The 57,671-nt window shown below is 37.2% G+C and carries 49 protein-coding genes, 1 pseudogene and 2 riboswitches (1 of these 52 running past the window's edge); of the genes and pseudogenes, 39 read left to right on the top strand and 11 right to left on the bottom strand.

Annotated features, from left to right (window positions below; translation table 11 throughout):
* On the bottom strand, positions 1 to 199 hold the start of the coding sequence (locus ACIQLB_RS22595; protein WP_387084690.1) for a GNAT family N-acetyltransferase. The gene continues 296 nt to the left of window position 1, outside the view; 199 of the gene's 495 nt are visible here — the first part of the coding sequence; its start codon is at positions 197 to 199; its stop codon lies off the left edge, out of view.
* 208 nt (positions 200 to 407) lie between these two features.
* On the opposite strand from ACIQLB_RS22595, the gene ACIQLB_RS22590 reads away from it, so the two are divergent.
* The 3 genes from ACIQLB_RS22590 to ACIQLB_RS22580 all read left to right on the top strand — a co-directional run bounded on the left by ACIQLB_RS22590 (position 408) and on the right by ACIQLB_RS22580 (position 3,219).
* Positions 408 to 1,385: a LacI family DNA-binding transcriptional regulator gene (locus ACIQLB_RS22590; protein ID WP_400730866.1), complete on the top strand. Its 978-nt coding sequence runs from the start codon at positions 408 to 410 to the stop codon at positions 1,383 to 1,385.
* Between the two features lie 417 nt (positions 1,386 to 1,802).
* The gene (locus ACIQLB_RS22585) at positions 1,803 to 2,759 is read left to right on the top strand and encodes a hypothetical protein (RefSeq protein ID WP_400730865.1); all 957 of its coding nucleotides are present in this window, start codon (positions 1,803 to 1,805) and stop codon (positions 2,757 to 2,759) included.
* Positions 2,743 to 3,219: a hypothetical protein gene (locus tag ACIQLB_RS22580; RefSeq protein WP_400730864.1), complete on the top strand. Its 477-nt coding sequence runs from the start codon at positions 2,743 to 2,745 to the stop codon at positions 3,217 to 3,219. The genes ACIQLB_RS22585 and ACIQLB_RS22580 overlap by 17 nt, the downstream gene beginning before the upstream one ends.
* Positions 3,220 to 3,379: 160 nt before the next feature.
* Here the strand turns inward: ACIQLB_RS22580 and ACIQLB_RS22575 are convergent, their stop codons facing one another.
* Complete coding sequence (locus tag ACIQLB_RS22575; RefSeq protein WP_400730862.1) at positions 3,380 to 3,826, bottom strand: helix-turn-helix domain-containing protein; 447 nt, start codon at positions 3,824 to 3,826, stop codon at positions 3,380 to 3,382.
* Between the two features lie 973 nt (positions 3,827 to 4,799).
* On the opposite strand from ACIQLB_RS22575, the gene ACIQLB_RS22570 reads away from it, so the two are divergent.
* The 4 genes and pseudogenes from ACIQLB_RS22570 (at position 4,800) to ACIQLB_RS22555 (ending at position 9,309) form a co-directional block, all read left to right on the top strand.
* Complete coding sequence (locus tag ACIQLB_RS22570; RefSeq protein ID WP_400730861.1) at positions 4,800 to 5,567, top strand: ABC transporter ATP-binding protein; 768 nt, start codon at positions 4,800 to 4,802, stop codon at positions 5,565 to 5,567.
* A pseudogene (locus tag ACIQLB_RS22565) lies at positions 5,557 to 7,537 on the top strand (FtsX-like permease family protein). Before ACIQLB_RS22570 ends, ACIQLB_RS22565 begins: the two are co-directional and overlap by 11 nt.
* Positions 7,538 to 7,618: 81 nt before the next feature.
* Positions 7,619 to 8,290, top strand: a complete 672-nt coding sequence (locus ACIQLB_RS22560; protein WP_400730860.1) for a response regulator transcription factor — start codon at positions 7,619 to 7,621, stop codon at positions 8,288 to 8,290.
* Entirely contained in the window at positions 8,287 to 9,309 is a 1,023-nt protein-coding gene (locus ACIQLB_RS22555) for a sensor histidine kinase (protein ID WP_400730859.1), read from the top strand. The genes ACIQLB_RS22560 and ACIQLB_RS22555 overlap by 4 nt, the downstream gene beginning before the upstream one ends.
* A 481-nt stretch (positions 9,310 to 9,790) precedes the next feature.
* Here ACIQLB_RS22555 and ACIQLB_RS22550 read toward each other — a convergent pair whose 3' ends face one another.
* The gene (locus ACIQLB_RS22550; RefSeq protein WP_400730858.1) at positions 9,791 to 10,702 is read right to left on the bottom strand and encodes a LysR family transcriptional regulator; all 912 of its coding nucleotides are present in this window, start codon (positions 10,700 to 10,702) and stop codon (positions 9,791 to 9,793) included.
* A gap of 206 nt (positions 10,703 to 10,908) precedes the next feature.
* On the opposite strand from ACIQLB_RS22550, the gene ACIQLB_RS22545 reads away from it, so the two are divergent.
* The 10 genes from ACIQLB_RS22545 to ald all read left to right on the top strand — a co-directional run bounded on the left by ACIQLB_RS22545 (position 10,909) and on the right by ald (position 25,470).
* Positions 10,909 to 12,285 carry an aminotransferase family protein gene (locus ACIQLB_RS22545; RefSeq protein ID WP_400730857.1) on the top strand — a complete coding sequence of 459 codons (1,377 nt, stop codon included), beginning with the start codon at positions 10,909 to 10,911 and terminating at the stop codon, positions 12,283 to 12,285.
* Between the two features lie 61 nt (positions 12,286 to 12,346).
* The gene (locus tag ACIQLB_RS22540) at positions 12,347 to 13,768 is read left to right on the top strand and encodes an NAD-dependent succinate-semialdehyde dehydrogenase (RefSeq protein WP_400730855.1); all 1,422 of its coding nucleotides are present in this window, start codon (positions 12,347 to 12,349) and stop codon (positions 13,766 to 13,768) included.
* 426 nt (positions 13,769 to 14,194) lie between these two features.
* Positions 14,195 to 14,851, top strand: a complete 657-nt coding sequence (locus tag ACIQLB_RS22535; RefSeq protein WP_400730854.1) for a GNAT family N-acetyltransferase — start codon at positions 14,195 to 14,197, stop codon at positions 14,849 to 14,851.
* Between the two features lie 157 nt (positions 14,852 to 15,008).
* On the top strand, positions 15,009 to 16,643 hold the full coding sequence (locus ACIQLB_RS22530; RefSeq protein WP_400730853.1) for an amidohydrolase: 1,635 nt from the start codon (positions 15,009 to 15,011) through the stop codon (positions 16,641 to 16,643).
* Between the two features lie 117 nt (positions 16,644 to 16,760).
* Positions 16,761 to 18,032, top strand: coding sequence for an APC family permease (locus tag ACIQLB_RS22525; RefSeq protein ID WP_400730852.1), 1,272 nt, complete (start codon positions 16,761 to 16,763; stop codon positions 18,030 to 18,032).
* 54 nt (positions 18,033 to 18,086) lie between these two features.
* Positions 18,087 to 19,475 (top strand): APC family permease, encoded by a 1,389-nt coding sequence (locus ACIQLB_RS22520; RefSeq protein ID WP_400730851.1) that lies wholly within the window; start codon positions 18,087 to 18,089, stop codon positions 19,473 to 19,475.
* A gap of 77 nt (positions 19,476 to 19,552) precedes the next feature.
* The gene (locus ACIQLB_RS22515) at positions 19,553 to 20,806 is read left to right on the top strand and encodes an ArgE/DapE family deacylase (RefSeq protein ID WP_400730850.1); all 1,254 of its coding nucleotides are present in this window, start codon (positions 19,553 to 19,555) and stop codon (positions 20,804 to 20,806) included.
* A 738-nt stretch (positions 20,807 to 21,544) separates the two neighbouring features.
* Positions 21,545 to 22,855 (top strand): aminotransferase family protein, encoded by a 1,311-nt coding sequence (locus tag ACIQLB_RS22510; RefSeq protein ID WP_400730849.1) that lies wholly within the window; start codon positions 21,545 to 21,547, stop codon positions 22,853 to 22,855.
* A 22-nt stretch (positions 22,856 to 22,877) separates the two neighbouring features.
* Entirely contained in the window at positions 22,878 to 24,299 is a 1,422-nt protein-coding gene (locus ACIQLB_RS22505) for an aldehyde dehydrogenase family protein (protein WP_400730847.1), read from the top strand.
* Positions 24,300 to 24,324: 25 nt separating this feature from the next.
* Positions 24,325 to 25,470, top strand: a complete 1,146-nt coding sequence (ald, locus tag ACIQLB_RS22500; RefSeq protein WP_400730846.1) for an alanine dehydrogenase — start codon at positions 24,325 to 24,327, stop codon at positions 25,468 to 25,470.
* A gap of 133 nt (positions 25,471 to 25,603) precedes the next feature.
* Here ald and ACIQLB_RS22495 read toward each other — a convergent pair whose 3' ends face one another.
* Positions 25,604 to 25,828, bottom strand: coding sequence for a DUF2188 domain-containing protein (locus ACIQLB_RS22495; RefSeq protein ID WP_400730845.1), 225 nt, complete (start codon positions 25,826 to 25,828; stop codon positions 25,604 to 25,606).
* Between the two features lie 453 nt (positions 25,829 to 26,281).
* Between ACIQLB_RS22495 and ACIQLB_RS22490 the strand changes: the two genes are divergently transcribed.
* Together ACIQLB_RS22490 and ACIQLB_RS22485 are read left to right on the top strand one after the other, a co-directional pair.
* Positions 26,282 to 27,532, top strand: a complete 1,251-nt coding sequence (locus tag ACIQLB_RS22490) for an MFS transporter (protein ID WP_400730843.1) — start codon at positions 26,282 to 26,284, stop codon at positions 27,530 to 27,532.
* Positions 27,533 to 27,772: 240 nt separating this feature from the next.
* A complete protein-coding gene (locus ACIQLB_RS22485) occupies positions 27,773 to 28,531 on the top strand; it encodes an IclR family transcriptional regulator (protein ID WP_400730842.1) in 759 nt (252 codons plus the stop codon).
* 122 nt (positions 28,532 to 28,653) lie between these two features.
* On the opposite strand, the gene ACIQLB_RS22480 is transcribed toward ACIQLB_RS22485, so the two are convergent.
* Together ACIQLB_RS22480 and pxpB are read right to left on the bottom strand one after the other, a co-directional pair.
* Positions 28,654 to 29,643, bottom strand: a complete 990-nt coding sequence (locus ACIQLB_RS22480; RefSeq protein ID WP_400730841.1) for a 5-oxoprolinase subunit C family protein — start codon at positions 29,641 to 29,643, stop codon at positions 28,654 to 28,656.
* Positions 29,634 to 30,374 (bottom strand): 5-oxoprolinase subunit PxpB, encoded by a 741-nt coding sequence (gene pxpB, locus ACIQLB_RS22475; RefSeq protein ID WP_400730840.1) that lies wholly within the window; start codon positions 30,372 to 30,374, stop codon positions 29,634 to 29,636. The genes ACIQLB_RS22480 and pxpB overlap by 10 nt, the downstream gene beginning before the upstream one ends.
* Positions 30,375 to 30,650: 276 nt before the next feature.
* On the opposite strand from pxpB, the gene ACIQLB_RS22470 reads away from it, so the two are divergent.
* From ACIQLB_RS22470 to ACIQLB_RS22460, 3 genes are all read left to right on the top strand, one after another.
* Positions 30,651 to 31,415 carry a LamB/YcsF family protein gene (locus tag ACIQLB_RS22470; protein WP_400730839.1) on the top strand — a complete coding sequence of 255 codons (765 nt, stop codon included), beginning with the start codon at positions 30,651 to 30,653 and terminating at the stop codon, positions 31,413 to 31,415.
* Positions 31,416 to 31,455: 40 nt separating this feature from the next.
* Positions 31,456 to 32,673, top strand: a complete 1,218-nt coding sequence (locus ACIQLB_RS22465) for an NRAMP family divalent metal transporter (RefSeq protein ID WP_400730871.1) — start codon at positions 31,456 to 31,458, stop codon at positions 32,671 to 32,673.
* Between the two features lie 65 nt (positions 32,674 to 32,738).
* The gene (locus tag ACIQLB_RS22460) at positions 32,739 to 33,530 is read left to right on the top strand and encodes a putative hydro-lyase (RefSeq protein ID WP_400730870.1); all 792 of its coding nucleotides are present in this window, start codon (positions 32,739 to 32,741) and stop codon (positions 33,528 to 33,530) included.
* 806 nt (positions 33,531 to 34,336) lie between these two features.
* Here the strand turns inward: ACIQLB_RS22460 and ACIQLB_RS22455 are convergent.
* The 5 genes from ACIQLB_RS22455 to ACIQLB_RS22435 all read right to left on the bottom strand — a co-directional run bounded on the left by ACIQLB_RS22455 (position 34,337) and on the right by ACIQLB_RS22435 (position 40,749).
* Positions 34,337 to 37,834, bottom strand: coding sequence for a S8 family peptidase (locus ACIQLB_RS22455; protein WP_400730838.1), 3,498 nt, complete (start codon positions 37,832 to 37,834; stop codon positions 34,337 to 34,339).
* Positions 37,835 to 38,117: 283 nt separating this feature from the next.
* Positions 38,118 to 38,954, bottom strand: coding sequence for an energy-coupling factor ABC transporter ATP-binding protein (locus ACIQLB_RS22450; RefSeq protein ID WP_400730836.1), 837 nt, complete (start codon positions 38,952 to 38,954; stop codon positions 38,118 to 38,120).
* Complete coding sequence (cbiQ, locus tag ACIQLB_RS22445) at positions 38,954 to 39,724, bottom strand: cobalt ECF transporter T component CbiQ (RefSeq protein ID WP_400730835.1); 771 nt, start codon at positions 39,722 to 39,724, stop codon at positions 38,954 to 38,956. Before cbiQ ends, ACIQLB_RS22450 begins: the two co-directional genes overlap by 1 nt.
* A 3-nt stretch (positions 39,725 to 39,727) precedes the next feature.
* The gene (locus tag ACIQLB_RS22440; RefSeq protein WP_400730834.1) at positions 39,728 to 40,000 is read right to left on the bottom strand and encodes an energy-coupling factor ABC transporter substrate-binding protein; all 273 of its coding nucleotides are present in this window, start codon (positions 39,998 to 40,000) and stop codon (positions 39,728 to 39,730) included.
* Positions 40,001 to 40,002: 2 nt separating this feature from the next.
* Entirely contained in the window at positions 40,003 to 40,749 is a 747-nt protein-coding gene (locus tag ACIQLB_RS22435) for an energy-coupling factor ABC transporter permease (RefSeq protein ID WP_134019702.1), read from the bottom strand.
* 143 nt (positions 40,750 to 40,892) lie between these two features.
* Positions 40,893 to 41,077: riboswitch (cobalamin riboswitch) on the bottom strand.
* A 229-nt stretch (positions 41,078 to 41,306) separates the two neighbouring features.
* A riboswitch (cobalamin riboswitch) is annotated at positions 41,307 to 41,491 on the top strand.
* Positions 41,492 to 41,627: 136 nt separating this feature from the next.
* Between ACIQLB_RS22435 and ACIQLB_RS22430 the strand changes: the two genes are divergently transcribed.
* The 17 genes from ACIQLB_RS22430 to ACIQLB_RS22350 all read left to right on the top strand — a co-directional run bounded on the left by ACIQLB_RS22430 (position 41,628) and on the right by ACIQLB_RS22350 (position 57,356).
* The gene (locus ACIQLB_RS22430) at positions 41,628 to 41,999 is read left to right on the top strand and encodes a (2Fe-2S) ferredoxin domain-containing protein (protein ID WP_134019700.1); all 372 of its coding nucleotides are present in this window, start codon (positions 41,628 to 41,630) and stop codon (positions 41,997 to 41,999) included.
* Positions 42,000 to 42,003: 4 nt separating this feature from the next.
* Positions 42,004 to 43,674 carry a precorrin-3B C(17)-methyltransferase gene (gene cobJ / locus ACIQLB_RS22425; RefSeq protein WP_400730833.1) on the top strand — a complete coding sequence of 557 codons (1,671 nt, stop codon included), beginning with the start codon at positions 42,004 to 42,006 and terminating at the stop codon, positions 43,672 to 43,674.
* A 14-nt stretch (positions 43,675 to 43,688) separates the two neighbouring features.
* Positions 43,689 to 44,594: a sirohydrochlorin chelatase gene (locus ACIQLB_RS22420; RefSeq protein WP_400730832.1), complete on the top strand. Its 906-nt coding sequence runs from the start codon at positions 43,689 to 43,691 to the stop codon at positions 44,592 to 44,594.
* Positions 44,591 to 45,352 carry a precorrin-6A reductase gene (gene cobK, locus ACIQLB_RS22415; protein WP_400730831.1) on the top strand — a complete coding sequence of 254 codons (762 nt, stop codon included), beginning with the start codon at positions 44,591 to 44,593 and terminating at the stop codon, positions 45,350 to 45,352. Before ACIQLB_RS22420 ends, cobK begins: the two co-directional genes overlap by 4 nt.
* A gap of 12 nt (positions 45,353 to 45,364) precedes the next feature.
* Positions 45,365 to 46,024, top strand: coding sequence for a precorrin-8X methylmutase (locus ACIQLB_RS22410; protein WP_053594968.1), 660 nt, complete (start codon positions 45,365 to 45,367; stop codon positions 46,022 to 46,024).
* Positions 46,024 to 47,157, top strand: a complete 1,134-nt coding sequence (locus tag ACIQLB_RS22405) for a cobalt-precorrin-5B (C(1))-methyltransferase (RefSeq protein WP_400730830.1) — start codon at positions 46,024 to 46,026, stop codon at positions 47,155 to 47,157. Before ACIQLB_RS22410 ends, ACIQLB_RS22405 begins: the two co-directional genes overlap by 1 nt.
* Entirely contained in the window at positions 47,114 to 48,334 is a 1,221-nt protein-coding gene (cbiE, locus tag ACIQLB_RS22400) for a precorrin-6y C5,15-methyltransferase (decarboxylating) subunit CbiE (protein WP_400730829.1), read from the top strand. The genes ACIQLB_RS22405 and cbiE overlap by 44 nt, the downstream gene beginning before the upstream one ends.
* Positions 48,327 to 49,034 (top strand): precorrin-2 C(20)-methyltransferase, encoded by a 708-nt coding sequence (gene cobI, locus ACIQLB_RS22395; RefSeq protein WP_400730828.1) that lies wholly within the window; start codon positions 48,327 to 48,329, stop codon positions 49,032 to 49,034. Before cbiE ends, cobI begins: the two co-directional genes overlap by 8 nt.
* Complete coding sequence (cobM, locus tag ACIQLB_RS22390) at positions 49,034 to 49,819, top strand: precorrin-4 C(11)-methyltransferase (RefSeq protein ID WP_400730827.1); 786 nt, start codon at positions 49,034 to 49,036, stop codon at positions 49,817 to 49,819. Before cobI ends, cobM begins: the two co-directional genes overlap by 1 nt.
* On the top strand, positions 49,812 to 50,933 hold the full coding sequence (locus tag ACIQLB_RS22385) for a cobalt-precorrin 5A hydrolase (protein ID WP_400730826.1): 1,122 nt from the start codon (positions 49,812 to 49,814) through the stop codon (positions 50,931 to 50,933). The genes cobM and ACIQLB_RS22385 overlap by 8 nt, the downstream gene beginning before the upstream one ends.
* A gap of 11 nt (positions 50,934 to 50,944) precedes the next feature.
* On the top strand, positions 50,945 to 52,312 hold the full coding sequence (locus ACIQLB_RS22380; RefSeq protein WP_400730825.1) for a cobyrinic acid a,c-diamide synthase CobB: 1,368 nt from the start codon (positions 50,945 to 50,947) through the stop codon (positions 52,310 to 52,312).
* Positions 52,305 to 52,943, top strand: a complete 639-nt coding sequence (locus tag ACIQLB_RS22375; RefSeq protein WP_400730824.1) for a precorrin-2 dehydrogenase/sirohydrochlorin ferrochelatase family protein — start codon at positions 52,305 to 52,307, stop codon at positions 52,941 to 52,943. The genes ACIQLB_RS22380 and ACIQLB_RS22375 overlap by 8 nt, the downstream gene beginning before the upstream one ends.
* A complete protein-coding gene (gene cobA / locus ACIQLB_RS22370; protein WP_400730823.1) occupies positions 52,940 to 53,707 on the top strand; it encodes a uroporphyrinogen-III C-methyltransferase in 768 nt (255 codons plus the stop codon). Before ACIQLB_RS22375 ends, cobA begins: the two co-directional genes overlap by 4 nt.
* Positions 53,708 to 53,746: 39 nt before the next feature.
* Positions 53,747 to 54,307 carry a nitroreductase family protein gene (locus ACIQLB_RS22365; protein ID WP_400730822.1) on the top strand — a complete coding sequence of 187 codons (561 nt, stop codon included), beginning with the start codon at positions 53,747 to 53,749 and terminating at the stop codon, positions 54,305 to 54,307.
* A 14-nt stretch (positions 54,308 to 54,321) separates the two neighbouring features.
* The gene (locus ACIQLB_RS22360; RefSeq protein WP_400730821.1) at positions 54,322 to 54,858 is read left to right on the top strand and encodes a cob(I)yrinic acid a,c-diamide adenosyltransferase; all 537 of its coding nucleotides are present in this window, start codon (positions 54,322 to 54,324) and stop codon (positions 54,856 to 54,858) included.
* A gap of 165 nt (positions 54,859 to 55,023) precedes the next feature.
* Positions 55,024 to 56,523, top strand: coding sequence for a cobyric acid synthase (locus ACIQLB_RS22355; protein WP_400730819.1), 1,500 nt, complete (start codon positions 55,024 to 55,026; stop codon positions 56,521 to 56,523).
* Positions 56,520 to 57,356, top strand: coding sequence for a class I SAM-dependent methyltransferase (locus tag ACIQLB_RS22350; RefSeq protein ID WP_400730817.1), 837 nt, complete (start codon positions 56,520 to 56,522; stop codon positions 57,354 to 57,356). The genes ACIQLB_RS22355 and ACIQLB_RS22350 overlap by 4 nt, the downstream gene beginning before the upstream one ends.
* The last annotated feature ends 315 nt before the right edge of the window (positions 57,357 to 57,671 follow it).

The raw sequence follows: 57,671 nt of genomic DNA, 5'->3' as shown, positions 1-57,671 counted from the left end.
TACTATCTTTTAAAAATACTGTCCAGTGGAGGGAGCTATTTTTTGAATTTAATATATCATAGAATCTAATTTTATATGCTTCTTCGTCGATAATACCTCCTAAGTATTTTCTTACTAGCTCGTTTTCATATAATTTTTTAATGTTTTTATAATCATTTTCGGAAATTACGTGTAACTCACATCTCTCAGAGAATAACAAGTAAATCTCTCCCTTCGATAATTATTATTCTTTTCCTGGTAATCCACCTATGAAAAATATGTGCTCTACTTACAAAATCATATAAAACATACATCCTTTCTTATTTAGTCTGCCATCACATGGTATAATGTGGAATGCTTACCAGGTCAAGGGGCATTTATAAAATTTTTTGTATGCGTTAATATGTAGTGGGAAGGGAGAGTATATGATGACAAATATAAAAAAAATCGCAGAACTGGCGGGGGTCTCGGTTTCTACTGTTTCTCGTGTTTTAAATAATCATCCGTATGTAAATGAACAAAAACGAAAAGAGATTTTAGCAATTATCAAAAAGTTAAATTACACGCAAAATTCGAATGCGATTCATTTAGTACGAGGAAAAACAAATGTTATTGGAGTGCTTCTTCCATTTGTAAATAATCAATATTACAGTGCAATTATAGAAGGTATTTCAAGAGAGGCTGTAAAACATAATTACAATATGATGCTCTGCCAAACGGATAATAGCGCGGATAAAGAAATAGAGATTTTGAATATGTTAAAGATGAAAAAGTTAGACGGAATCATTATATGTTCGAAAGTCAATGTTTGTAAGGAAATTGAAAAGTACTCAAAATTTGGCCCGATTGTGACGAGTGAAGATACAGCATCAAGCACAATTTCTAGCATTTATATTGATCATTACAAAACGTTTGCACTAGGAATGAATTATTTAATAGAACAGGGACATACACGAATTGGTTACTGCGTTGGACGAAGTAATAGTTTCAACAGTCAAAATCGAAAACAGGCGTACCGGGACGCTTTATCCTCTATTCATGTTAGGACGAAAGAGGAGTGGGAGTTTGTAGACTGCTTTACAATAGAGGACGGGACACGTGTTGTTCAATCACTGCTTCATATGAAAGAGCGTCCAACAGCCCTTCTCGTATCTTGTAATCATATTGCCGCGGGTATTGTAACAACCGCCAAAAAAAGCGGCCTTTATATTCCAAGTGATTTAACGATTATTGGTTGTGATGATCAGCAAGTTGCAGAGATACTAGATATTACAACAATTGCTCATTCGAGTGTGGAGGTTGGTGCAGGTGCATTTACAATTTTACATGACCAAATTGCGAGTAGAGAAAAAGAAGTAAAAAGAATTGAGTTATTTGCGAAATTAACGGAGAGACTGACAACATAAGGAGTAAAGCACAATCTCATTAAAGTGATTGTGCTTTTTTCGTAGGCTGATGAAAGTCACTTTTTGAATTTTCATTTGTATAATATGGTCAATCTATACGGGATAAAGGGGTTCTAAGCATGAGACCGAAATTTGTGAATGTAGATTTAAAATAAAGTTGTATGGTTTAAAATAAAGTTCTACTGTTTGTAAAAAAGGTGCACCATTTTGTCCCTTTTTGATGTAAGAATTCTAAGTGAGTTTTAATCAAACTTTTTTATAAAAAATAACTCCTTCACAAAATTAAATCCATCCATTTTGATTAATCTTTTTTCAAAATGGATGGGTTTCTTCTATTGTAAAATCAGCAATTGTAATAGTGCTTTCAATTTTTTTGATTATTATACTGAGTTTGATGTAGAAGAATGTATAAGTTTATTGTATGCCTTGAAACCAACATATCAAGGGGGCAATGCCAGGTTATATAGAAAAATAGAACACTACCAAAAATGTACTGAACGTTTTGGAGAAACAGATACACTAATATCCTATCGCTCTATTCCAAGCTATTTTAATGCAATATTGCATGATAATAATAGGCATGTTTATAAGAGATTAAATCCTAATAAATTTACATTGAAAAGTTTTAAACTCCTTTTAAAATCTTTTTATAAAAACATAGTGTTTGGAGAATACAAAATAGCCTTAAAAGAAAATGATTCTAGTATTGAAGGTTTATCTATTACAAGGAAAATAAAGCCAGGTGATACACGGCATCTTGCTTTTATAAATTTATATAGACAAGGATATCACGCAGTGGAAATAGCCCGATTAGAAGGTCATGTTTCTATATATTCTCAAAGTCATTATTATAACCATTTAGAGGCATTTGTAGACCTTGAAATACTCGAACCAGTTCAGAAAGTAGATTTGGATACTTATAGCAATAAAATTTCAAATAAAGAATCAATACAAGAACATACAGTAGGAATGGCGTTTATTGAACAATTTGTCTTAAGAACACCAAAAACAGACTTTAAAAGAAAAATGATTGATGGCTATTGTACCTATCAAGAGCAATTATGCCCAGTTAATGACTGTTGGGAGTGTAGTGAATGGTGGAGAATTTCAAAAGAAGAATTTATGGAAAAACAACATATTTTAGCTGAGAAAATTCGTGATAGCAGGTCGGGAATTCAAGAGGTTATCGAGAATCTAAAGAAGTTATATGAAAGTATATACACCCTAGGGAGGGATGAATTTTATTCTTCCCATAATTCAGAGATTCAAAAGGAGTTAGTTGGAAAGTCTAAGTATATAGATGAAGCAATTAGAAAATACGTTAGTTTTATAAAAGTGAAAGAAAGGATTGTTTCCAATGGAGACCAGAGGTAGAAAGCGAAAAGAGTATCCCAATGAAGAAATTGATACGATTGTTTACCGTTTTACTAAAGAAGAAAAACAACATGGTTGGATAAAGTATTCAGAAGTACATCGTTTTGCAAAAAAATTATATGAAAATGGAGAAATTCCTTATAAATTAAGTCAAGAGTTTTGGCAAAGAGAAAAACGTCAAGGAAGAAATGCAATAGATAAAGCAAACAAAGCATATGAAACAACTATTACAAATAAAAATCCTAAAGTTATAGATAGTTATGTAAATACAGAAGAATGCGTTAATAAGTTTTTCTCTGGTAAACCATCAGAGCGAAAAAGGTTAATACAAGCCTTAAAACTTAACGAAAAAAAAGCAAAAGAATTAGGTAAAGCTTTGGCTAAAATCGAAGATATAGAACAGGAGGTATCTTCTCGAAAAAAGGGAAATAAAGGAATTGGAGGCATTAGTCGATCATAACGGCTTTCTTTTCCTTTTGGACAATATTGGTAATAATATTCATCACACATATTTAATCACCTTACTTTATGAATTTTAATCTGCTTTCACCCGTTATTAACAGGGATAGAAGGTTCTCAGTTGTATTTATAACGGGGTTTTTAAACATTTTCGTGATAGGTCATACTCTGGTTTGCCCGATGTCTTCGATAGGAGATGAAATCGGACTTAAATTTTCACGTATTGCTTTTTTGATGAACTCACCAGGATTCTTCACTTTCGATGGTGTCTGCTGCATTATCAATAATATTTCCAAGGTCCGTTTTATACCTACGACAGACAGGATTGATAACATTTCATCAGTAGGGAAAGTAAGAGTAACTGCTTGATACGCCAGTTTCACTAACTCTGTTTCATCGACTTCTGGTTTTATAGTATCTTTCTGTTCAACCTCACTAACTGGGATCACTTTATTAAGTTTCAATAAATTAGATTCAATAACTTTCCAACCCTCTTTATCACTATTTCTATAAGCGTTAGGGAATTTGCCTGACCGTATCCAACGTTTAATAGTTTCTTCGTGTTTACCTAATAAGTCAGCCACTTCTTTTACTTTATATTCTTTCAAACTATGCCTCCAAACCAAATGTACGTTTTAGGAATGTATGTTCTATTTTACTGCAACATTTAATCACTGTAAATATTCCCTTAAGAAGGGTAATTGTGGTAGTTAATTAGTTCATTTAGAGGTCTAACAAACAAAAAAGTACACCACTATATATATGTGATGTACAAATTATTTAATATAATGTGTGACATTAAAGACAACCTCTTGATATTACTGTTTTATACATTCACTTGTCTATAATTTTACAGAGTATCTCCCTATGTTTTTCTTATTCGAAGTTCTTTTTCAATTGATGATAGAGTTATTTGCATTTAAGCTTAGATACAATTGTTATAAAAAGTATTTAAAAGCTATACATTCTAGCGTAATCCCTTCATCACATCTTGCCTCGTAGCCCATAGAGCAGGAAATAAAACTGCTCCCATACTTATTAATGGAGAAGGAACAATTATACCTCCCAGAAGTAAGGGAATTGACGGAAATGTTGTAGCATTTAAACTTTCAAGTAAACAGTATGCGGAAATCATTGATAACCCTACTGCGAATATTCCAACTGTTCCTGTTAAAAGAGCTCCTTCAAGCAATAGCAACGAAAATAACCGTTTCTTTGTATAAACTAGGTTATAACCTTGAAAATATAAATCCATACTAAAAGACGAAGGAGATGGCCTCCTGAGCTGTTGTTACGCCGTAACCAGTTTGTTTATTTCCACTAATTACATAAGTCTTATCGTTTTTGCACCAGAACCAATACCCTACATTTATCTGCCTCTTTGGTAAGGCATCGAATAATCCTTACTTATGCCCATGCGATTTCTGATAACTTACATCATGTAGAAGTATCACTCAATATAACAAAAATGCAATGTTAATGAAATGTAATTCCATCGATACTATAAATGAAATTATATAAAATGAATTACATAAATGAATGGGAGTTAAAGAATTTTTATAATGAAAAAGGAGAAGTTTAATGCGAAATATATTAAGTGTAGAAAAAATTGAAAAATATTATGGTAATAAAGATAATGTAACAAAGGCTATAGATAAAATTAGTTTTAAGGTAGATGAGGGAGAATTTGTTGGGATAATGGGGCCTTCAGGAAGTGGCAAAACTACATTACTTAACTGTATAGCAACAATTGATAATGTTACTACGGGAGAAATAATAATAAATAATAGTGACATTACTCGATTAAAATCAAAGTCACTAGATAAGTTTAGACAAAATGAATTAGGGTTTATATTTCAGGACTTTAATTTATTAGATACCCTTACTGCTTATGAAAATATTGCCCTAGCGTTAACAATAAAAGGTGAGGGAAGTTCAAAAATTGATGGCAAAATACAAGCAGTTGCAAAATATTTAGACATTGAACAAGTATTAAGCAAATACCCTTATCAAATGTCAGGCGGACAAAAACAAAGGGTTGCTTCGGCAAGAGCCATCGTAACAGATCCATCTTTAGTACTTGCAGATGAACCAACAGGATCGTTAGATTCTAAATCAGCTAGATTATTACTCGAAAGATTTGAAAGTCTAAATAAGGATTTAAAAGCTACAATACTTATGGTTACTCATGATGCATTTACAGCAAGCTATGCTCGTAGAATTCTTTTTATTAAAGATGGAAAAATATTTAGCGAGTTGGTACGAGGGAATGATTCCAGAAAAGAATTTTTTACTAAAATTATCGAAGTTATAACCCTTCTTGGAGGTGACGATAATAATGTATTCTAAGATTGCTATTGGGAATGTAAAGAAAAGTCTTAAAGATTATGCGATATATTTCTTAACACTAACACTGGCTGTTTGTATATTTTATAGCTTTAACTCAATAGAATCACAAAAGGCACTTATGGAAATTGACGCTTCAGGTAGAGAGTATGTGCCTACTTTAATGAAAGTTATCTCAACTGTGTCAGTATTTGTATCCGTAATATTAGGTGGTTTAATATTGTATGCAAATAATTTCTTAATTAAAAAGCGTAAAAACGAATTAGGAATACATGACTTTAGGTATGGGAAGAAGAAACATATCCAGAATATTAGTAACAGAGACATTTCTAGTTGGCGTTATATCTTTAGTGAGTGGGCTTATAATAGGTATTGGAGTATCACAGGGATTATCTACATTTGCATTAAAGTTATTTGACTTGCCCATGAATAAATATAAATTTGCAATTTCAACAGGTGCTATAGGTAAAACCGTATTATATTTTGGAATCATGTTTTTGCTTGTTATGTTATTTAATGTATATGTTGTTTCTAAATACAAAATAATTGATTTGTTAACAGCAGGTAGAAAAAACGAAGATGTAAAATTTAGAAATCCTCTTATCTATGTAATCACATTTATTATGTGTGTAGCATCACTTGGATATGCATATGTGACTGTACTAAAAGTCGGATTAAATTTTAGAAATCCTATGCTCATGGTATCAATCATTCTTGGCATATTAGGTACATTGCTGTTTTTCTTTAGTTTATCTGGATTTATATTATATCTTGTAAAGAAGAATAAAAAAGTCTATTTTAAAGGGTTAAATATATTTATCATCAAACAAATAAATAGTAAGGTTAATACAAATTTTATATCCATGTCTGTAATCTGTTTAATGTTATGCCTTACAATGGTGGCTTTATCTACAGGAATCAGCTTTAAAAGAAGTATAGACGCAACAATGAAAGAAGCAACACCATTTGATGCCAGTATTATGTTGATGAATAAGGATGAAAGTTACACTATAGAAGACGTATTAAATAAATTTAATTTTAAAATAAGTAATAACGAAAAATATGTATCTTATAACGTATATCGAACAGGGATGGAAGTGGTGGACTTTGTACCAGAACTTAAAGATTATAATAACGGTATAGATTTCATTAAAGTATCTGATTATAATAAAATTTTAAATCTTAAAGGTGAAAAGGAAATCACTTTAAATAACAATGAAGTTTTACTTTTATCAAATAATAACCGGTTGGTTAATTCGATAAATGAAAGATTAAAAAATAGCAATAAGATGAATATTAAAGAAAAAGAACATCTGGTAAAAAACGCTAAAGTTATACAAGAGAATCTTTACACTTCTGATGGGACAACTAATTTCTTCGCAATCGTTATAAATGATGAGTTTTTATCAGGCTACAAAATTAGTACATCCGTACTTAATGTAAATTATTTAGATGAAAATAGAGAAGAATATAATAAAAAATATGATAACGTTGCACGGGGCTTTTTTGACGAAAATGGCCCAAAATTAAATATTGTTTATATATCAGGCATATCAAAGGATGAAGTTTATGCAGAAAGTAAGGGATTGAAAATTATCATACTGTTTATTGGGATATATATAGGTATTGTATTTTTAATAACGAGTATGGCTGTATTAGCTCTTCAACAATTATCAGAAGCCAGTGATAGCATAGATCGATATAAATCTTTGAAGAGAATTGGTTCAAACGGAACAATGATCGACAAAACGATTTTTATTCAAACTTTCGTATACTTTAGTCTTCCAGTTATTCTTGCCCTAATTCATTCTGTAGTTGGAATTTATTTAGTCAATAATTTTATTAACGCATTTCAACAAACAGACATTACTTTACCAGCATTGATGACTGGCTTAGTATTTCTTGTAGTTTATGTAGGATATTTCTACACGACATATGTCGGGTATAAAAATATTGTAAAAAGTAATACTTGATTTTATAATGCTCATTAAGGCTATTACACCTTGTTTCTCAAGATGTAATAGCCTTATATTCTATATAGGAAGGGAAAAGTCATGAAAAAAATCATTCTTATTGAAGATGATGAAATCATCAGAGAAGAATTACAAAATTTTTTTATAAAGTATGGATATGAAGTAAAGGCTCCCACAGATTTTAATCATATTATCGAATATATAGAAAGTGAGAATGCAGACCTTATATTACTAGACATAAATCTTCCTGTGTTCGATGGCTATTATATATGCAGAGAAATACGTAAAACTTCAGATGTTCCAATCATCATGGTTACAAGCAGAGATAGTGATGTAGATGAACTAATAAGTATGAATTTAGGAGCAGATGATTTTATAACAAAGCCTTATAATACAGAAATACTATTAGCAAGAGTAACTAGTATTTTAAGAAGAGTAAATGGAGGCGTAAAGACGAAAAACATCTTGCATTATAAAGATTTTAATTTGAACCTTTCGAATGCAACAGTTACTTATCAAGACAAGTCCGTAGAGTTAACTAAAAATGAAGTGAAGATACTCTCATGTTTAATAAATAATCGCGGTAATATTGTAAAAAGAGATTCACTTATGGAATCCTTATGGAAATCTGATTATTTTGTGGATGATAGCACCTTAACTGTTAATATAAATAGGTTAAGAAAGAAGCTTGAAGAGATAGGTATAGAAAATCCAATTGAAACAAGAAGAAGGTTAGGGTATATAATGCCATGAATATAAGTGAGTTTATTAAAGATAAAATGGTAGTAATAGTATCTAATGTACTTATATTTATTATACTGGCTAGTATATTGCTGACTGCGAATGTTCAGTTCATTATAATATTTTTTGTTTTTTGTATTTGGTTTTTTCCATTGATTTCATATATGGCTATAGAATTTATAAAATGTAAAAATTATTATAATGAGATTAATGGTATATTAGAAAACTTGGAGAAAAAATACCTACTTCCAGAGGTAGTAAAGGAAGCAAACTTTATACATGGGGAAAAGCTTAACGCTATACTGAAAGAAATAAGTAGAGATATGCATGAAAATGTAAAATATTATAGAGATATGCAATCGGATTATAGGGAATATATAGAAACATGGGTACATGAAATTAAGACGCCGATAGCTTCTACAAAGCTAATAGTTGAAAATAATCAAAATGAAGTAACTAATAAAATAGACTCCCAATTGGATCGAATCGAAGGGTTTGTAGAACAGGTGCTGTATTATTCTCGAAGCAATAATGTCGGTAAGGACTATATTATAAAACCAATCAACCTTGATGATGTAGTAAGAACTGTAATTAAAAGAAATTATAGAGATTTTATTTATAAGAGAATAAAATTAGATATAAAAGACATTAATGAAATCGTATATAGTGATAGAAAATGGGTTGAATTTATTATTAATCAAATATTAGGAAATTCCATAAAGTACTCAAATAACAAAGAACAAATGATACGTATATACTCAATTAAGAAAGCTAACTCAGTGATACTAACTATAGAGGATAATGGAGTAGGGATAATAACTAAAGATATAAATAGAGTTTTTGAAAAAGGATTTACTGGAGAGAATGGAAGGAGATTTAGCAAAAGTACAGGAATGGGTTTGTATCTATGCGAAAAACTGTGCTCAAAATTAGGAATGAAAATTGGCATTGAATCTGAAGTGAATAAAGGAACTAGAGTTACATTAATATTTCCGTTGTCAGGTATGGTAACTTTTGAGCTTTGTTTATAAAAGAGATGCTGCCATCTTTCCACGAATTTCGTATGAAACTTATAAACAAATTTAAAACGGTATGAAAAGAGTAGAAATTCTCTTCATACCGTTTGTATTATTTAGCCATTTAACATATTGGTGTATTTAATTGTGAATCGGATGGATGTTAATCTGGATTAGTCATTACTATTTTTGATGTCCACTAATAAGAAATTACATTGCGAAACAATTTAATGAACATGAGAATGATGTTTTCTGTATTGAAGAATGAGTTTAGTCCATATTCAGTGTGCTTGAGCACAAGAGCTTTGAGAAGTGCTTCAGCCTTAGATAAAAAAGACTCTAGTCGTGGACATTCATGACAAAATCCACCTGCCTTTAGCAGGTGGTAATTTAAAGCACTCTTATCTCAACTGATGTTAAAGTGAGAATGCTTATTTTGACTTATTATGCATTATCTACCGAATATTTTAACTTGAACGCCATTACTTAAATCATATTAATCATTGAAAATGCTTGTCATTTTCTCTGCAACCTCTTCGGTAATCGCAAGAAATCGTTTGGAAATTGATGTCATGTAACGATCCTTAAGTGTAATTATATTAAGTTTTGTTTGTAACACTGGATTTGCTAGTTGACTAAGTACCGGTAAATCAGGAGAATTAAGTAGCTTGAAACAGCTAGGTACAAAACAAATTCCTGCGCCTTTCATTACCATCATAAGTGTTGGTAATGTTTCTGTCCCCCAGTAAACGACATTAGGCGTAAATCCACTTTTTTGGCATGCCTCGATCACATCATCAGCAACACCTGATCCATAAGATGTTGTATTTAAAAGAAATCGTTCGTTTTTCAAGTCTGCAATATCAATAGAATCTTTTTCACATAGATGATGGTTGGGTGGAAGAGCTAAAAGTAAAGGTTCTGTTAGTAGTGTTGAAGTATGGATGTCCTCCGCTCTCACTGAAGTTCGGACAATTCCAATATCTATTTTATGACTTCTTAGTTCTTCTAAAATATATGATGTATTACCCTCGCGAACATGTGTAACTATGTTAGGAGTTTCCTTTTGAATTTTTTTTAAGACATTTGGCAAAATAAATAGATTTGCTGAAGTAGTACAACCCAATTTCACAGTACCTCTAATTCCTTCATGAAACTCGACTAATTTCTTCTCCGTATTCTCAGATAAATCAAGTAATTCTTTTCCTTTTTCATATAAAAATACTCCACTTGGTGTTAATTCAAGAGATCTACCTAAACGATTAAACAAAGTGACATTTAATTCTTGTTCAAATTTTCTAATTAAAATACTTAAGGGGGGTTGAGTCATTTGCAGTGCAGTAGCAGCTTTTGTAATGCTACCTTCCTCAACTACTGTAATAAAACAATGTAAACGATGAAGGTTCATTTTGATAACTCCTCCTTTTAGTATTCATAAAATATATGGAAGTCATATAAATATTATAATTTACATTATAAAAATGTAAAGATATACTATTTTCATAATTAAGAATAGTTCAAAAATTTGAGCTAAACTGTATTTCAGTTTGAAGTTAGTTGATACCAGAGTGTGTCCAATCGCAAATTATTAATTTATAAATGGAGGTTTTATCAATGACAACTAAAATTACTCAACAATCAAAAACTGTAGAGTTAGCTAAACTGGACAAAAAGCACTTGCTACATCCAGCTACAAATCCGAAGGCTTTAATTGACAATGGACCGCCTATTATCTTTGTTAAAGGTAAAGGCGTTACAGTTACAAGTACGGATGATGTGGAATACATCGACGGGATGTCAATGCTTTGGAACGTGAACTTAGGACATGGGAATCAAGAACTTGCAGATGCTGGTAATAGTCAATTATCTACCCTCGCGTATGCATCATCATTTAAAGGATTCTCAAATGAACCATCCATTCTACTTGCTGAAAAATTAGCTGAGTTAGCACCAGGAGATTTAAATAGTGTATTCTACACTTCTGGTGGGTCAGAATCAAATGATACAGCAATTAAATTAGCTCGTTTCTACTGGGAGCTTAAAGGGAAATCAGAAAAAAGAAAGATTATTGCGCTAACGAATGCTTATCACGGTGTAACAATAGGAGCGCAAACAGCTACTGGTCTTGCAGCATACCACAAGTTCGCATCATCAAATATAGACGGAGTTGTTCGTGCAACAGCCCACCTATTAAACAGCGAGTTAGGTGATAAAAGTGACCCGAACTATGCAGATTCTATCCGTGGAACAATTGAAAGAGAAGGTGCGGAGACGATTGCCGGAATTATTATTGAACCTGTGCAAGGTGCGGGCGGAGTTAATATTCCACCAGAAGGTTACTTAGAAGCAGTTCGTAAAATCTGTGACGAGCACAATATCCTTTTCATGGCAGATGAAGTTATTTGTGGATTTGGTCGTACGGGGAAAATGTTTGGTGTAAACAACTGGAATGTTGTCCCTGATATGATGTCAATTGCAAAAGGAATTACGAGCGGTTATTCGCAACTTGGCGGCGTCATGATAAATGATGAAATTAGAGAAACAATTGCTAACTTCGATGCTGTTATCCCACATGGTTTCACATATAGTGGCCATCCAACTGCTTGTGCGATTGGTCTGAAAAATATTGAAATACTAGAGCGTGATAATATTATTGACCATGTAAACGACATGGAGAAAGAACTTAAAAAAGGTTTAGACTACTTAGCTGAAAAACATAGTATGGTAACAAATTGCAGAGCAATTGGTCTGTTGGCTGCATTTGAACTTTACGAAGATCCAACAAGTGGAAAATTATTTGATCCAACTGTTTTCCCAGCAAATGCGGTAGTTGACGCATGTTTCAATCGCCAATTAATATTAAGAGCGCTTGGAGCCAATAACCAAATTGTTGCAATTGCGCCACCGCTTATTATTAACAAAGAAGAAATTGAAAAAATGATTCAAATTATAGACGATTCGATTACTGCTTTTAAAAATACACGCAACTAAACTATTCCTATAAAGTAAGTTGAGTAGTGGTGGTTATAGTTAAAAAAGGGGAGGTTCTCTAGTGCTTTATATAAATGGTGAATGGCGAGATACAGGAAATAAATTAGATGTAACAAATCCTGCGACTGGAGAAATAATTAGAACTGTTGCTACAGGTGGTAAAACTGAAACTAAAGAAGCAATCGAAAGTGCGAAGAGAGCATTTGAATTCTGGGGTAAGACAACTGGAAATGAGCGCAGCAACTACCTGTTTCAAGTGGTTCAAATGATGAAAGAAAAAACAAAAGAATTAGCTGAAACAATTACACTTGAAAATGGTAAGCCTTTACCAGATGCTACTCGTGAAGTAGCAGGTGCGATCGGCTATCTAGAATGGTATGCGGAGGAAGCAAAGAGAATTTATGGGGAAACAATTCCTGCATCTGCAGCTGATAAACACTTAATGGTAATTCGCGAACCTGTTGGGGTATGTGCAGCTATTACACCATGGAATTTCCCGTTATCGATGATTACAAGAAAAATTGCACCTGCACTTGCTGCAGGTTGTACGATTGTTTTAAAACCGGCTGACTTAACTCCTCTTTCGGCGATAAAAGTATTCGAATGCTTTCATGAAGTTGGACTACCTGCTGGAGTTGCAAACCTGATAATTGGCCCAGCTGAAGAAATTGGAAACGAGATGACGAGTAACCCAGACGTTCGTAAAATCACATTTACTGGCTCGACGCGTGTGGGGAAAAAACTTATCCGTGATTCGTCTGATACAGTGAAGAAAATATCAATGGAGCTTGGTGGACACGCACCGTATATTGTGTTTGAGGATGCTGATATTGACGCAGCAGTTAATGGTATCTTAGTGTCTAAGTTTATTAACTCAGGTCAAACTTGCATCAGCACCAACCGGATTTACGTAGCAGAAACTGTAGCTGATGAATTCTCAGGAAAGTTAGCTGAAAAGGTATCTAAATTAGTTGTAGGAAATGGATTAGAAGATGGCGTAAATGTCGGTCCGGTAATTAATAAAATGGCTCTTGAAAAAGTGAAAAGTCAAGTAGAAGACGCTGTGAAACATGATGGTAAAGTAATTGCGGGTGGTCATGTATTTACATTAAATAATGGTAGCGGTTACTTTTTTGAGCCCACAGTTATTCAATATGCAAGCGATAATATGAAGATTACAACAGAAGAAACATTTGGACCAGTTGCACCAATTTATACATTTAAGACGGAAGAAGAGGTAGTTGAAAGAGCAAACCATCCTGAATATGGTCTTGCAGCTTATTGTTATACGCGAGACATTGGTCGAGGCTTACGAATGATGCGTGCTTTAGAGTTCGGAATTGTTGGTATTAATGATCCAGCTCCAGTGGTTGTACAAGCTCCGTTTGGTGGTATGAAGGAAAGTGGAATGGGGAAAGAAGGCGGTTGGTACGGACTTGAGGAGTACTTGGAGAAGAAGTTTGTATCGATTTATTTAAAATAATAAAAAATGTTACTAATCTAGGTAACTAAATATATTGTAGTAGACTTGTTTACATTCTCCATGTCTCCCATACATAGTTTCTAAAGAATGTATGGGAGACAGTCTACACAATTAATAAAGTAATAAACTTTAACAGGCGTATTAATTAGGGGAATAATGGATTTGGGTTTTTTGTTAACATTTTGCTTATATGTGTCCATTTTAGCTGATTGTAGTGAAGGGCTACTTGACTCCCGCGGGAAAGCGAGACAGACGAGACCCTGCACGGAGCGCAGCGGAGGAAGCGGCTCGACGCTCGCCCGCAGGAAAGCAAGTAGCCCGTAACGGAAATCAGCATCCTTTAAGTAATTAGAGTGGATAAAAATGGTTAATCAACACACCTGAAACTTTAATTTAATTCCAATAAAATAAGAGGGTGAATTTATTATGTCTCAAGTAAATTTAAAAAATCATGGACAAGAAATAGTTGTCCGCAATATTTTAAAAGAGGATCTTGCTGAAGTTGCCGCACTTTCTATGAGGTGTTTTGGACCTGATATGGCATTAAAATATGAGCATTTTGAAAGTCAGATTGAGTTGTTTCCAGAAGGTCAAATTTGTCTAGAATATAACGGTAAAATTGTAGGAACCGCATTAAGTCTAATTGTAAATTTTGAAGATTACGGAGATAGTCACTCATATTTTCAAATCTGTGATTTAGGATTTATTCGAAATCATAACCCTAATGGTAGAAACCTATATGGTATTGAAATTGGAGTACACGAAGATTTTAGAGGGTTACAATTGGGACGTCATTTGTATGATGGCCGAAAAAGAATATGTGAGAAACTTAACTTAGAAAGTATCTTAGTAGGTGGTCGTATACCTTTTTACTATAAATATGCTGAGCAGATGAGTGCAGATGAGTATGCACTAGAGGTAATGAAAGGGAAAATATATGATCCTGTATTAACATTCCAAATGAAAAACGGATACGTATTAAATAAAGTAATGCCAGGCTATTTACCTGGGGATGTTGAGTCATTAGAATATGCAACACTTTTGGAATGGAAAAATCCAGTTTACAAGCTTAAATTAGTATGAGTTTTTTGTCCGTTATGTTCGCCTATTTTAATAGGCGAACAGTGGATGCCCATTGTTTATTGCGATTATTTAACTTCTTTAGTTGTGTAAGCGCTTTCAATCTATTGTTATAAGAGTTCCATTAGAAGTAAATCTTAGGTAAAGAGAGGAGTTATAAATGGTTATCGCTGATAAAGTTATTTCGAGTAAAGCAGTATTTACAGGTTTAGAAAATGAAGCAAAGCCAGCTGCTATTGCGATTAAAGGTAACAAAATCATTGCGGTAGGTTCGATGGAGGAAATAAAACCATTTATAGGTTTAGACACGAAGGAATATCATTATGGCAACCAACTCATTATGCCAGGATTTCATGATGCGCACCTTCATCTCATGTTTGGTAGTCTTTTCTCGCATGCAAGTATCAATTTATCGGATGCTCATTCGGAAGAAGAAGTTGCTAGTTTAGTAAAGCAATTCTCGGAAAACGTGCATGCTGATGAGTGGATTATAGGCTATGGATGGGATCATACAAATTGGGCAGAAAAATGCTTGCCGACACGTTTTTCTTTAGACAAAGTAGTTCCTAACCGCCCGATTATTCTTTTCCACGCAGAAGGTCATTATTCGTGGGTTAATAGTTTAGCACTTGAAAATGCTAGGGTTACAAATGAAACTGAAGACCCTCCTAATGGTACGATTCAAAAAGATGAAAATAATGAAATCACAGGAATTCTTCTTGAAACAGCAATGAATTTAGTTGTGGATATTGCTCTCGCATTTCCGGATAAACGGAAAGAAGAATTGTTTGAAGAGTTCTTAAAAAAATCAGCTCAATTAGGCATTACATCAGTAAATGATTTGTTTGCAAGTAGTTTTGATAAGTTAAATAGTTTCGATATGTATAAGGCATATGATGAAGCTGGAAAACTTACGACTCGAATTCATCTTTACCCTGAGTTAAATGATGATATAGATAGAGCGATAAGCTTGCGTGAAAAGTACAATTCCGAAAAATTACAGCTTGCAGGACTTAAGCAGTTTATTGATGGTGTTGTAACTGGACATACCGCATACATGTTAGATCCTTACTTAGACAAACCTATAACACGAGGGAGTACTGCTTTTCCTGTAGAAACGATCAAAAACTGGGTGACAAAAGCGGACAAAGAAGGATTTCAAATTCGCTTCCATACAATTGGTGATGGCGCAGTTAGGCTTGCTCTAGATATATTTGAAGCAGCAAGGATGGATAATGGTGTGAGAGATTCAAGACATGCGCTAGAGCATATTGAAGTGATTCATCCGACAGATATTAAGAGATTTAAAGAATTGGGGGTTGTTCCATCTGTACAGCCTTCTCATCTAGCATTGATGCCAAAAGAAAGTCATACTTTGCGTGTCGGTAAAGAGAAAGACCCTTATACGTATTTATGTAAAACGTTATACGACGCAGTCGAGTATATTGCTCTTGGTACAGACTATCCAATAGCAACATTTGATCCTTTTAAAGAAATTTTCCATGCGATTACGAGACTAGACTTTACTGGTGATTATGAGTGGAATAGTCAAGAGCAGATAACACTCGCAGAAGCGTTGAAAGCGTATACAAAAGGTTCAGCATACAGCACATTCAGAGAAAAAGATTTGGGTACATTAGAAGTTGGAAAATTAGCAGATATTATTGTACTAGATAAAAACCTATTTGAAGTAGAAAATAAAGAAATTCTTCAAACGAAAGTTTTGTTAACAATTATGGATGGTGAAGTTGTTTATAGTGAATCAGTCTACTATCCTACTATTTTAGTTAATTGATCATTTTACTGGGAAGATTTTTTTATTACTATTCGAGGAGTGAAAAAAATAAAACATCCAGTTAATTTGTCTAGATCGCTTTCTTTAACGTCTGTTGTTGTTACTGGGACGGCCTTTATGGCTTTAACTACAGTGTTTAGCACATACGGCATAGCCTCTAAAATATCTCATGGTATGGTCGCTGGATCGTATGTACTTGCATTAATTGTGATGATGTTTACGGCTCATAGTTATGGTCAAATGGCAAAAGAGTACCCCATTGCGGGATCTGCCTATACCTATGCGCAAAAAGCGATTAATTCTCATGTTGGTTTCTTAGTGGGATGGGCAATTTTAATGGATTATCTCTTGATCCCAATGGTTAACTTTTTACTATTTGGTATTTTCTTCTCAGCTGCTATACCTGAAGTTCCACAGTATGTTTGGATACTTACATTAGTCGTTCTTGTGACGTTTGTAAATGTTAGAGGTGTAAAGTTAAGCGCAAATATCAACATGATTGTAACAGGTTTATCGGTATTATTTATAATTGTCTTTTGCATCTTATCAGTTAAATCAATAGTAACTGGAACCGGGACTGGCATTTTATTTAACCTTGATCCCTTTATTAATACCGAGGAGTCATTTAAGTATATAGTTGCTGGTGCTGCACTATTATGTTTCTCTTTCCTCGGTTTTGATGCAGTTTCTACTTTTTCAGAAGAAGTAAAAAATCCGGAGAAAAACATACCGCGTGCAATATCTTTAGTAACAATAATTGGTGGATTATGTTTTGTAATCGTATCTTATTTTGCACATAATGTTTGGCCAGATTATACGAGTTTTAAAGATGCTGATTCTGCTTCCTATGAAATTATTTTCTTAGTAGGCGGGAATGCCTTACAAGCAGCATTCCTAGCAAAAACTGCAGTGGTTGTATTTGGTTCCGCGTCCGCATCTCAAGCAAGTGCTGCACGTGTATTATACGCAATGGGAAGAGATGGACAATTACCTAAAAATTTTTTTGGAAAACTAAATAAAAGAACGAGAACCCCGGTTAACAACATTTTATTAATTGGTCTTTTATCATTATCTGCATTGTTTTTAAGTCTAAACTTTGTCGCGTCTTTCATTAACTTTGGCGCCCTACTTGCATTTACTGCTGTGAATCTATCGGTTGTTTTTTTATATTACGGTAAGAGAAAAGAACGCTCCTTAAAGGGGATTATCTTCTATTTGATTTTTCCATTAATCGGAGCAGTACTTACAACTTGTTTGCTTTTCAACCTAGATGTTTATTCGATTGCTTTTGGTAGTGTTTGGTTAGGAATTGGTGTTATTTATTTATTATTTATGACAAAAGGTCTTAAGCATAAACCACCAGTGCTCAATACAGATCAGATTGATTAGTCGCAGTTTAAAACATTAATGAAGCAGTTAAAAATATGTAAAGGGGATGGATGAATGACAGATAACACTACGCTCAAAAGGTCATTAGGTGTTTGGTCAATTGTTGCACTGGGATTAGGGTATATGACGCCTACAGTGGTCTTTGATACGTTTGGAATTGTATCAAAATTAACAAATGGTGTAGTACCAATGGCGTATTTTGTCGCCTTGTTAGTAATGGTATTGACAGCGATTAGTTATGGAAAGATGGTACAGGTATTCCCGGCTGCTGGTTCAGCATATACATACACCCGGGAAACAATGGGGTCTCACCTAGGATTCCTCGTAGGATGGGCATCGTTATTAGATTATTTATTATTACCTTTAGTTAATGCATTAATTATTCGAATATATATGGAATCTCTGTTTCCGAATGTACCTGTTTGGATTTGGGTTTTTGCTTATGTCATTGTAGTTACTGCAATTAATGCTTATAGTATGGAATCAACATCCAGCTTAAACTTTATACTCGTTGTTTTCACGATTTGTTTAATAGGTATCTTCATAATACTTGCTTCTGTACAACTTTATCACGGTATGGGAAATGGTACTTTATTCACGATTCATCCACTATCACATGAAAATGTAAAATTAATAGCCGTTTTAACTGGGGCAACAGTAGTAGCTTTCTCGTTTATCGGTTTCGACGCAATAACAATGTATACGGAAGAAGCAAAGGATACATCAACAGTTCCTAGAGCAATCCTTCTAACTGTTTTAATCGGTGGGGGTATTTTCTTTATTGCTTCTTATTTTACACAAGCATTATTCCCGGATGTTTCTGTGTTCGAAAATGTAGATGATACATTGCCGGAAATTGGTTTATATGTAGGAGGGAAGTTTTTCCAACTGCTTTTCATTGCAGGAGCTTTCGCTGCTACTGTAGCTTCAGGACTTGCATCTCATGCAAGTGCATCTCGTTTGCTGTTTGTTATGGGCAGAAATGGTGTACTTCCTAAAAAAACTTTCGGATACTTACACCCTAAATTTAGAACGCCTGTTTTTACGATTGTTTTGACGGGAATCGTATCATTATTTGCAATAGGACCAAATTTAGAATTAATTGCTTCAGTCATAAACTTTGGGGCATTAATTGCATTCACATTCGTTAACCTATCTGTTATTGTTCATTTCTATATTCGTCAGAAAAGGAGATCAGGCAGTGAAACCTTTAAGTACTTAATTATGCCTTCTTTCGGAGCATTAGCTACTGGAGTTCTTTGGTATCATTTACACGCTGATGCATTTATAGGTGGAATCGTTTGGCTTATAATCGGAATCATTTATATGCTGTTTATAACAAGATTCTTTAAAAAAGAACTTGGAAGCATGGACTCTATAGATGACTTGGAGTCATTAGATAAAGAGGTTTTTAATGAAGATAAGATTAAAGTCTTGAATTAACTATTTAGAGGATGACAATCTCTTAGATAATCTTCCTCTTTTTAATGACACAAGAAGTAAATAAAGGAGTGATTGCTTTGAAAGAAAAAATTCGACTGTATATAGAAAAAAATAAAGAAGAATTATTTAAAACAATTCAAGATGTCGTACGTATAAAAAGCGTTGTTGGTAATGAACAAGAGATGCAATTATACATGAAAAAAAAATATGAAGAACTTAACTTGATTTTGCATGAGATTGAACCAAAATATGAGAAGGTTTCAGCTCATGAAGCGTTTATTGATTCAGGTATTCCGTTTGAAGACCGAAAAAATATTATCGGAATACATAAAGGTGTCTCCAATGGTAAGTCATTAACGATTCATGGGCATGTAGATGTTGTTTCTCCAGAACCATATTCAAACTGGACGATGGACCCATGGAGTGGAGATATTATTGGAAACAAGTTATACGGTCGAGGCTCTGCCGATATGAAAGCAGGACTTATTTCAAATTGGTTCGCATTGAAAACATTAATTGATTTAGGTTATCCAATTGCTGGAGATGTTCAGCTACATTCAGTAATAGAAGAAGAAGCTGGTGGTGGAGGCGGAGCTTTAGCATGTTTGGAGGAAGGCTTCGTAACAGATGGGTACATTTCGACAGAGCCACATAATTTGAATATGACAATATGTCATGGGGGGATTATGTATTTCCGAGTGTACGTAAAGGGAAGAACAGCGCATGCTGGTTTAGCGCATGAAGGCATAAATGCTATTTCAAAAATGATGAAAATCCTTAGTGCGCTGGATGAATTAAGTGAATGGCGTGCTAAAAATGTTAAGTTTGATTTATTTGAAAAGGGGTCTGGACAGTCCGTTCACTTAAACTTAGGTGTACTAAAAGCTGGGGACTGGGTATCGACAGTTCCAGGGGAAGCGATCCTCGAAGGAAGAATTGGTTTTATCCCAGGGGAAACTCGCAAAGAAATTAAGCAACTAGTACAAGACACGATTATGAAATCTGTCTTAGGCGATGAGTGGATGGATAAAAATCCACCTGTTATAGAGTGGTTTGGATGGTCAACGGAGCCATGGTACCAAGATCCTGAGAACCCTTTTGTAAAATTATTCATCGAAAATGCAGAAGATGTTATGGGACATAAAGTAATAATGGTTGGAAGAGCTGGAGGAAATGATGCACGATTTACTCAGTATTACGGAAAACAAGGATTGTGCTTTGGGCCAATTGGAGAAAATATGCATGGACCAGATGAATGTGTTCATTTAGATAGCGTAGTAGAAGTAACTAATGTTTTGGCAAATTATATTATTAAGTGGAGCGAGAGTTAATTATCGTTAACTTTTGGGAATATCCATTTCAAACTAATATAGTGTCACTCATAATGCTTCTAGCTTGGGTAGCTGAATGATTAGGAATGTTATGGAAAAAGAGGAGGGCTTAATGCAATTGGTATTAGATTTAAAACAAAATCTAGCATTAAAAATGACACAAGAAATGCAACAATCTTTGCAACTTCTATAAATGTCGTCTTCTGAATCGCATGACTATTTATCGGACAAGGCGATCGATTGAGAAGATGGCACTTATGAATAATCAGCCTAGCACTGCTAGTACAACCAAACGAATAAGTGAGGATTATTTGTACACTAAAAAAACTTTTAATCGGGAAATTATTCGTGTGGAAAATTATTTGATAAAACAAATCTCTCTTAACAATTAAATCGACGAAACAATTCCTGTATTCAAAATTAATTGAAAATTAAATTAATTCATTTCCGAGATGTAAGTAAATCACATTTTAGTAGTTGGCAAGCTTATTGTTTATCTTCATTCAGCAGAAGACTCCCACCTCTATAGGTGGTGAGATGAATACGATTTTGATTATTTTTTCAGTGGGTGTCCAAACACCTACTGAATGAAGATAAAGCCTCCGGCGGATGTCACGGATTTTGAAAGGAATGAATTGTGCGAGCACAATTCAAAATCCGGACGCAATTACGCCAAGGCGAAATTGATTAATTGTGAGTGTATTATTTAAAAACATTTAAAAGAGAGGATGTATTTTTATGAAAAGAAATTATTCTGTTGAAGAACTTAAAGTGTTAGACCAAAAGCATTTTCTACACCCTACTTCACCAGTAAAGACGGAAAATGGACCGGCATTTATTTTTACAGAAGGAAAAGGTGTTTATCTGTATGATATTACAGGTAAAAAAGTTATTGATGGTATGTCTTCACTTTGGAATGTGAATATCGGACATGGTAGAACAGAACTTGGTGAAGTAGCGAAGGAACAAATGGATAAATTAGCCTTCAGTTCTTGTTTTGCAACGTTTAGTAATGAGCCTGCTATTCTATTAGCAAAAAAGTTAGCAGAATTAGCACCTGGTGATTTAAATACTACATTTTTTACGTCCGGTGGTTCCGAATCCAATGATAGCGCCTATAAATTGGCTCGTCATTATTGGATATTAAAAGGGGAAACTTCTCGAAAAAAAATTATCTCAAGATCGAGATCTTATCACGGGGTGGCAATCGGTGCTACAAGTGCGACGGGTTTAAAAGGATTTCGTGATTTTACAAATTCTAATGCACCGGATTTTCTATTCGTAGATCATTTCTCCATACAGGCTTTACGTGATTTGATTGAAACTGAAGGTCCAGAAACAATAGCTGCTTTCATCACCGAGCCAGTACAAGGTGCAGGGGGGGTGCATGTTGCACCGGATAATTATTTCAAAGAAATTCGTGAAATTTGCAATGAGTACGGTATTTTGATGATAACTGATGAAGTTATCACAGGATTTGGTAGGACGGGTAAGTTCTTTGCGATGGAACATTTTAATGTGGTACCGGATATGATGTGCTTTGCAAAAGGTGTTACTAGTGGATATGCACAATTAGGAGGTGTAATGATCTCAGAGAAAATACACCAAGAATTTTCTGAGTTATCAGAAGGAACTATATTGCATGGATACACTTATAGTGGTCATCCAATGGCCTGTGCAGTTGGGTTGAAAAACATTGAAATTATAGAGAAAGATAATTTAGTAGCAAATGCAGAAATTCGTGGTCAAGAGCTATTAGCAGGGTTAAAAGTATTACAAGCGAAGTATCCATTTATTGTAGATGCAAGAGGTTTAGGTTTAATGGCAGGTATAGAAATCTCTTATGAAGGAAGACTCCTCGCTCCGCAAATAGTGACAGAGGCAGCAAAGTTGGGATTAATATGTCGCTCTGTTGTACTAGATGCTCAAGATATTGTTGTATTTTCACCACCATTATCAATAAGCCAAAAGGAGTTAAGAGATTTATTGGATATTCTAGAAAAAGCGATTCAAGAAGTAGAGAATCAGGTATTGGCAAAGAAGTTGTAATACGAAAGGTGAGGTAATTATAATGAGGAAAAATTTATTTATCAATGGGGATTGGGTGGAAGCAGCAGAGTATACAGAATTATGCTCTCCATATAGTAGCGAGATCATTGCAGAAATACCGAAGGCAAATGTCGAGGAAGTAGAAGCAGCTTTAGTAGCTGCCGATGCTGCACGTAAAACGATGGCGAATATGCCTTTATATAAGCGTGCGATTATTCTTGAAAAATTAGCTTCTTTATTAGAAGCACGTGCTGAAGAAGCAGCAGAGCTAATAGCACTAGAAGCAGCCAAGCCTATTTCAACCGCCAAAGCTGAAGTTCAGCGTACAATTCAAACGTATAAATTTGCTGCTGAAGAAGCAAAGCGAATACACGGAGAAACAATTCCTGTGGATGCTGCCCCCGGTGGCGACGGGCGCATTGCCTATACGGTTCGTGAACCATTAGGCATCGTGGCAGCTATTACACCTTTTAATTTTCCAATGAATCTAGTAGCTCATAAAGTAGGGCCAGCAATAGCATCAGGTAACACGATTGTATTAAAGCCTGCAAGTCAAACACCATTAACTTCCTATTTTATTGGTGAATTATTAGTAGAGGCAGGATTACCGAAGGGTGCGTTAAATATCGTTACTGGTGCAGGTTCTTTAATTGGTAACAAATTAGTCACGGATAATCGCGTGAAAAAGATTTCTTTTACAGGTAGCCCCGCTGTAGGTATTGGCATACGCAATCAAGCAGGTCTTAAGAAAGTAACGCTTGAATTGGGTTCTAATGCGGCTGTTATTATCGATGAAAATGTGAATATTGATAAATTAATTCCACGTGTCGTTTCCGGTGCATTTGCATTTCAAGGGCAGGTATGCATTTCAGTTCAACGAATCTATGTTCACGAAAAAATGTATGATTTGTTTGTAGATAAATTTGTAGCAGCTACAAAAGAGTTGAAACTTGGTGATCCCCTAGATCCTACAACGGATGTTTCAGCCTTAATTAGTCCACAAGATGTAAAACGAACATTAAGTTGGATTGAAGAAGCAAAGAGGCAAGGGGCAATTATTGCAACTGGTGGAGAATCTGAAGGGAATATCTTACAACCTACCGTACTATTAAATGTAAAACCGGAGCAGAAGGTTTCCTGTCAGGAGGTATTCGCACCAATCGTATCTATTATGAAGTTTACATCTATTCAAGAGGCATTTGATCAAGTAAATGACTCCAAATATGGTTTGCAAGCTGGCATTTATACAGATAATATCCATGTTGCTTTACAGGCAACGCAAAAACTCCAGGTAGGTGGTGTCATAATAAATGATATTCCTACATTCCGTTTAGATCATCTACCATATGGTGGCGTAAAGGAAAGTGGTATGGGAAGAGAAGGGCTGAAGTATGCAATTGAGGAAATGACAGAAATGAAACTTGTAGTTATAAACCAAAACTAATGAAAAATAGGTAGGAGGAAATATAATGATAATTGGTGTACCTAAAGAAATAAAAAATAATGAAAATCGAGTAGGAATTACTCCAGCAGGTGTTGTGGCTTACAAAAAAGGTGGTCATGAAGTAATAATTGAATCGAGTGCAGGGTTAGGTAGTGGATTTACAGACCAAGATTATTTAGATGTAGGCGCTCAAATTACTAAATCGACTAAGGAAGCTTGGGATGTTGATATGGTGATTAAAGTGAAGGAGCCGATTCAGGAGGAGTACAAATATTTTAAAGAGAATCTAATTCTCTACACATACCTACATTTAGCTCCAGAGCCAGAATTAACGAAAGCTTTGCTTGAAAGTAAAGTTACTGGAATTGCTTATGAAACAATTCAATTAGATTCAGGTGCCTTACCGTTGTTAACGCCAATGAGTGAAGTTGCAGGCCGAATGTCTGTACAAATTGGTGCACAGTTTTTAGAAAATTCCAAAGGAGGAAAAGGGGTTCTCTTAGGTGGTATTCCTGGTGTTGCACCTGGAAATGTAGTGATTGTAGGTGCTGGAGTTGTCGGGACGAATGCTGCGAAAATGGCAGTAGGATTAGGTGCAAACGTAACAATTTTAGACGTTAATATTACACGCTTAAGTCAAATAGATGATATGTTCCAAGGACGTGTTCGTACACTTGCATCAAATACCTACAATATCGCTGAAGCAGTGAAAACAGCAGATTTGTTAATTGGTGCTGTGCTAATTCCAGGTTCACGTGCACCACAATTAGTTTCAAAAGAAATGATTCAAACGATGCAAAAGGGGTCTGTTGTAGTGGATGTAGCGGTAGATCAAGGGGGTTCTATTGAAACAATTGATCGGATTACTACTCATAGTAATCCTACTTATGAAGTATACGGTGTTGTGCATTACGCAGTTGCGAATATGCCAGGTGCTTGCGCACGTACCTCAACAATGGGCTTATCAAATGTAACTGTTCCATACGGTTTGCAAATAGCTAATAAAGGCTATCGCCAAGCTGCTATAGATAATCCTGTATTAGCGAAGGGGATAAACGTAGTAAATGGAAAAATAGTATATAAAGCGGTAGCTGATGCACATGGATTACCATATACGGATCTACAAGTAGAATTAGCAGCAGATTCAACTTCGGCGTTAGCAGTTAAATAGAATAAGAGAAATAATGTTATTTGAAATGAAAAGAAGGTGAAAATTGGTAGGGAACATAATCTACCAAGCTTTCACCTTTTTTTCTATTTTTAAATTTCGACCCTATTAATATAGTGATGAATAGATATTAATATTAGCCTCTTGGTGGATAAGGGTCGTTTCCGTAACTATTTTTTTCACGGATTCGCCCTTGTTTATTGTGTACAAGCAATTCAGATTTTTGGTTTATGGCGATATCTCGACCATATTGAATAGCTTCATATTGTGTGTTGAATATTTTAGTAGCTTTCGAATTGCCTGCTCCTTTAACCTGAAAACCGCCATTTGGATGCGGTGTAATATGTTGATTTTTCCCCATTACATTATCTCCTTTGTTTGGTTATTGTGGGAGGGGAACATATTATCCTCTGTTTATTCACTTCATTTTGTATTATTATTTACTTAGATATTTTAAACACATGCTCTTATTTGTTCTGCAAAACAAATAAGGGCTTTTTTATTTTAGTTTTCTTTTAAGTTCACGTTCGATTTTCTGAACTTCTCTTTTTACTTGTTTGTCCACCTCTCTATTAATTTCTCTTAATAACTACAAATATTTTAATAATTTGTTGTGTCAATTCATTTGCCTGATTATATTGTTGCTTCGATATATAGCCATTTTGCAACGCCACATCCAACCAATAGATTCGTTATTGAGATCTAAAAGCATTTTCAACCAAATTCAATTCATAAAACTACTTTGAAAAACAGGTTTTTAACGTTAGATATAATTCATATATATATAGTAAAAAGCTAATAGGAGTAGAAATCATTGGACAAACAAAATAGTAGATATAGATGGGTTGTATTTGTTTCTGTATTATTTACTTATTTGTTAATGGCGAGTCAACGAACCGCCCCAGGACTGATTACAGACCAATTGATGCGAGATTTTAATGTAACAGCATCAACGATTGGGTTATTGACGAGTATACAATTTTTTGTATACACAAGTTTGCAAATTCCGATGGGAATTTTAGCTGATCGATTTGGGCCCAATTTTTTTCTAATTATTGGTGCTACTCTTACAGGTTTAGGTACAATTATTTATAGTCTAGGTACACATGAATTCGTCCTGTTTTTTGCCAGAATACTAACTGGGGTAGGGGATGCGACCATATGGGTTAACATGGTGCTAATTTTGGCCCAATGGTTTCATACAAAGGAATTTGTTCGATTAATTGGCCTGGCGGGCATGACAGGAAGTCTTGGTTTCTTATTGGCGACAGTACCTTTCTCCACATGGATACTTTTACTTGGTTGGAGGGTAACATTTTTCTCAGTAGGACTACTATTATGTTTATGTGGTATTCTCCTTTATTTTGTACTTGTGAAAAAAACAAAACAAATTTTTGGGGATGAGCAAGTAGTTGATACAGCAGAAGTGCAACGTGAAAAAACATCAGTTGTACTGCGAAGAATATTTTCAAATCCGCAAGCGTGGGCTTTATTCTTTTGCCATTTTGGGGTAGTCGGCGGTTATGTAGGGTTTATCAGTTCGTGGGCAGTACCCTATGGGATGAATATGTATGAAATGACCCGTTCAGATGCCAGTCAGCTGATTATGATCGGTCTTATCGGGGCACTTATTGGAGCACCTCTAGCTAGTTGGATTTCAAGCCGGTTAGAAACAATTAAAAGACCGTATATTGTCGTTCATAGCATCGTTTTATTAGGGTGGTTTTCTTTCCTTTTATTTAATGGGCATCCTTCCTTGTTCTTTCTAATTATTAATTTCTTTATCATTGGCTTTGGATATGGGGCAAGTGCATTAACCTTTGCAGCTGTACGTCAATCTTTTAATCTGAAAGAATCCGGAATTGTTTCAGGGATTGCGAATACGGGTGGCTTTCTAAGTGCTGTATTGCTACCTATCATTTTTGGATATATATTGGATCATTTTCAATCAACTTCAGGAAATCTATTTGATGGATATTACTATGGTTTCATCACGCCAGTTATCTTCTCCATCGTTGGTTTGATTGGAGTGATTTTATTGAAGGAAAATCGTCAGAGCGTATGACAAAAAAGAATATCCGCAATTTTTAACTAGCATAGTAATCGAGGGAATCAAAATAAGAATATTAAGCAGGGGTAAAGAGCATGGAAGAAAAGCAACCATTCTCTGATTCTCTGCTCCTGTTTTTTATTCCTTTGTCACCTGATTTACATATAAAAACAGTAAGATGTTAGGTATAATTATTAATTAAGAAAAAAATGATGATTAGATTAAAGCTAGTATAGAAGGGGGAGAAAACTTAAATTGACAAATAATAATAAAACAGTTATCCGTTCAATGGATATTTTAAATCTATTTATCGATCATGCTGAACTGTCATTTCAAGAAGTAATTGAGTTATCAGGAATCCCTAAAACCTCTGCTTTCCGCATGTTGAAATCTTTCGAGGAAATGGAATTTTTAGAAAAGGGAACTGATACAAAATATAGATTAGGTATTCTCTTCCTTAAATTTGGACATCTAGTATCAACGCGCCTTGATGTGCGAAAAATTGCAGAGCCAATTATGAATGACTTACATAATGATGTAAAAGAAGCGATTAATTTAATCGTTCGTGATGGTGACGATGCTGTTTATATTGAGAAAATAGATTCGAAGCAAAAAGTGCGACTCTACACAGCAATTGGTAGAAAAAGTCCTCTTTATGCAGGGGCATGCCCTCGTGCTGTATTATCCTTTTTACCGGATGCAGACATAAAGGAATATCTCGAATCGGTAGAACTTAAATCATTTGCAATGGGGACGATTACAGAAAAGGAAAGGCTTTTTGAAACGATTGTGCAGGCTAGAGAACTTGGTTATACAATCAGCCATTCAGAATTAGAAAATTATACATCTGCTGTTGCAGCACCGATTTACGATCATAAAGGAGACGTCGTTGCAGCAATGAGTATTGCTGGACTAGAAACCAATTATCGAGGGGAAAACGTTGAAATCTTTGTCGATAAACTTAAGAAGGCTACCGCAGAGATTTCTAAACAATTGGGGTATGAACAGCTTTAAAAAATGGGTAGTCTCAAAAGTCATTTGAGATTACCCATTTTGCACAGAAATTGCTAACTTTTTTGGAAAACAGCACCATCTTTATCATCGAATTTTGGACGATTGAATAGCCTCTTACGCTTCTATAACCTTTTTAAACGAAGCCCAATGGCTAATTCATTTCGTTTTCTTTCTTGCTGTATTAATGCCAATTGAGCTTCTTCAAGAGTGACCTCTTTAAAATAGACTCGACCATTTGCTTGCATTTGTGCTAATGATGATAAATCGGCAGAAATCACTTGAGCTATTTTAGGATAACCACCAGTTGTTTGACGATCTGCCATTAAAATAATAGGTTGCCCATTGGAGGGCACTTGAATCGTTCCAAATGTAACCCCTTCGGATAATAATTCAAATGGCTCTTTTAATTGAATAGCCTCTCCTTCTAATCGATAGCCCATTCGATCTGAGTGTGTTGTGATGGTGTATGGCGTTGAAAGGAAATTTTTTAAACTCTCCTCATCGAAACGCTCATATTCAGAGCCTCTTATGAAGCGGATTGTTTGCGTTTTTTTTAATGTAACAAAGGATGTGTAATCAGCTGACCAAGAAAGGTACGTTGGTTCTTTTTTTAATTGTTTAAAAAGTTCTTCTCCTAACTCTGATCGTCTATCTAATTCAAAGACATCATTCTTCAGCAATTTTCTTCCTTGAAATCCTCCGATTCCAGCACGTATGTAGGTGCTTTTACTGCTCATCACTTTGGGCACTTGAATCCCGCCACTAAACGATACGTAGGCTCGGCAACCACTAATCGCAGTATTAAATTTTAAAACAGATCCTTTTTGAATGAAAAGTGGTCGCCACATGGGTGCTTCTTTCCCGTCTATTGTAGGTTGTAAATTGCCACCTGTAATTGCGATCAGTTCATCAGTCTCAAATAAAAGGGTTGTTCCATAAAGTGTCACCTCAAGAGCGCCTTCTCCTTCCGAATTTCCAACAAGTAAATTCGCAATTCGTAAGGAAATTGAATCCATTGCTCCTCCGACGATAACACCAAACTTTTGTAGCCCATATCTTCCTAGGTCTTGAATGGTTGCCAGCATACCTGGCTGTAATACCTTTATGCCCATGTTTTCATCTCCCAATCGCTCTTATATTCTTCCAACGAAATTGGTACAAACTGAATTCGATCACCCGGTTGTAATAAGGTTGGAGGAGATTGTTCAGGTAGAAACAAACGAGAAGGTGTTCGTCCGATTATTTGCCATCCACCTGGAGTTTCTAATGGGTAAATCCCTGTTTGATTTCCTGCAATTCCAACAGACCCCGGAGTAATCGATAACCGTGGAGTTTCTTTACGAGGTGTTGCAATTTGTCTGTCCATTCCTCCCATAAACGGAAAACCTGGAGCAAAGCCTATCATGTAAACAAGATATTCTACAGAAGAGTGAATTTTAATGACTTCATTAGGTGTTAAACCATGATAAGAGGCTACAAATTCTAGATCAGGTCCCATTTCACCACCATATACTACAGGGATTTTTACGACACGTTCCTTCGTTGTTTCAACTATGTGAGATTGGTTCATTAAAGAAAGAATTGTTGCTTTCACCTTTTCGTAAGGCATTTCGCCTCCTTTTTTTATATTAGAAAAGTATACTTCAATCGGATTGTAATAAACTGTCACATTATTATAGGCAGGTACAACCTCGATGAATCCTTCAAATGGATTTCTCTCTAATAAATTCAATATATTTTTAACTTTGTTGTGAATTGCCTCACTGATTCCTTCACCTACATGTATGACTAGTGCAGAATCGCTCAAAGGTCTTATTTGTATATTCTCTTTTAAATTCAGCATAAAAACCATCTCCTGAAGTTTCATAATTCGGTATGTAAGTTTTAAATAACGGATTATTATTATTATATTTAAACAATAAACGAAAACAAGTTTAATTTAAACGAAAATTTCAAAAAAAAAATTCTTTCTAAAAATTTTAAATTAATACTTTTCAGCAATTATAAAATATGTTAAGATTTTTTTAAATTTCAAAACTTAAGTTCCGAATATCGGTACAAAATATTTGTAAACGTATTCATTATAACTACTTTAGTGGGAAGAAAATGGGGGAAGAAGATGTTTCGAGTTGATTTAAACTGTGATTTAGGGGAAAGTTTTGGTCGTTATCGACTTGGAGAGCAAGAAGAAATCTTAAAATATGTAACCTCTGCTAATATTGCTTGTGGATTCCATGCTGGAGATCCAACAGTCATGCGAGAGACAGTGAAGCTAGCCATTGCTAATGGTGTGAAAATCGGGGCACATCCAGGATTACCGGATTTAAATGGCTTTGGACGACGTGAGATGAACATCACACCACAGGAAGCCTATGATATGGTTATTTATCAAGTTGGAGCATTGCAAGGTTTTCTAACGACTTACAATGAAACCATGCAGCATGTTAAGCCACATGGAGCACTTTATAATATGGCTGCTAAAAATCCAGCGATTGCTGAGGCAATCGCACAAGCCATTTATGATATTTCACCTTCACTTGTGTTATTCGGTCTCTCAGGTAGTGAATTAACAAAAGCCGGAGAAAAAGTAGGGCTTCAAACAGCCCATGAAGTGTTTGCAGATCGTACCTATCAGAAGGATGGTTCTTTAACATCTCGTAAACAACCTGATGCATTGATTACCGATAAGGAACAAGCTGTGAATCAAGTTGTGAGAATGGTGAAAGAGGGAATTGTGCTGTCACAACAGCAAATCGAAATCCCCTTACAGGCAAATACTATTTGTATTCATGGGGACGGGGAACATGCTGTAGAGTTTGCAAAATATATTCATTCAAGATTAGCAGAACATCAAATATCAGTAAGTGCAATCAAGGAGGGGTAAGCCAATGGTAGCAAAAAAATCGGAAGTTAGTGAAGCAGGAATCGAGCAAGAGAAAAAAGGAAAATTTGTTAAGAAAACTGCAAGTAAAAGTGTGTTAATAGGAGCTGCCTTTTTAATGGCTACCTCATCTATCGGACCAGGTTTTTTAACACAAACGACAGTATTTACACAGCAATTAGCGGCTAGCTTTGGATTTGTCATTTTAATTTCATTAATTCTAGATATTGTCGCACAGGTAAACGTTTGGCGAATCATTGCTGTTTCTGGCTTGCGAGGGCAAGAAATTGCCAATAAGGTATTACCTGGATTAGGTGTTCTCCTTGCAATTATGATTGTTATAGGTGGTTTAGCATTCAATATTGGTAACGTTGCTGGAGCTGGATTAGGGTTAAATGCGATGCTTGGCGTAGATCCAATTATGGGTGCCATTGTAAGTGCGCTTTTTGCTATTTTTATATTTATCTATAAAGAAGCAGGAAAGGCAATGGACAAGGTTGCGCAAATTGCTGGCGGTGTCATGATTTTACTCATGCTATTCGTTGCTTTTAAAACTTCACCACCTGTAGGAGAAGCGATTGTGAACACCGTTTGGCCTAAAGAAATTAGCTGGTTTGCGATTGTAACTTTGGTTGGTGGATCAGTTGGAGGTTATATTACTTTTGCTGGTGGTCACCGCCTTTTGGACGCTGGCATCAAAGGACAGGAATCCTTGCCAGAAGTAACAAAAAGCTCTGTGACAGGGATTTTGATTACTGGTGTAATGCGTATTGCTTTATTTTTAGCGGTTCTTGGTGTTGTTTCAAAAGGTTTAGTCATTGATCCTGCCAATCCACCTGCATCTGTTTTCCAACTAGCTGCGGGTAATATTGGTTATCGCATGTTTGGTATGATTATGTGGGCTGCAGCGATTACTTCTGTTGTAGGTGCAGCTTATACATCCGTGTCATTTATTCGTTCATTCCACCCTAACATTGAGAAATATCATAATTGGGTGATTATAGCATTTATCGTCATTTCAACATCAACTTTTGCCTTGGTTGGAAAGCCTGTTAATGTGTTAATTTTGGTAGGTGCATTAAATGCACTGGTTTTACCATTATCACTTGGCATTATATTAGTTGCTGCACACAAAAAAGAAATTGTTGGTACATATAAGCATCCACGTTGGTTAACCGTAACAGGAGCAATTGTAGTTGTTCTTATGGGATATCTCAGCATTATTACATTAATTGAACAAATTCCAAAAATTTTTAGTTAATCTAACAACCAGCCATCCATGAGCATCTTTTCATGGATGGTTAATTTATAAGGAGTGAATTGATGATGACAACATATAGTGCTTTAGAGCCGAATGAAATCCGTAAACTTATTCGCAATCAAGAAATTTTTGGACCAACTTCTGGCATGTCGATTGGGTTTACACAAGCAAATTTAGTGATTTTGAAAAAGGAGCATTCCTTTGACTTTCTACTATTTTGTCAGCGAAATCCAAAGCCATGCCCATTATTAGACGTGACAGAACCTGGATCATTTATACCTTCAAAAATTGCTAAAAATGCAGATATTCGCAAGGACATTCCGAAATATCGTATTTATCGGGATGGTATTTTAACTGAAGAAGTATTAGATATTACAGATTATTGGGAAGAGGATATGGTAGGTTTTTTAATAGGGTGTAGCTTTACATTTGAAACACCTCTTCTTGAAGCAGGTATTCCAATAAGACATATTCAAGAAAACTGTAATGTGCCAATGTATAAAACAAATATCGCGTGTGAAAAAGCAGGTGTGTTTGAAGGACCAACTGTTGTCAGTATGCGCCCTATGACACCAGAGGATGCGATTCGTGCAATCCAAATTACTTCACGTTTTCCAAATGTACACGGTGCACCAATTCATATTGGTAGTCCAGAACAAATAGGTATTACGGATATTTCAAAACCAGATTTCGGAGATGCCGTGTCCATTAAGCCAGGGGAAATACCAGTATTTTGGGCTTGTGGCGTAACCCCTCAGGCAGTAGCAATGGAAAGTAAACCCTCAATTATAATTACCCATGCACCGGGTCATATGCTAATCACTGATATAAAGGAAACAAGCTTGAGCATACTTTAAAGTATGTTCGAAGACATCTATTTATTTTCTTCATAAGTAAGCGTCAAGAGGTTGGGACAAAACCAATTTCTGAAATCTAAAAAGCTGGTGAAACTTTACGACGAGTAAAGTTCCACCAGCTTTGATTTTTTTTATAAAAAAGGACTTACTTGGGACACCACAAAAACAAACGAAAAAGCGCCACGGTGTCGTTCAATTCATGGATTTTGAGGGTAAAGAAATGCGTGTCGTGACAAGTTTAATGGATATCACTGCTTAGAAAGCATGAAGAAAAACGAGATGATTTAACAGCACTTAGCACCTTGTCTTTTTGTGTCTATTCATCACACTAGAACTTCCTTGATGATGGTACATCGATAGAATAGTAGAGGAATGTAGTTTATGAAATAGGAGTTTAACTTCTTTCAGCAAACTGGCGACTCCTTGGAGATCAGCGTCGCCAATAGGGGAATAAAGGTTAAAAGTATCACATTCGTGACAAACACTTTTGGCCAATACGAATGCTTAATAAAAAAATCCCCTAGATTTTTCATCATCTAGGGGATAATCCTTTTGCACTACCTTCAACCGAAAATTCATTCTATTCTTCTACTAAGTTCTTTTCTCAGTCAAAAGTTATATCCTACTTTATCCCGCATTAACGGGCAGTAATTTATCTGTACCGAAAGCGAAGCGTCAGGTACAAGACCCCACTTCAAAATTCAGCGGAAAGTAAAAAGGTAGATGGGAGATTAACTGCCCGTAAACGCCCGATTGGTGAAGACTAATAATCAGTGGGGATGAAAAAGCCCCCACTGATTAAAGTTTCACTTTATTTCTAGTGTATATGGTTGAGTACTAGCTTTGCCGTAATATTCACTTACTTCAATATAGTAAGTTCCTTTATCCAGTTCGACTGTTCCTACTTCATCATCTCCAGCACCGTAAAGATCTAAAGTTTCTACTGTTTTTCCTTTTGCATCAATAATACGGATGACGCCATCTAGTGCTTTTTCTGTTTGAAGAGAGAAGAACACATCGCGTTTGCTGTCGTTTTTAAATTCAAAATAGTCTTTGTCACCAAATGGAACACCGGCATTTAGATATTGAGTAGCTACCCATTTATCGTCTTTTTTCGTAAGTACAGTTGGCTTTGTCGGTATGCCGTTAACTAACTTGGAATCTGCATCTTCATCTACTCTTTTATGATCAAACAACGTTAAAGTATATGGTTGGATTGATACTTGTCCAACATTGCTTCCGTTAAGAATAATAAAATAACCGTGATCCTTTTTGGCTTTAAAAGATGTATTTACATCTGTTGTTCCACCAAGACCGAGTAGTAATTGAAGGAGGTCTTCAGCTTGTCCAAATGGAATTTCTGTTGCCAATTCTTCTGGATCAATTTCCATATTACCATTAGTATCTTCAATAATGGAGCCTGAAAACTTTAAGTCATTTTGAAGTTCTTTAGGTAATTGATCTAGCTGTTCTTTTGTATATGGTACAGAAGAAACAAGAAGACTCATGACTTCATCGTTGCCCTTTTGTTTATAGTAGTAGAAATCAGTATCATCTTGATAAATGAGATGATTTTTATAAGCGATACCAGGTTTAATCGTTTTTGCAGCTATTGGCGTGTTATTATTTCTATTATCGTCTTCTGGAATTGCTGCCATTTTACTTGTTTTAAGTGTGTATGGTTCAGCGGAACGGTCACCAAGATTCATTACTTTTACAACATAGGTTTTGTCCTTTTTCAATGCAATTGTCTTAGCATCGTTCGGATCACTTGTTGATCCAAGAAGTAGACTGAGTAACCCCATATCATTACTTAATGAAGAAACTGGGATTAATCCATTTGTTTCCTCATCATATTCAAATATAGTACCAGCTGGTGATTGGTTCATACCTTTTTGAATTTGGAAACCATAAACGGCATCTTCTTTAGTTGTAAATGCGAAGTAATCTTCATCATCTTCTGTTTGGAAGTATGCTTTTTGATCTTGACCGATATCAAAACGAATTGCTTGGTTCATGATTTGGTCAGCGTTTTCCGGTTGTCCCATAGCATCTGGATTCATGAATATATTCATAAAATCATTTTGTTGCTTACGTTTTTTTGTTGTATATTCAGCTAAAGGTAAAAGATCCTGTTGTACGTTTTTTTCTTGCATTCCCCCATTTAATGAAAGGCCATCTTCATCTTTAGGATAGGTAACAACTTCACCTTTTAATGTGTAAGGAATGATTGATTCACTAACAGTTTCTTCAGTTTCAATACCGCCGCTAAAGAACATTTCAAGTGAAAAATGGTTTTGATTTTTATTAGATACGCTGATTACATACTCTTCATCAGGTATAACATCGACAACTAAGTTTACTCCATCGCCTTTTTCCGAACCGTAAGATGCTCGAATTGGAAACGGCACATCTAATCCTTCAGCATCGGCTTCCTCTGTCGGTACATTAACTAAGTCTTCTTTTCGATAAAGCTCCATAGATGCTGTAACACCCGGAATACCAGTTAAATCAAATTTCAATGTCGTTGGTTCATTCACTGAAAATGTAAAATAATCTTGGTCACCTAGATGATCTTCAGAAAGTAGGGTATAGTTTTTCCCTGCTGTACTGAATGGGAATTTTTCAATCTTCTCCATATGTTCCATATCTAATGAATCAATTGGTAATTTTTTAGTCGTTTGAGCTGTGAAAATGTAGTTAGATTCGCCCTTTGAGCTATAGCTACCATTATGATCCTTAACTCCAACAAGAAGGGTTCCCTTTTGATCTGCTTTATATAGGTATCCTTCTTGCTTGCCTACGCGAACATCATTGACGTTAATTGGTTTTACTTCTTCGTTATGGCCTTCAGGGTAGAAGTATAAATCAAATGCATAATCGTATTTGTTTGCACCTTTTAATGTCAGTTGAGCATATTCATTTGCGTCTAAATCAACCTTGTACCATTTCTTTTCGTCCGGTAACTTGAATTCACCTTTTTCAGTATTTAATGTATCCTTTTTAAGGACTTTTGCGTTTTTCAAGCGCTCTTCTTTTGTTTCAGAATACTGTTTTGGTAGATTTTTAATATTAAACTGTAATGCTTTCACAGGATCTACAAGGCCATGTCCATATGTAAGATCATAGCCCTTGTCACCTAAATCCTTTGCTGACATTTCGAGAATAGCTTCTATTTCATAAGGCTTTAAATCTGGATATTTTGATTTTAATAGGGATGCCACACCTGCAACAACAGGAGAGGCCATCGATGTTCCGCTAAATTTTACAAAGGAGGATCCTTTTTTCTCATCATAAACTGAACTATATATATCTTCGCCTGGAGCTACTAGATCAACCGATGGGCCGTAGTTTGAATAGCTTGATAGTTTGTTTCGATCATTCGTAGAACCTACACTAATAACGCCTTCGAATGAAGCAGGGAAGGAGTAATTATCTGTCGATTCATTTCCAGCTGCTGCTACAACGGTAATTCCTTTATCAATTGCTTTCTGAACGGCTTCCTTCATTAATGGAGATTCACCATAGCCACCAAGGCTCATATTGATAACATCAGCGCCTTGCTCGATAGCGTAAAGGATTCCTTGTGCAATGGCGAAATCACTAGCACCATCTTTTCCGTTGAATACATCAATTGGAAGGAGCTTGGCATTTGGATTAATCCCATGTCCTCCAATCCCATTATCTTTTGTAGCTCCAACAATTCCTGCTACATGTGTTCCATGCTCACTAGGATAAGAAGTATTGGCAGGTGCTGCTGCATTATATGGTGGAAGTACTTGAGATTTTAAATCTGGATGTTTAAAATCCACACCACCATCGATAACGGCTACTTTTACATCATTGTTGCCCGCTAACTCTAGTGCTTTATCAATTTGAAGTAGGCTCAAATGATACATATCTTTTTTCTTTGGATCTACTTCTGTGCCAAAGGAATGATACACGTAACTTGGGGATACACTTTTAACCCCTTTTTGCTTGGCATAATATGAAACTGCTTTTTCTAAATTTGTTCCTTTGTTAAGTTGAATAACATCGTAACCTAGTGAAGGAATAGATCGGATCACTTTTGAGCCAATTTTGTTGTGCACATTCTTATCAAGACCTGAATGTTTGACGATAATAGTATCCTGACTAATCCAGTCATTTTGCTTCTTGAATGTTTGGTCCTTATTGCTAGCTAGTTTCACTAACTCTTGGTTCTTTGCTGTTTTTTGAGGTGCTTCAGCAAAGGCAGAAGTCGTAGGAACCATTAGTGTTGCAGATGCTACTAAAGCGACTGATTTTTTTTTCCAGTTTTTCAACTGTTTTCCCTCCTTGAGTGTACCAAATATTTGTGACATCTATACTAATACGAATGAATGATAGAAAAGTTTCGTAAATAAGTATATATTTTTCCAAAAGTACCATTCTATATTTTTCCATCACCCTTGATAATAATATGTAGAGGGGAGATCGAATATCCTCCCAGGACCTATAAAGAGTCCATTTTCTTACTATAGGGTACACTCCTACTCGATTTGTGAGATTGGAGTAGGGGTATGGATTCAATCACAATTGAATAGTGCCAATTATGGACAAATTGACTTAAAACTGCTCAATAAGTCTGTGTAAATCTTCCTTCGAACGAGGCATTTTGATGTTTTTCTCAAATAGTTTTTTCTTTTGTAAGGCAATGGCCATTTCAAAGACCCATGGGCGTTCAAGATGGGCTCTTTCAAGCAAATCCTCTTGGAAGAACATTTCAACTGGATCCCCATTATAAATAATTCTCCCAGCTTCCATCACGATGATTTGATCTGCCCATTCATAGGCTAATGGGATATTATGCGTAGCTAGTAAAATTGTTCGTTCACCGTTCTCTAACGTAGCTAAATACTGTAAAACTTGTGCACTATAATAATTATCTAGCCCAGCTGTCGGTTCATCTAATAATAAAACGGAAGGTTCCATTGCAAGTACTCCTGCCATCGCGACACGTTTCTTCTGTCCAACACTTAGAAAATGGATTGGTTTATCTAGCAATGCTTCGACTTCGGTTTGAGCGACAGCCCACGCAATTTTCTCTTCAATTTTTTCAGCTGTCCAGCCAAGATTCAAAGGACCAAATGCAATATCTTGCTTAACTGTGCCAGAAAAAAGCTGATTGTCTGCATCCTGAAAAACAATGCCAACCTGTTGACGCAATTCTTTTAATGCTTTTCTACTATAGTTCAGTTCTTTACCACAAAAGGATATACTTCCAGCGGTAGGCTTCAAAATACCATTTAAATGCTGAAATAACGTTGATTTTCCAGCTCCATTATGACCAAGTAAAGCGATTTTTTTTCCCTTTGGAATTTGAAGTGAAATATCTGTTAAGGCATGAGTTCCATCTGCATAAGCGTAGGATAAATGTGTTAAATCAAAGTATAAATCTGTCATCAGAAAAAGCCTCCATAAATGATGAGGAATATAAAAATAGCAGCAATACCAGTCCAATTTCTCGTGTTATAGATAACATCATCCTGCCAATAGACAGTTTCGCCACCACGCGCTTCCATCGCATTGTTTAGCTCACGACTGCGTTGAAACATCTCGACAAATAAAGCTGCAATCAGCATTGATACCGAGCGAAGCCACTGCATAGGGGAGTTGTATCCTAGGCGGGCCTGTTGGGCAAGATGAATTTTTTGCATACTTTCTAAAAAGATAAAAATAAAACGATACGTTAGTTCTACTAGCTCTACAAATAGAGTTGGAAGATGCCATTGTCGCAAGACGTAACAAATGGATTGTACTGATGTTGTGAGAATTAAAAAATACAAACAGCTAATGCTGCCAAGGACGATGAAAAAAAGCTGCTGCGCTGTCTCTAGGCTTGCACTGCCGACAAAAATTGTCCAACTATTAAGAGAAAATGACCAAATGTGCGTTGGTAGCGTGCTAGTTGTTGGTGCTATAGAAATTAATATTGATACTAAACTTGATAGTAAAAAAAACCCAGGTAACAATAATAATTTTGCATAATATTTTGTAGGGATTTTTGCGCTTAAAATGATAAAAGCACTCATTACAATAAATGTAATGAGTGAAATTCGTTCATCTCTCATGATAAGCGACAATATAAGTAGTCCAAGGGATAAGGTCATTTTTTCTAGCGGATGAACAGACGCTAATTTATTCAAATAAGCATACTTATCAATGAGTAACATCGCTTAACCCTCTTTATGTTTGCCGCGCATTAAGCCGATAAAATAGCCGATAAATCCAGCGCCAATAGCAGCTTGTAGTGCGAATAATAAGCTTTCAATTTCACCACTTGGTGGCTCCCATAAGCTTTCAAACCATGGCTCGTAGTTAGCATCTATTTCACTAATTGCTGCTTCTGCTTCGCCATCAGCCCCTCCGAATTCTGCACCTTTTTGAATAAACAGGGGAACGATTGCTAATAACACAACAATTGCTAAAAGCAATAAGTTTTTTTTCATTTTTAGTGAGCCTCCTTTGCTGAAAAAACACGTAAAGCTTTTAATTCACTGACATTGTATTTTTTCAGGAAGTTCATAACGACCACTGTTAAAATTCCTTCACTAACAGCAAGAGGAATTTGCGTTAATGCAAAAATACCTGCAAACTTTGTGAATGAAGCCATAAAGCCTCCGACCTCAGAAGGGAAGGCAAGAGCTAATTGCACAGAAGTGACAACATATGTACCTAAGTCACCAAGCATTGCTGCTAAAAAGACGGCGATGGAAAATGATAGCCCCATTTTTTGTGAGCCCTTAAATACATAGTAAGCGATAATAGGGCCCATAATGGCCATGGAAAAGGCATTAGCTCCTAAAGTTGTAAGGCCACCATGTGCTAAAAGTAAAGCTTGGAATAATAATACGATTGTCCCGATAACACTCATCGCTAATGGTCCAAAAAGAACTGTTCCAAGCCCAACTCCTGTCGGATGTGAGCAACTTCCCGTTACAGAAGGAATTTTTAAAGCTGATAGCACAAAGGCAAAAGCACCCGATAGACCTAATATCATTTTTGTTTCAGGATTTTCATCGATGGTTTTACGAATAGAACGTAATCCTAAAATAATAAAAGGAATCGATATGACCCACCAAAAAATCGCCCATTCAATTGGCAAAAAGCCCTCCATAATATGCATCGCAAATGCACGATTTGGCACAAATAAAAATGCCAATAAGAAATAACTAAGCTTCCAACCTGAGAATTTCAAAAATCTCTCCTCCTCAATAAATTATTTCGAATTAGCGTGCGCAAATAAAAAAGCACTTCTCCATTTGCGGAAAAATGCATAGCTGAAAAAATGCAAATAAAATTCTAATTTGCTAAGCCGCACACCCATCCTCGTAGGTTGAAACGATCACATATTTTTCGGCAGGTCTCCTGGCTTTAGTTCAACGTTTTATAGGCCTTCCCATCCTTTGGATAGTGACATTCTCTATAAAACTCCCTAGTACAGTGGCGGGACCGCGCCGGACTTAAACCGGCTTCCCTTTTAAGCGAAATGCTGAACAAATCGCACCGAAAAAAGATGAAGTTGTGAGATTTCACGACAAAGTGTAACATGATTTTCCATAAATATGCTATACTTTTTATGAAAATATTTTTAATTGAGTTTCTATGTCGAAAATTCGGATAAATGTAATATGAATGTCGCATTTTTCTAAAAAAAGTTAATAAAAATGTCACAATTTAAGAAAGAAATATTGAAATTATGAAAAAATAAGCTATGATAGAAACAGTTTTCAATTTTATAAAAAAATAATAAATTCATATAAAACATCCATAAGTGCTTGAAATATTTTCAAGATAATAGGGAAATCGGTGAGAATCCGATACAGCCCCCGCTACTGTAATAGCTGATGAAATCGCGGAAGCCACTAGTGAAATCTAGGAAGGCGCGAAAGTAAAAGGAAGCTTAAGTCAGGAAACCTGCTTATGTGATGATGCATGCAAACTTTTCGGAGGGAGAAGTTGAAGCGAGAGCGAGTACACAACTATATTCGTTTTTTTTGCTTCTACAAAACCTTTACTCTTCGTCTAGAGTAAAGGTTTTTCTTTTTCCTAAAAGCAAATGAGGGGAGAACAACTATGACAACTTGGAATTTAGAAGGGATGAAAACACATCTTTTTATTTGCAATGGTAGTAGCTGTATGAAAAAAGATGCTGAGGATATTACACAAGCAATCCGTGATGAAATACAGTTGCTGGCACTTGATAAGGAAATACATACGACAAGGACCCGCTGTAATGGCAGGTGTAAGGATGCTTGTGTTGTCATTGCTTATCCTCAGGGAAATTGGTACAGAGTGCCGACAACGGAGCATGCGAAGGCACTCGTGCAAGATTTAAATCATGAATCGTTACATAATGAGCATGTCTTTACATTGCGTGAAGGTTCGTTACAACGTACAGCACAAACAACAGCCATTAAAGGTATTGAAAAGGTGAAAGAGGGGTAACAAAATGGCGCAAAAAGGTAAGATTTTCGTAGTTGGCTTTGGCCCTGGAGACTTTAAACATATTACGACTCGTGCTGTGGAGGCACTACAACAAAGTGATATGATCATAGGCTATAAAACTTATGTTGAACTTATTCAGGATTTAGTTAGTGCAAAGTCAATTATTAGTACTGGTATGACAGAGGAAGTTTCACGTGCACAGGAAGCGGTACGTCAAGCAGAGGCTGGAAGTATCGTATCGGTCATTTCCAGTGGAGATGCCGGGGTTTATGGAATGGCTGGATTAGTGTATGAAGTATTAATCGAGCTAGGATGGACAGAAGCAACTGGTATCGAGGTAGAAATTGTTCCTGGTATTTCAGCTATTAATTCGTGTGCAAGTTTACTAGGTGCTCCCATTATGCATGACGCCTGTACCATTAGTTTAAGTGATCACCTAACACCTTGGAATTTAATTGCAAAACGAGTGGAAGCGGCAGCTATGGCGGATTTTGTTATTGCTCTTTATAACCCGAAAAGTGGGCGTCGTACGAGACAAATCGTTGAGGCACAACGAATTTTATTAGAATATCGTTCACCAGATACGCCGGTTGGACTTGTGAAAAGCGCGTATCGTGACCGTCAGGAAATTACGATGACTACTTTAGCGGAAATGCTTGAACACGATATCGGCATGTTAACGACAGTTATTATCGGGAATTCAACAACATTTTTCTATGACAATAAAATGATTACGCCACGTGGTTATCAACGTAAATATACACTTGGTGAGGAAAAACAACCGTTACGACCACATCAACGACTGAAGGAAGAAAATGAACCATGGGCAATGAATCAAGAAACAGGAGCAGCGAGTAATGATTTTGCGACAGATCCTAATGCCAATCGTATGAAGCCCAGTTTAGCCATCAGACCACAATCAAATCCTAAAAAATCGTCACTGGAAATGGCGACAGCTGCACTTGCTATGGTGAAGGGAACAAGCGCGGTGAAAGTAACACCTAAGCGTGTTCAACAAAAAATCGAATCCATTTTTGAATTAGCGGTTAGTCCTGGGGTAGCCAATAAGTTCTTTACTCCTCAACAAATGATGACGTTAGCTGAGGTAGTTGGCGAGGAAGGGACGATGGAGTATACACCAGACCATCAGATTCATTTGAAAATTCCAACGTCTGATCCTGAAGAGGTTACAGCAAAGCTTCGTGAAGTTGGCTTTTTACTAGCACCAATTGGTGACGTGCTTTCGTTAAAGGCTTGTGACTTCTGTTATGGAGAAAAGTACGATTCGATTCCGTATGCGGAAGAGATTCAAGCAAAGCTTGGTGGGATGTCGTTACCGAAAACATTAAATATTGGCTTTAACGGCTGCGGTATGGCATGTTATCGAGCAGTATTTGATGATATTGGCATTGTTTATCGCAAAAGTAAGTTTGATGTCTTTATTGGTGCTAAGCCGGTTGGTCGTACAGCACATGCGGCCCAGCCTGTTGTTGAGGGATTAGAGCCTGAACAGCTTATACCACTTATCACTGACATTATCGAAGAATATAAAGCAAATGCACATCCAAATGAACGTTTGTTTAAATACTTCAAACGTGTGAAAAAGATCCTACATTTTACGTATCAGGATATGTCTTCAAAAATAAAAGTAGAGCCAGCTCCATGCGGCGACTAATGAGGAGTAATGAGATGAAAGCAATTTTATTTGTGGGCCACGGGAGCCGTTTAGAAGCAGGGAATGAAGAGGTACGTACGTTTATCGAGCAGATGACACCTCGCATTGATGATAACTTTTTAGTAGAAACATGTTTTTTAGAGTTCGCTTCGCCAAATATTGAAGAAGGTATTACGAACTGTGTGAAGAAGGGGGCTACAGAGGTGCATGTTATTCCGATTATCCTTCTTCACGCTGGACATTCAAAACTACATATTCCAGCAGAAATCGAACATGCGCGTGAGCATTATCCAAATATAACGTTCACGTATGGACAAACAATCGGTATCCATGAAGAAATATTTGCTATTTTAGAAGACCGTTTATCAGAAATCGGCTTTAATGCTGAAGAAGAACATAAAGATACTGCCATTTTATTAATTGCACGTGGGGGCAGTGATCCAACTGCAAATGGTGATTTTTATAAAATTACACGCTTATTATGGGAAAAACTCCCGGTTCAGTATGTAGAAAGCGCATTTATGGGTGTTACAGATCCTCGTGTTGAAGAAGGAATAGAGCGCTGTGTGAAGCTGGGTGCTAAAAAAATCATTATGCTACCGTACTTTTTATTCACAGGTATCTTAATGGAACGTATGAATGGCATGCGCAAGCAATATAACGAAAAATATCCTGACTGTGATATTCAAATTGCCAACTATTTTGGCTATCATGAGCGTTTACAAAATGTGCTATTAGAGCGTATTGAGCAAGCTGTGAATGGTACATCAACAGGTATGCAAGATTTAGAAAATTATCGTGCTTATGCGGCAGTGCATGGACATGCGCATCATCATCACCATCACGACCATGATCACGACCATGATCACGATCATGACCATGACCATCATCATCACCATGAAGAGGAGCCAGTGAAATGATTTTCATGTTAGCGGGGACGAGCGATGCTAGAAATCTAGCACTAGAACTACAGTCAGCAGGTTATGCTGTGACAGCTACGGTCGTTACTGAATCAGCTGCTTCAAGCCTTGAAGAAGTCGGTCTTCCTCATTTAGTCGGTCGTTTAACAGCAGAGGAAATGGCAACGATTATTACGGAGCGGGGGTACCGTTTAGTTGTAGATGCTTCTCATCCATTTGCTGAAGAAGCTTCAAAGAATGCCATGGCTGCTGCTGAGCAAGCAAGTGTTCCGTATATTCGCTATGAACGTGCCCATGAGCATTATGCACACCCACTAATTACGATTGTGAAAGATTATGACGAGGCTGCCCATTTAGCAGCGGAAAAACGCGGCGTCATTATGCTAACGACGGGCAGTAAAACGCTAGCAACATTTACAAAGGTGTTACATGGTTTAGAACATACACGAGTAATTGCGCGTATGCTTCCTCGACTCGATAATATGGAAAAATGCGAAGCACTTGGTGTGGCACAAAGAGATATTGTTGCCATACAAGGCCCTTTTTCAAAGGAATTAAACGAAGCCCTCTTTCGCCAATATGATGTGACATTGATGATTACGAAAGAAAGCGGCAAGGTTGGCTCGGTGGATGAAAAGCTAGAGGCTGCCCTTGCATGTGGCATCGAAACAATATTAATTGCAAGACCAAATATAAAATACGGACAGCAATATTCTACATTTGAAGATGTACTACAAGCTGTACAAAACACACTTTAGGAGGCAATCCAAATGGACTTTAAAACAGATTTCAAACCATTAACAGTAGACCCAGATAAAATTTACGATTACAGTTTCTCTATTATTGCAGAGGAAATGGGCGAGCATAATTTCTCAGAGGATGAGTGGAAGGTAGTACGTCGCATCATTCACGCTTCTGCCGACTTTGAATTAGGACGTAGCGTAATTATTACACCAGGAGCACTTGAGGCTGGTATTAAGTCAATCCTTGCTGGTCGCCATGTCATTGCAGATGTGCAAATGATTGAAAGTGGTTCAGGGAAAAAACGCTTCCAAAAACATGGTGGAGATTTACACTGTTATATTGCTGATGAAGACGTATCGATTGAGGCGAAAAAACAAAACACAACACGTGCCATTATTTCTATGCAAAAGGCTACTAAATTACACGAAGGTGGCATTTATGCAATTGGGAATGCACCAACAGCATTGCTTGAATTAATTCGTTTAATTAAAGAAGGTTTAGCGAAACCAGATTTAATTATCGGTATGCCAGTTGGCTTCGTATCAGCTGCTGAATCGAAGGAAGAGCTTTTAAAACTAGAAGGTATTCCTTATATTACAAATGTTGGTCGTAAAGGCGGTAGTACAGTGACGGTTGCCGCATTGAATGCTGTCTCACTTTTAGCGGATGAACAGGCGAAAAAATAATGGAGCGGAAGCCTAAAAAGGATCCCAAGGACATGCGTCACGGTTATACAACGGGATCCTGTGCGACTGCAGTAACGAAGGCCGCATTACTTGCCTTAATTACAAATGAAGAGCAAGAAACAAGTACTATTCATTTGCCGATTGGACGAGATGCGACCTTTACGATAGAAAAATGTACATTTCAGCAAGATGCTGTATGCTGTGAAACGATTAAAGATGCTGGTGATGACCCGGATGCAACACATAAAGCACTCATTGTTGGCACAGTAAGCTGGTCAGATACACCAGGCATTCATCTGGACGGTGGAATTGGTGTCGGGCGTGTAACAAAGCCCGGCTTACCAGTGCCTGTCGGAGAAGCAGCTATCAATCCAGTACCACGGAAGATGATTCATAGTACTGTACAAGGCGTACTTGATGAATTTCAAATTAAACGAGGCGTTAATGTAGTTATTTCTGTCCCTAAAGGTGAAGAAATTGCTAAAAAAACGTTAAATGGGAGACTTGGTATTATTGGAGGAATCTCCATTTTAGGCACAAGGGGAACCGTCGTGCCTTTTTCGAGTTCTGCTTATATGGCTAGTATTGTCCAAGCGATTAGTGTTGCAAAAGAGGCTGGTTGTGAGCATTTAGTTGTTACAACTGGTGGACGTAGTGAAAAGTATGCGATGGCACAGTACCCTCATTTGCAAGAGGAAGCGTTTATAGAAATGGGCGATTTTGTAGGCTTTACATTAAAGCATTGTAAACGACTTGGTATGAAGCAAGTATCGCTTGTTGGTATGATGGGGAAATTCTCGAAGGTGGCACAAGGTGTCATGATGGTGCACTCCAAAAGTGCTCCTATTGATTTTAACTTTTTAGCTCAATTAGCAGTGGATATAGGTGCAGATGAAGAAACCGTTACAAACGTACGAGAGGCAAACACCGCGTCACAGGTCGGAGAAATTATGGCAGAAAAGGGCTATGATGCATTCTTCAACCACTTATGTGAGGCGTGCTGCTATTCATCAATACATCACATTAGGGGCGGTTTAACGCTTTCCACATCGATTTATTCGATGCAGGGACAATTATTAGGAAGGGCTGATGACATTGCATCGATCGATGAAATTAATTGGGATCGGGGATAACGGACAAGATAGCTTACTACCGCAATATGTACATTGGATTGACGACTGTGAGGTGCTTGTTGGTGGAGAGCGTGTTCTAGAATTTTTCCCGAACTTTACTGGTGAAAAAATGTTGATTAAAGGTGGTCTATCTGCTCTTGTTGAGAGATTATCTGCAGAAACAAGAAATACAGTTATTTTAGCGTCTGGTGATCCGTTATTTTACGGAATCGGAGGTTATTTAGCGAAAAAGCTAGACATTGAAGTTTATCCGTATATGAGCTCAGTCCAGCTTGCTTTTTCAAAGATGGGGGAAAGCTGGCAAGATGCTTATGTCACAAGTATTCATGGGCGCTCCATGAAAGGCTTAGCACAGCGTATTGATGGTAAAAAGAAAGTGGCACTGCTAACAGATGCAGAAAATAACCCAAATGCGCTAGCAAATTATTTAAAGCATTTTGGCATGACAGAATACCGTGCATTTGTTGCAGAAAACTTACAGGGAACAAATGAAAAATTCGGTTGGTATTCGCTTGATGAATTAGAAATGGCTAATTTTTCTCCTTTAAATGTTGTCATTCTACAGCAAACCTCAGTACCGAAACGCTATGCACTCGGTATTGATGATGAAGAATTCTCACAGCGTAAGCCAGACAAAGGGCTTATTACGAAAAAAGAAATTCGTGTTTTAAGTTTACAAGCAATGCAGCTACAAAAGGATAGCATCATTTGGGACGTTGGGACTTGTACGGGTTCGATGGCCATTGAGGCCGGCAAGCTTGCGCCTGAAGGTCAAATATTTGCAGTGGAGAAAAACGCTCCTGATTTAGAAAATTGTCTGCAAAATCAGCAAAAATTCCGTGTAGATATTACAGCTATTCATAGTAAAGCGCCAGCAGGACTTGAAAACTTCCCTGATCCGGATGCGATTTTTATCGGCGGCACAGGAGGAGAGATGGTGGAGTTATTACAATTGTGCTGTACACGCTTAAAGCCGAATGGTCGTATTGTCTTGAATGCTGCAACCATTGAAAATTTATATAAGGCAGTTGAAGCGTTTAAGTCTTGTGGCTTTGCTGTAGACATATTGCAGGCACAGCTTGCGCGCAGTAAACCAATATTAGATATGACACGTTTTGTCCCATTAAATCCGATTTACATTATTTCTGCATATCGAAAGGAAGAAAATCATGAGTAATCTTGGTATTTTATATGGCTTGGGCGTAGGCCCAGGCGATCCAGAGTTAATTACAGTCAAGGCATTCCGTATCATTCAGGAATCACCTGTTATTGCCTACCCGAAAAAACTAAAAGGTAGTAAAAGCTATGCCCATCGTATTGTAGATGTCTATATTAACCCAGAAGAAAAGGATATGCTTGGACTAGTATTTCCAATGACAAAAGATGAGGCTGTATTAGAACGCGAATGGACGAAATCAGTTGAACTTGTCTATGAAAAATTAAAAGAAGGTAAGGACGTCGCATTCGTAACAGAAGGTGACCCATTATTATATAGTACGTTCATCCATATGATGAAGCTTATGCAGGACATGCACCCTGATGTTGAAATTCGAACAGTTCCTGGAATTTCTTCGTTTAATGGTTCAGCATCACGCCTTGGGATTGCGCTAGCAGATGGCGATGACCGTGTTGCGATTGTCCCTGCTCATGATGACTATGATGCCATGCGTGAAGCGATTGAAAGTCACGATGCAGTGGTGTTCATTAAAGTAGCGAAGGTTATTGATTTAATGCTTGAGGTGCTACGTGATTTAGATTTACTTGATAAGGCATCAGTCGTAACAAAGGTAACATCTGACGAGGAAATTATTTGGGATGTACAGGAGCTAGATGGTGTCGATTTAGAATATTTAACGTTAATGGTGGTGCGTAAATAATGAAGAAAATATATATTGTCGGTGCTGGTCCTGGTGATCCAGATTTAATTACAGTTAAAGGTTTACATATGCTACAAACAGCAGACGTTGTGATGTATACAGATTCTTTAGTGAGTGAGGACCTTATTGCAAAGGCAAAACCTGATGCAGAGGTTATTCGTACAGCAGGGATGCATTTAGAGGAAATGGTAGCGGTCATGGTAGATCGTGTTAACGCGGGTAAAGTAGTAGCTCGTATGCATACAGGAGACCCTGCTATGTATGGAGCGATCATGGAGCAGGTGGCACTGTTAAAAAAAGAGGGCATTGGCTATGAAGTTATTCCTGGTGTTAGCTCTGTCTTCGCTTCGGCGGCGGCAATCGGTGCTGAATTAACAATCCCTGACTTAACACAAACACTTATTTTAACGCGTGCCGAAGGACGTACACCTGTACCAGAATTTGAAAAGCTACGTGATTTAGCGAGTCACCACTGTACAATTGCATTATTCCTGAGCGCAACGCTAACAAAGAAAATAGTAAAAGAATTACAGAATGCTGGCTGGTCTGATGATACACCAATAGCTGTTATTCAACGGGCTTCATGGCCAGATCAAAAAATCGTACGGACAACATTAATTGAACTGGATGAAGCAATGCGTGTGAATGGGATTCGTAAGCATGCGATGATTTTAGCTGGCTGGGCATTAGATCCGGATATTCATGATAAAGATCAATATCGTTCGAAATTATATGATGCTACCTTTACACATGGCTTCAGAAAAGGCGTGAAGACAAGTGATTGAGTTACAAGAGGGCGTCTTACCAGAGGTTGACCAACGAAATCCTTATGCAGTTGTAGCCATTACAAAGCACGGTGTTCAAATCGGACGTCGCTTACAGCATACATTTGCGGCGAGCGACTTATATTATATGAGTAAATTTGAGCAGGGGGATGAAGCAGAAAAGCATATTCAAATGTTTACAGGTACTGTGCGTTTACTGCTACCTACTCTTTTTAAGCAATATAAAGGCTTAATTTTAATTATCTCACTCGGAGCAGTTGTCCGCATGATAGCACCGATTTTAAAGGATAAAAAGACAGATCCAGGCGTTGTTGTTATTGACGACCGTGGTGAAAACGTTATTAGCGTTTTATCGGGACATTTAGGTGGCGCCAATGAGCTAACACATGAAGTAGCTGCAGCGCTTGGGGCAAATCCGATTATTACGACAGCCTCAGATGTACAAAAGACGATTCCGGTTGATTTATTTGGTGCTCGTTTTGGCTGGGTGTGGGATAGTGCCGATAAACTGACTCCCGTTAGTGCCTCTGTTGTTAACGAGGAGCACGTCGCAATCGTTCAGGAAACGGGGGAGCGTGACTGGTGGATGCGTGACACACCGATGCCAGAGCAAATTAAAATGTACCCGTCAACATATGCAGCGATGGAAGCGAAACCACATGCGACATTGCTAATTACTGATCGCATCATTGACTCTGAAGAAGAAGTACTTCTTGAAAATGGTGTCATTTATCGACCAAAATCGGTCGTGCTTGGCATGGGCTGTAATCGTGGGACATCTGTGGAAGAAATTGAACAAGTCATTGATGAAACCCTTGCAGAACTGAAGCTTTCGAAAAAAAGTGTCAAAGCGCTATGCACGATTGATTTAAAGAAGAACGAGCAATGCTTCCTAGAAATAACAAAGAAATACGATTGGGAATTTGTTACATATTCACCGGCGGAATTAAATAAAATTGACTTCCCATCACCTTCGGAAACCGTATTTAAATATACAGGAGCATACGGGGTGAGTGAGCCTGCAGCAATGCGTTATGCGCAGGTCGAGTCGCTTGTGCTAGAAAAGAAAAAGTCGGGCAATGCAACAATCTCTGTTGCTAGATTAACATTTTAAGGAGGAAGCCTATGCAAACAAATCGTTTTGTACTTGCAGGTACAGGCAGTGGTGTTGGTAAAACAACTTTTACCATTGGACTAATGAAAGCGTTACAAGAAAAGGGCAAAATTGTGCAAGGCTTTAAATGTGGTCCCGATTATATAGATCCTACCTATCATACGGCTGTTACAGGACGTGTATCGCGCAATATCGATAGTTGGATGTTTTCACATGAAGCAGTGCGTGAAATTGTCGCGCGTGCAAGCATGGATGCGGATGTCTCCATTATTGAAGGAGTTATGGGCTTTTATGATGGAAAAAGTCCGTTATCTGATGCTGGCTCAGCTGCAGACATTAGTGTTGTCACAGAGAGCCCTGTTATTTTAATCGTCAATTGTGCGAGTATGGCACGAAGTGTTGCAGCAGTTGTGAAAGGTTTTCAATTGTTGTCGGATCAACCGAATATCGTTGGTGTCATTGCCAACCAAGTCGGTAGTGTTGGCCATTATGAAATTGCGAAGGCTGCTATTGAGCAGGAGTGTGGTATTCCTGTTATCGGATATTTGAAGCGTGAGGAAGGGATTGATATTCCAAGTCGTCATTTAGGATTAGTCCCTGCAATCGAACGCGGAGAACTCGATACATTTTTTGATAAGCTAGGGTCTTTAATGGCAGAGACGATTGATTTAGATCAATTGCTTGAATTAACAAAGGCTCCCGTTCTACAAGAATCCGGGCAACTGTTTGTGGAACAACCATCACAAAATATTTGCATTGCCGTAGCTAAGGATGCCGCGTTTAACTTCTATTATGAAGAAAATTTGGCGCTGCTACGTGCAAAAGGAGCAGAGCTGCAATTTTTCTCACCACTTGCGAATGAGCCTGTTCCCGCAGAAGCAGACGGTTTGTATATAGGTGGGGGCTTCCCAGAGGAATTTGCTGATATATTAGCGAAAAATTTCGATGTGAAAAAATCTATTCGTGAAGCAATCGCCAAAGGTTTACCGACATTGGCTGAGTGTGGAGGCTTCATGTATTTGACAGAGGCTATTAAGAATAGCAATGGTGACCGTTATGACATGGTAGGTGTTATTCCGGGAGAAGTAGCGATGCAAACAAAGCTAGCGGCTCTCGGCTACCGTGAAATTTTTGGCACACAACATAATTTTTTAATTGGTACAGATGAAGAAGCAAAGGGACATGAATTCCACTATTCAAAATATAACGGCACACACAATACGCCGGCCTATGAAACGAAGGGGCGCTTTGGTAACAAACAAGAGGGTTACCAAGCAGGGAATTTAGTAGCGGGCTACACGCATTTTCATTTTGTATCAAACCCAAAGCTTGTTGACAATTGGTTAACAGCTTGTAAGAAGGTGAAAAATCATGACTAATTATTTTCCTATTCACATCAATATTGAATATAAAACCGTAGTAATTGTTGGTGGTGGGCACGTAGCCACACAGAAGGTAGCGTCGCTGCTACCAGCTAAAGCCAATATTGTCGTTGTAAGCCCAACTCTAGATGACTCATTAGTGCCACTTACGGAATCTGGGCAAATTACGTGGCATGAAAAAGAATTTGAACCGCGTGACTTAGATGATGCATCACTCATTATTGCGGCAACAAATGATACGTCAGTAAATGAGGCTGTCCAAGAAGCAGCCCAGCATTGGCAGCTCATCAATCGCACTGATGCGCAGGCTGAGAGCGACTTTATTACGCCAGCAACAGTGCGCCGTGGTCCATTAGTGTTAACTGTATCAACGTCAGGTGCCAGTCCAGCATTAGCACGTAAAATTAAAGCTGATCTCGAAGAGCAATTTGATGACGTTTATGATGACTATGTATGCTTCCTACAGCAAGCGCGTTTAATGATTGTTGCTAAGTTTGAAAAAGGCCCACAAAGACGTACCGCTTTACAAGCATTACTTGATCCAAGCCTACTAGAATGGACACGTAATGGAGAGATTGATAGACGTGAAGCATTTTTACAACAAATACTGATGGGAGAAGCGCGATGAAAGACGGAATAGTGTATTTAGTTGGAGCTGGACCAGGAGATCCAAAGCTCATTACAGTATACGGGCTCGAATGTATTCAAAAGGCTGATGTCATTGCATATGACCGTCTTGTGAACCCGAAATTGTTAGAGTTTGCGAAAAAAGATGCTGAGCTTGTGTACTGCGGTAAATTACCTGGTAAGCATCACTTAATTCAAGATGAGATTCATACATTACTCGTCGAAAAAGCGCAGGAAGGCAAGATAGTCACACGTTTAAAGGGTGGCGATCCATTCGTTTTTGGTCGCGGTGCAGAGGAAGCGGAAATCTTAAAAAATCATGGTATTGCTTATGAAATTGTACCTGGTATTACAGCAGGAATTGCTGCTCCGGCGTATGCTGGTATTCCTGTAACACACCGTGATTTTGCGACTAGCTTTGCCCTTGTAACAGGGCATGGCCGTGAGGAAAAAGGACAGGACTTTTTAAATTGGCCTGCGCTTGCAACAGGTATCGATACAGTCGCCTTTTATATGAGCGTTGGTAATATTGCTTATATTTCAAGAAAGCTCATCGAAAATGGTCGCAAAGCAACAACTCCAGTCGCCGTTATTGAATGGGGAACAACAGATCAACAACGTACTATTACAGGTCAGCTTGATGAAATAGCTACCATTATTGAACGCGAAGGCTATAATAATCCTTCCATGATTGTCGTTGGCGAGGTCGTCAATGTACGCGAAAAAATTCAATGGTTTGAGGAGCAAGGGCTTGCTATCTCATAAAGGAATAAAACTTATTTGAGCATAAGGAGGAAATACATCATGACAGTAATCGAGGCTTTAAAAAATCGTCGAGCGATTCGCAATTACACGACAAAGCCTGTTGAAAAAGAGAAGATCGAGCAAATTTTACAAGCGGCCACTTATGCTCCAAATGACCGTATGCGTGAGCCTTGGCATTTTTATGTTATTCAAGACGATGCGATGAAACGCTATGAGGAAATGGCAAGTGCTTATTTACAGGAGCGATTCCCAACAAAACCAAATTTAGTGGAAAGCTCGTTAAAGGTTGTTCAAACAACGCCTGTGGCCATTGTTGTGACGGCAGATATAGTTGAAGACGATGCTGATGCGACAGCAGATAATGTCTTTGCTGTGTGTAGTGCCATCATGTCTATGTGGCTTGCCGCCGAGGAACTTGGGCTTGGCTTTGTATGGCGTACCCGCGGTGTAGGGCTTGTTCATGACCTACGTATGCATACATTCATTGGTGCAAGTGAATCACAAAAAGTAGTAGGAACAATCTTTATTGGCTATCCAGAAGAGCAGGAGCTTAAAGACAAGAAACGTACATCATTTGAAGAAAAAACAACATGGCTTTAAGGGAGGCTTGAACAATGGCTAGAAAAGGCTTGTTTTTAGTTTATACAGGTGAAGGGAAGGGCAAAACAACAGCTTCTCTTGGTGTCACATTACGTGCAGTTGGTCGAGGTCTAAATGTACGCTACATGCAATTTATTAAATCACCCGAGCGTACATACGGAGAGCAAATTGCTCTTCGTAAACTTGGCGTAGAAATGGAGCAAATGGGAATCGGCTTTACTTGGACAAAAACACCCGAGGAGCATCGTGCTGCGTTAGCAAAGGCATGGAAAAAAACAAAGGCCGCTCTGCAAGACGACAGTATTGATGTACTCGTCTTAGATGAGCTCAACAATGCGCTTGCTATTACAAAATTTCCAATCGATGATGTGCTTCCAATAGCCGAAGTCCTTGAAGCTATTCAGCAGCGCCCATCTACAATGCATTTAGTCGTAACTGGCCGTAGCGCCAATCCAGCGCTTATTGCAATGGCCGATTTAGTATCAACCATTGATGCGACAAAGCATTATTATGATGAAGGAATTCCAGCTGTTAAAGGCCTAGAATTCTAATAGATGCCCGCGCACGGAGGAATACCCGCGCTTTGAGGTGAAATACCCGCGGAACGGAGCAGAATACCCGCGCTTTGAGGTGAAATACCCGCGGAACGAGGTAGAACACCCGCGAAGTAAATTCTGCCCCCGCGCTTCAACTATAAATAAAGGAGGGAAAAGATTATGCCATCAAAATCTATCATGATTCAAGGAACAGCATCTGATGTAGGGAAAAGTATGATTTGTACTGCGCTGTGTCGTATTTTCTCTGATGATGGGCTAAAGGTAGTACCGTTTAAATCGCAAAATATGGCCCTTAATTCGTTCGTCACTCAAGATGGCGGTGAAATTGGCCGTGCACAGGGTGTACAAGCAGAGGCAGCACGTGTTGTTGCAACTACGGATATGAATCCTATATTGCTTAAACCAAAGCAAGATATGGTATCGGAAGTGATTGTTCATGGCAAGCATTTTTTAAATATGGACGCCAAAAGCTATCGCAATCAATTCGTACAAGAAGCGATGCCAATCGTTGAAAAGTCAGTACGAACTTTACAGAATACATATGATGTCATTGTCCTTGAAGGTGCGGGAAGCCCTGCAGAAATCAATTTGAAAGACCGTGATATAGCAAATATGCGGATGGCTCATCTGGCAGATGCAGCGGTAGTGCTAGTTGCTGATATCGATCGAGGTGGAGTATTTGCATCGATTGTTGGAACGCTCGCATTACTTGACGATGCAGAACGTGCACGTGTAAAAGGGCTAATTATTAATAAGTTTAGAGGGATGCGTGAATTACTGGATGATGGCATTGAATGGGTAGAGCGTGAAACGGGGATTCCTGTTCTTGGAGTTGTACCGTATGTAGAAGTCAATATTGAGGCTGAGGATTCGCTAGCGTTATCTTCATTACGCTTTAAAAAGCCAAAGCAAGGGGAGTTTGCAGTGGATGTGGCAATGATTCGTTTACCACGCATTTCAAACTTTACAGATGTTGATCCTTTTTTCGATGAGCCAGAGGTTGGTGTCCGCTTAATCGGCAATGTCAATGAGCTTGGGATGCCCGATTTACTTATACTACCTGGAACAAAAAGTACTATGGATGATTTAGCATGGTTAAAGGCACAAGGCTTTGATCATGCGATAGCAAATTTACGCGCACAAGGGACAAAAATTATTGGTATTTGTGGTGGCTTCCAAATGCTTGGGGAAACGTTACTAGACCCAGATGCAGTAGAAGGAAATGGCGATTCAGCACAAGGTCTAGCATTATTGCCAATGGAAACTGTTTTTGTTGGCGATAAAAAAACAGTTCAAATGACCGGAACAAGAGGACAGGATACGTTTACTGGCTATGAAATTCATCTTGGTCGTACAAAAATTTTACGTGACGAAGTATCACCATTTTTACAGCTTGCAGATGGGCGAGTAGATGGGGCAGTAAGTGCTGATGAACAAGTGATCGGGACATATTTCCACGGTTTATTCCATAATCGTACCTTTACACGACAGCTTGTCAATGACATTCGCGTGAAAAAGGGGCTCTCTCCTTTACTAAGCGATGTGAAAAGTGACGCAGAACGTAGAGAGGACGCTTATAATATGCTGGCAAAGCATGTGCGTGCTAATCTCGATATGAAAAAAGTATACGAAATCATGAATATAGAGGTACCTGTATGACAAGAAAAGGACCGTTAGCTATAAATTATGAGGCGTTATGGCAGGAAGGTATGAAGGACTGGCATGGCCAAATGCCTGAAAGAATGGTCAATGATCAATTAGAGGAGCAGTTTTGGGCGCAGTCAATCGCGCGTAAAAAGACTGGACAAACAGATCCTTATGCTGCAAAGATTTTTCAAGAAATTAAAAAAAGTATTCAACCGGAGCACTCGGCTTTGGAAATTGGTCCAGGCTGGGGCAATTATACATTTCCATTAGCTGATCATGTACGAAAGCTGACTTGTGTCGATAGCTCAGAGAGTATCCTTACCTATTTAGAAAATTGCATGGAGGATAAGCAGCATGTTTCCTATATTCATGCAAAATGGGAGAGCCTTGCTGAGGATGAAGTAGAAGCGCACGATATAGTCATTGGTGTCAATTGCTTTTATCGTATGTATGAAATCAAATCAGCACTTTACCATATGAATCGTCTAGCTAAAAAGCGTGCAATTATTGGCATGACAACAGGGCCGATTCAACCCCATTATGAAATTTTATACGAAAAGTATGGCTACGATATAAAATTTCCACGAAGAGATTATATAGAATTTTTAAATTTGCTATATGAAATGGATATTTATGCAGAGTGCAAAATCATCCCATTGGAACGAGTGTATGAATATGAAAGCTTAGAGCAGCTTGTAACAACACAAAGTAAAAAAATATTAAATGATACTTTTAATAGAGCACATGTTGAAGAGTCGCTTTTGCCATTTATTGAGGAAAAGAACGGGCGTTATTATTATCGTCATGATTTCCATGCGGCACTCGTTTCATGGGAGCCGAAATAATTATGAAACCTTTGGACAAAACATTGAATATAGGGTAAAAAGTATAATAAAATAAAACAGTATCTTATATTTAGAGAATTTAAGTTTGATTATATATAATCAAACTTTATAATCAAACTTTTATTTGCATATAAAAATACATCCATTAAATCTTTATTGAGATAATGGATGTATTTTTAATTTTGGTCTTCACTTTACTTAAGGCTGTTTTCGTAAAGATTGTTGGATCTACGTCAAGATTGTAGACACACTCAAGTTAATTTTTTGTGTTGCGCAACGTCCATTTTTGGAGTGTTCCACATCCCGAGTAGCCCG

Origin of the sequence: Lysinibacillus sp. NPDC092081 (assembly GCF_044755845.1) — a bacterium.
Taxonomy (GTDB): domain Bacteria; phylum Bacillota; class Bacilli; order Bacillales_A; family Planococcaceae; genus Lysinibacillus.
Note: the sequence above shows the minus strand (reverse complement) of the source record. Positions and strands in the feature narration are given on the sequence as shown.

Coding starts and splice junctions, on each gene's coding strand:
- ACIQLB_RS22365 (WP_400730822.1), top strand. CDS start 53,747: ATGACAGTAATCGAGGCTTTAAAAAATCGTCGAGCGATTCGCAATTAC.
- ACIQLB_RS22380 (WP_400730825.1), top strand. CDS start 50,945: ATGCAAACAAATCGTTTTGTACTTGCAGGTACAGGCAGTGGTGTTGGT.
- ACIQLB_RS22450 (WP_400730836.1), bottom strand. CDS start 38,954: ATGACAGATTTATACTTTGATTTAACACATTTATCCTACGCTTATGCA.
- ACIQLB_RS22590 (WP_400730866.1), top strand. CDS start 408: ATGACAAATATAAAAAAAATCGCAGAACTGGCGGGGGTCTCGGTTTCT.
- cobM (WP_400730827.1), top strand. CDS start 49,034: ATGAAGAAAATATATATTGTCGGTGCTGGTCCTGGTGATCCAGATTTA.
- ACIQLB_RS22480 (WP_400730841.1), bottom strand. CDS start 29,643: ATGGGCATAAAGGTATTACAGCCAGGTATGCTGGCAACCATTCAAGAC.
- ACIQLB_RS22460 (WP_400730870.1), top strand. CDS start 32,739: ATGACAACATATAGTGCTTTAGAGCCGAATGAAATCCGTAAACTTATT.
- ACIQLB_RS22350 (WP_400730817.1), top strand. CDS start 56,520: ATGACAAGAAAAGGACCGTTAGCTATAAATTATGAGGCGTTATGGCAG.
- cobA (WP_400730823.1), top strand. CDS start 52,940: ATGAAAGACGGAATAGTGTATTTAGTTGGAGCTGGACCAGGAGATCCA.
- ACIQLB_RS22530 (WP_400730853.1), top strand. CDS start 15,009: ATGGTTATCGCTGATAAAGTTATTTCGAGTAAAGCAGTATTTACAGGT.
- cobJ (WP_400730833.1), top strand. CDS start 42,004: ATGGCGCAAAAAGGTAAGATTTTCGTAGTTGGCTTTGGCCCTGGAGAC.
- ACIQLB_RS22510 (WP_400730849.1), top strand. CDS start 21,545: ATGAAAAGAAATTATTCTGTTGAAGAACTTAAAGTGTTAGACCAAAAG.
- ACIQLB_RS22550 (WP_400730858.1), bottom strand. CDS start 10,702: ATGAACCTTCATCGTTTACATTGTTTTATTACAGTAGTTGAGGAAGGT.
- ACIQLB_RS22355 (WP_400730819.1), top strand. CDS start 55,024: ATGCCATCAAAATCTATCATGATTCAAGGAACAGCATCTGATGTAGGG.
- ACIQLB_RS22430 (WP_134019700.1), top strand. CDS start 41,628: ATGACAACTTGGAATTTAGAAGGGATGAAAACACATCTTTTTATTTGC.
- cbiQ (WP_400730835.1), bottom strand. CDS start 39,724: ATGTTACTCATTGATAAGTATGCTTATTTGAATAAATTAGCGTCTGTT.
- ACIQLB_RS22525 (WP_400730852.1), top strand. CDS start 16,761: ATGGCTTTAACTACAGTGTTTAGCACATACGGCATAGCCTCTAAAATA.
- ACIQLB_RS22580 (WP_400730864.1), top strand. CDS start 2,743: ATGGAGACCAGAGGTAGAAAGCGAAAAGAGTATCCCAATGAAGAAATT.
- ACIQLB_RS22560 (WP_400730860.1), top strand. CDS start 7,619: ATGAAAAAAATCATTCTTATTGAAGATGATGAAATCATCAGAGAAGAA.
- ACIQLB_RS22505 (WP_400730847.1), top strand. CDS start 22,878: ATGAGGAAAAATTTATTTATCAATGGGGATTGGGTGGAAGCAGCAGAG.
- ACIQLB_RS22520 (WP_400730851.1), top strand. CDS start 18,087: ATGACAGATAACACTACGCTCAAAAGGTCATTAGGTGTTTGGTCAATT.
- ACIQLB_RS22495 (WP_400730845.1), bottom strand. CDS start 25,828: ATGGGGAAAAATCAACATATTACACCGCATCCAAATGGCGGTTTTCAG.
- ACIQLB_RS22470 (WP_400730839.1), top strand. CDS start 30,651: ATGTTTCGAGTTGATTTAAACTGTGATTTAGGGGAAAGTTTTGGTCGT.
- pxpB (WP_400730840.1), bottom strand. CDS start 30,374: ATGCTGAATTTAAAAGAGAATATACAAATAAGACCTTTGAGCGATTCT.
- ACIQLB_RS22410 (WP_053594968.1), top strand. CDS start 45,365: ATGGACTTTAAAACAGATTTCAAACCATTAACAGTAGACCCAGATAAA.
- ACIQLB_RS22440 (WP_400730834.1), bottom strand. CDS start 40,000: ATGAAAAAAAACTTATTGCTTTTAGCAATTGTTGTGTTATTAGCAATC.
- cobI (WP_400730828.1), top strand. CDS start 48,327: ATGAGTAATCTTGGTATTTTATATGGCTTGGGCGTAGGCCCAGGCGAT.
- ACIQLB_RS22420 (WP_400730832.1), top strand. CDS start 43,689: ATGAAAGCAATTTTATTTGTGGGCCACGGGAGCCGTTTAGAAGCAGGG.
- ACIQLB_RS22545 (WP_400730857.1), top strand. CDS start 10,909: ATGACAACTAAAATTACTCAACAATCAAAAACTGTAGAGTTAGCTAAA.
- ACIQLB_RS22375 (WP_400730824.1), top strand. CDS start 52,305: ATGACTAATTATTTTCCTATTCACATCAATATTGAATATAAAACCGTA.
- ACIQLB_RS22570 (WP_400730861.1), top strand. CDS start 4,800: ATGCGAAATATATTAAGTGTAGAAAAAATTGAAAAATATTATGGTAAT.
- cbiE (WP_400730829.1), top strand. CDS start 47,114: ATGACATTGCATCGATCGATGAAATTAATTGGGATCGGGGATAACGGA.
- cobK (WP_400730831.1), top strand. CDS start 44,591: ATGATTTTCATGTTAGCGGGGACGAGCGATGCTAGAAATCTAGCACTA.
- ACIQLB_RS22360 (WP_400730821.1), top strand. CDS start 54,322: ATGGCTAGAAAAGGCTTGTTTTTAGTTTATACAGGTGAAGGGAAGGGC.
- ald (WP_400730846.1), top strand. CDS start 24,325: ATGATAATTGGTGTACCTAAAGAAATAAAAAATAATGAAAATCGAGTA.
- ACIQLB_RS22405 (WP_400730830.1), top strand. CDS start 46,024: ATGGAGCGGAAGCCTAAAAAGGATCCCAAGGACATGCGTCACGGTTAT.
- ACIQLB_RS22535 (WP_400730854.1), top strand. CDS start 14,195: ATGTCTCAAGTAAATTTAAAAAATCATGGACAAGAAATAGTTGTCCGC.
- ACIQLB_RS22555 (WP_400730859.1), top strand. CDS start 8,287: ATGAATATAAGTGAGTTTATTAAAGATAAAATGGTAGTAATAGTATCT.